This is a genomic window from Streptomyces sp. 840.1 (assembly GCF_003751445.1).
GTDB lineage: Bacteria > Actinomycetota > Actinomycetes > Streptomycetales > Streptomycetaceae > Streptomyces.
Window position 1 is genome coordinate 1,315,416 of the sequence record NZ_RJUU01000001.1, and the last position, 53,809, is coordinate 1,369,224.

Here is a 53,809-nt window from a genome sequence, read left to right on the forward strand (position 1 = left end):
GGCAGCGGTGACCAGGCCGGGACCCTGCTTGCGCAGGTACATCACGACCGGCTCGTCGTGCTCCGAGGAGACGACCAGCTGCTTGATGTTGAGGATGAGGTCGGTGACGTCCTCCTTGACACCCGGCACGGTGGTGAACTCGTGCAGAACGCCGTCGATCCGGATGCTGGTGACAGCGGCGCCCGGGATCGAGGAGAGGAGCGTGCGGCGAAGAGAGTTACCGAGCGTGTAGCCGAAGCCCGGCTCCAGCGGCTCGATGACGAACCGCGAGCGGAACTCGTCGACGACCTCTTCGGTCAGCGACGGACGCTGAGCGATAAGCATGTGTGAATCCTTCAGTCGTGGGCGACCACTATTTGACGCCCGACAGATGAAACAAGGATACGGGCGGCACACCCCCGTAGGGGGCATACCGCCCGTACCCACGCTACTGACGCACGGCCGTCACCGGCCGTGGCGCATCAGACGCGGCGACGCTTCGGCGGACGGCAGCCGTTGTGCGGCGTCGGGGTGACGTCCTGGATCGAACCGACCTCGAGGCCCGTGGCCTGGAGGGAGCGGATCGCGGTCTCGCGGCCGGAGCCCGGACCCTTCACGAAGACGTCGACCTTGCGCATGCCGTGCTCCTGCGCGCGGCGGGCGGCCGACTCGGCGGCCATCTGCGCGGCGAAGGGGGTGGACTTGCGCGAGCCCTTGAAGCCGACGTGGCCGGCGGAGGCCCAGGAGATCACGTTGCCCGAGGGGTCCGTGATCGAGACGATGGTGTTGTTGAACGTGCTCTTGATGTGCGCGTGGCCGTGAGCGACGTTCTTCTTTTCCTTGCGACGCACCTTCTTGGCTGCGCCCTGACGACCCTTGGGGGGCATGTCTTTACTCCAGATGGAGAGGGGAGGTGATCGGTCCTACAGCGAAGACCGCTGGATGCTGCGGATGCCCGGGGACCCGGACCTTCGCAGTGCGTCCGCTGAGGACTACTTCTTGCCCGGCTTCTTCTTACCGGCGATGGCGCGACGCGGGCCCTTGCGGGTACGCGCGTTCGTGCTGGTGCGCTGGCCGTGCACCGGCAGACCACGGCGGTGACGAATGCCCTGGTAGCAGCCGATCTCGATCTTGCGGCGGATGTCGCCCTGGATCTCGCGGCGGAGGTCACCCTCGGTGCGCAGGTTGGCGTCCACGTACTCGCGGATCTTGACCAGGTCCTCTTCGGCCAGGTCACGAACGCGGGTGTTCGGGTTCACGCCGGTGGTGGCGAGGATCTCCTTGGACCGGGTGCGCCCGATACCGAAGACGTAGGTGAGGGCAACCTCCACGCGCTTTTCGCGCGGGATGTCAACACCTGAAACGCGTGCCATTCAATGGCTCCAGTTGTTATTTCGGGGGTCTTCCGCAGTGCCGCTCCCGACCGCCGACCTCTCACGGGGAGAGGTGGTACGCCCGGGTCTCCGGCCCCCGCCGGAGGTGTCGTCAGCCGTGGCTTGGACGGGCACTGCGTATGTACGTTTACGTGCGTCGCGCGAAGTCTGCGAGATGCAGGGGGTCGTGCGTCAGCCCTGGCGCTGCTTGTGGCGCAGGTTGTCGCAGATGACCATGACCCGACCGTGACGGCGGATCACCTTGCACTTGTCGCAGATCTTCTTGACGCTCGGCTTGACCTTCATGGGATGTCAGGTTCTCCGGGTCAGTGCCAGCACCCCGCCGCAGCGGAATGTGGGCAAGATCTACTTGTAGCGGTAGACGATCCGGCCACGCGTCAGGTCGTACGGGGAGAGCTCCACGACGACCCGGTCATCGGGAAGGATTCGGATGTAGTGCATCCGCATCTTCCCGCTGATGTGCGCGAGGACCTTGTGACCGTTCTGGAGCTCCACCCTGAACATGGCGTTCGGGAGAGACTCGATCACGGTGCCCTCAATTTCGATGGCACCTTGCTTCTTGGCCACGCTTCGCCTTTCGAATCGGCTACCTTGATCGGCTCCGTACCGTCGTGTGCACACATACGGGCACACTGATGCACGAGAGCCGACGAGTCAGTCTACGTCAGCGGACTCCAAAAGACGAATCCGTCAAGTTTGCCCACCGCCGAGATCCTTAGACCTCCGGGCCACCGCCAATCACCCCGGCGAGCACGGTGCGCACCATTCAGCCCAGCGGGTCCGGCGCCGCCTCGATGCCGTACTGCGCGAGCCTCTCGCGGCCGCAGTCCGGCGCGGTGAGCACCAGCGGGCCCTGCTCCGTGAGGGCGATGGAGTGCTCCCAGTGGGAGGACGAGCTGCCGTCGGTCGTGATCACGGTCCACTCGTCGGCCAGCACCTCGGTGCGGGCCGTGCCGAGGGAGACCATCGGCTCGATGGCCAGGCAGACGCCCGGGACCAGTTTGATGCCCTTGCCGCGCTTGCGGGCGACGTAGTTCAGCAGGTGCGGGTCCATGTGCATCTCGGTGCCGATGCCGTGGCCGCCGTAGTCCTCGACGATGCCGTACTTACCGGTCGACGGGCGGGGCTGGCGGCGGATGTAGGACTCGATCGCCCGCGAGATGTCGACCAGGCGGTTGTTCACCTTCATCGCCGCGATGCCGGCCCACATCGACTCCTCGGTCACCCGGGACAGCTCGACGAGCTCCGGAGCGTGACCGGTGCCCACGAAGGCCGTGTAGGCAGCGTCGCCGTGCCAGCCGTCGATGATCGCGCCGGCGTCGATGGAGATGATGTCGCCGTCCTTGAGGACGGTCTTCTCGTCCGGGATGCCGTGGACGACGACCTCGTTGACCGAGGTGCAGATCGTCGCGGGGAATCCGCCGTAACCGAGGAAGTTCGACTTCGCACCGTGGTCGGCGATCACCTTGCGGGCGACCTGGTCCAGGTCCATCGTGGTGGCGCCGGGAACGGCGGCCTCTCGGGTGGCCGCGTGAATGGCAGCGACCACCAGCCCCGCCTCACGCATCTTCGCGATCTGCTCGGGGGTCTTGATCTGCACCATTGCGCGGCGCCTTTCTGCATACGGGACGGGGCGGCCTACTCAACGATACGGCCGCACGCACTCGGCCGCGGCGCCCAGGGACGCCGCGGCCGAATGACAGGTACTACGGGTTCGCTCTCAGGCCTCGTCGGGCTTCTTGAGCGCCTCCATGGCCCGCTCGGTCACATCGGTGACCTTGCCGAGCGCGGAGATGGTGACCACCAGGTCCTGAGCCCTGTAGTAGTCGATGATCGGCTCGGTCTGGGTGTGGTAGACCTCGAGCCGGGTGCGGACCGTCTCTTCGCTGTCGTCGTCGCGCTGGTACAGCTCGCCGCCGCAGGTGTCGCAGACACCCTCGGTCTTCGGCGGGTTGTACGTCACGTGGAACACGTGCGCGCTCTCGTTGCGGCAGATGCGACGGCCCGCGATCCGCTTCACGACCTCGTCCTCGGGGACCTCGAGATCGAGAACCGCGTCCAGCTCTACGCCCTCGTCCTTGAGCATCACATCAAGGGCTTCGGCCTGGCCCACGTTGCGCGGGAAGCCGTCGAGCAGGAAGCCGTTGACCGCGTCCGACTGGGACATCCGGTCCTTGGCCATCCCGATCGTGACCTCGTCCGGCACCAGCTGCCCCGCGTCCATGTAGGCGCGGGCCTGCTTGCCAAGGTCAGTGCCCTGGCTGATGTTGGCGCGGAAGAGGTCGCCCGTGGAGATGTGCGGAATCGACAGGTTCTTGGCAAGGTACGCAGCCTGCGTTCCCTTGCCGGCACCCGGCGGGCCGACGAGGACGATTCGCATCAGCGGAGGAACCCTTCGTAATTGCGCTGCTGGAGCTGACTCTCAATCTGCTTCACGGTTTCCAGACCCACACCCACGATGATGAGGATGCTCGTCCCGCCGAACGGGAAGTTCTGGTTAGCGCCACCGAAGCCTGCCAACGCCATCGTTGGCACCAGAGCGATCAGACCCAGGTACAGCGAGCCCGGCCAAGTGATCCTGTTGAGCACGTAGCTCAGGTACTCGGCAGTAGGTCGACCAGCCCGGATACCCGGGATGAAGCCACCATACTTCTTCATGTTGTCCGCGACTTCCTCGGGGTTGAACGAGATCGCCACATAGAAGAAGGCGAAGAAGACGATCAACAGGAAGTACGCGGTGATGTAGTACGGGTGGTCGCCCTTGACGAAGTGGTCCTTGATCCAGGTCGCCCAAGCCGCTTGGGAGTTGGAGAACTGGACGATCAGGGCCGGGATGTAGAGCAGCGAAGAGGCGAAGATGACGGGAATCACACCCGCCTGGTTCACCTTCAGCGGGATATAGGTGGACGTACCACCGTAGGACCTGCGGCCGATCATGCGCTTCGCGTACTGCACCGGAATGCGGCGCTGGGCCTGCTCGACGAAGACCACGAGGGCCACCATCACGAAGCCGATCAGGATGACGGTGCCGAACTCGATCCAGCCGTCGGCGAGCTTGCCGCTCGTCTTGATGGCCCACAGGGCGCCGGGGAAGCTGGCGGCGATCGAGATGAACATCAGGATCGACATGCCGTTGCCGATGCCGCGGTCGGTGATCAGCTCACCGAGCCACATGACGGCGGCGGTGCCGGCGGTCATCGTGATGACCATGGTGATGGTCGTGAAGAGCGAGTCGTTCGGGACGATCTGGTCAGCGACCGGGCAGCCGCTGAAGAGCGCACCGCTGCGTGCGGTGGCCACCAGGCCGGTGCCCTGCAGGATGGCGAGTGCGACCGTCAGATAACGCGTGTACTGCGTGATCTTTGCCTGGCCGGACTGCCCCTCCTTCTTGAGCGCCTCGAGTCGGGGAATCACCACGGTCAGCAGCTGAAGAATGATGCTGGCCGTGATGTACGGCATGATGCCGAGCGCGAAGATCGTGATCTGCAGCAGTGCACCACCGCTGAACATGTTCACCAGGCCGAAGAGGCTGTTGTTGCCCTTGCTTGCCTGATCAACACAGGTCTGGACGTTCTCGTAGCTCACCCCCGGGACCGGGATATGCGCCCCGAGCCGGTAGAGCACGATGATGCCGAGCGTGAAGAACAGCTTCTTGCGCAGGTCGGGCGTCTTGAACGCCCGGGCGAACGCGGTGAGCACGGTGCCTCCTGCGACCCCCGCGCGATGCGTAGAGGTGACGGTCTTGAGGATTGACGAATACGTAACAGTCAAAGGTCCCCGGACGACATGCGTCCAGGGCTTACCACAGCAACGGACGCCACCTTACCGGCGTACATGCCCCCCTAGGAACGACCAACCGGGGATGCCCCATATGAGAGGCATCCCCGGTCGGATGTTCAGGCCACCAATGTGTCCGAGTTGTCTCAGACCAGTTCGGTGACGGTGCCGCCGGCAGCGGCAATCTTCTCCTTGGCGGAGCCGGAGACGGCGTCAACCGAAACCTGCAGTGCCACGGAGATCTCGCCCTGTCCGAGGACCTTGACGAGGTGGTTGTTGCGCACAGCGCCCTTGGCGACCAGATCGGCCACCGTGACCTCTCCACCCTGCGGGTAGAGCGTCGCGAGCTTGTCCAGGTTCACGACCTGGTACTCGGTGCGGAACGGGTTCTTGAAGCCCTTGAGCTTCGGGAGACGCATGTGGAGGGGCATCTGCCCACCCTCGAAGCGCTCCGGAACCTGGTAGCGGGCCTTGGTGCCCTTGGTGCCACGTCCGGCGGTCTTACCCTTGGACGCCTCGCCTCGACCCACACGGGTCTTGGCGGTCTTGGCGCCCGGGGCAGGCCGGAGGTCGTGGGCCTTCAGCGGCTGGTTCTCCGCCATGTCAGTCGACCTCCTCAACCGTCACGAGGTGGCGGACGGTGTTAGCCATTCCGCGGAACTCGGGGCGGTCCTCCTTGACAACCACGTCGTGCAGGCGCTTGAGCCCGAGCGAACGAAGGGTGTCGCGGTGGTTCTGCTTGCTGCCGATGTACGACTTGGTCTGCGTGATCTTGAGGCGAGCCATCACACACCCGCCGCTCGGGCACGAAGCAGAGCGGCCGGGGCCACGTCCTCGAGGGGCAGACCGCGGCGGGCCGCGATCTCCTCGGGACGCTGCAGGCCCTGGAGGGCCGCCACCGTCGCGTGCACGATGTTGATCGGGTTCGAAGAACCGAGCGACTTCGACAGGATGTCGTGAACGCCGGCGCACTCGAGCACGGCGCGCACGGGGCCACCCGCGATCACACCGGTACCGGGGGAAGCAGGCTTGAGCAGGACAACGCCCGCGGCCTTCTCGCCCTGGATCGGGTGCGGGATGGTGCCCTGGATACGCGGAACCTTGAAGAAGCTCTTCTTGGCCTCTTCAACGCCCTTGGCGATGGCCGCGGGAACTTCCTTGGCCTTGCCGTATCCGACACCGACGCTGCCGTCACCGTCGCCCACCACGACCAGCGCGGTGAAGCTGAAGCGACGACCACCCTTCACGACCTTGGCGACACGGTTGATCGCGACGACACGCTCGACGTACGCGGTCTTCTCGGCGGCGCTGGCGCCGTCACGGCCCTTCCGGTCCCGCCGCTCGCCGCCACCGGCACCGCTTCCGCGGCGCTGGGGTCCAGCCATTGGAATTACCTCTCTCTGTTACGTCCGCTGTGCGTAGGAACCGGGGCTTAGAACTTCAGCCCGGCTTCACGGGCGGCGTCAGCCAGAGCGGCAATCCGCCCGGCGTACTGGTTACCACCGCGGTCAAACACGACGGCCTCGACGCCTGCGGCCTTGGCGCGCTCGGCGACCAGGGCCCCGACCTGCTTGGCGAGGGCACTCTTGTCACCCTCGACGCCGCGGATGGAAGCGTCGAGCGTCGACGCCGACGCGAGCGTGTGGCCCGCGATGTCGTCGATGACCTGAGCGACCATGTGGCGGTTCGAACGCGTCACAACCAAGCGCGGACGCTCGGGCGAACCGGAGATGTGCTTCCGGACGCGGATGTGGCGGCGCTTGAGGGCGGCACGCTTGTAGGCGTCGCCCTTGGCGATCTTTACACCGTATGCCATGGCTTACTTACCCGCCTTTCCGACCTTGCGGCGGATAACCTCGCCGGCGTACTTGACGCCCTTGGCCTTGTACGGGTCAGGCTTCCGCAGCTTGCGGATCTTCGCCGAAACCTCGCCGACCTTCTGCTTGTCGATGCCCTCGACACTGAACTTCGTGGGCGACTCGACCTTGAAGGTGATGCCTTCGGGGGCCTCGATGAGGATCGGGTGGCTGTAGCCCAGGGCGAACTCCAGGTTGGAGCCCTTCGCCTGGACGCGGTAACCGACACCGCTGATCTCGAGCGCCTTGATGTATCCCTGGGTCACACCGGTGATCATGTTCGCCACCAGCGTGCGGGACAGGCCGTGAAGGGCCTTGTTCTGACGCTCGTCGTTCGGGCGGACGACGTTCAGAACGCCGTCCTCACCCTTGGTGACCTCGATCGGCGCTGCGACGGTGTGCGAGAGGGAACCCTTGGGGCCCTTCACCGCGACCGTGCGGCCATCGATGGTGACGTCCACACCGGCGGGAACCTGGATGGGGAGCTTGCCGATTCGCGACATGAGCTTTTCCTCCGTTCCCGACTACCAGACGTAGGCGAGGACTTCCCCACCTACGCCCTTCTTGCTGGCCTGCTGGCCGGTCAGGAGACCGTGGGACGTGGAGATGATCGCCACGCCCAGGCCGCCCAGAACCTTCGGCAGATTGGTGGACTTTGCGTATACACGCAGACCCGGCTTCGAAATACGCTTGATGCCGGCGATCGAACGCTCGCGGTTCGGACCGAACTTCAGGTCGAGAACGAGGCTCTTGCCGACCTCGGCGTCCTCGACCTTCCAGCCGGTGATGAAGCCCTCCTGCTGGAGGATCTCCGCGATGTGCGACTTGATCTTGCTGTGCGGCATCTTGACGTCGTCGTGATACGCCGAGTTCGCGTTACGCAGACGCGTGAGCATGTCTGCGATGGGATCAGTCATGGTCATGAGTTGGCCTTCGGCCTCTCTCGCCGGGGTTTCCTGTATGCGCCATCCCTCTCCCCACTCAGTGGCGGGACGGGTGCGGTGCGGGGACCTACGGCGTAGTAAGTCGGTCTAGGGCGGCAGGCGCCCAACCACACAAGCCTACGGCATGTGGGGCCGGGCTCCTGCCGACCAGATACTTACCGAGAGCTTCCGGATAATCCCAACGCCCAAAGGGCGAAGGAGGATTACCAGGAGCTCTTGGTCACGCCCGGCAGCTCGCCACGGTGAGCCATCTCACGAAGGCACACGCGGCACAGGCCGAACTTGCGGTAGACGGAGTGGGGCCGGCCGCAGCGCTGGCAGCGGGTGTACCCGCGGACGCCGAACTTCGGCTTGCGGGCGGCCTTAGCGATCAGGGACTTCTTCGCCACGGTCAGTTCTCCTTGAACGGGAAGCCGAGGTGACGAAGGAGGGCACGACCCTCGTCGTCATTGGTCGCCGTGGTGACCACGGTGATGTCCATGCCCCGGACCCGGTCGATCTTGTCCTGGTCGATCTCGTGGAACATGACCTGCTCCGTGAGACCGAAGGTGTAGTTGCCACGGCCGTCGAACTGCTTCGGCGACAGGCCACGGAAGTCACGGATACGCGGAAGCGCGAGCGACAGCGTACGGTCCAGGAACTCCCACATGCGGTCACCACGGAGGGTGACGTGGCAGCCGATCGGCTGCCCCTCGCGCAGCTTGAACTGCGCGATCGACTTGCGGGCCTTGGTGACGGCGGGCTTCTGGCCGGTGATCGTGGTGAGGTCGCGCACGGCGCCATCGATCAGCTTGGAGTCGCGGGCGGCGTCGCCCACACCCATGTTGACCACGATCTTGACCAGACCGGGGATCTGCATGACGTTCTCGTAGGAGAACTCCTCACGCAGCTTGCCGGCGATTTCCTCGCGGTAGCGCGTCTTGAGACGCGGCGCTGTGGTGGTAGTCATCAGATGTCCTCACCGGTGCGCTTGGCAACGCGGATCTTGTTGCCCTCGTCGTCAAAGCGGTAGCCGACGCGAGTAACGACCTTGTTGCCGTCCTTCTCAACAACCAGCTGCACGTTGCTGACGTGGACGGGGGCCTCGGTCGTCACAATGCCACCGGTCTGCGAACCGCGAGCGGTCTGACCGGCCTTCGTGTGCTTCTTGACCCGGTTGACACCCTCGACGAGGACGCGGTCCTGAGCGGGGTAGGCAACGATGACCTTGCCCTGCTTGCCCTTGTCCTTGCCGGTGATGACCTGAACCAGGTCGCCCTTCTTGATCTTCATGCTTACAGCACCTCCGGCGCGAGCGAGATGATCTTCATGAACTTCTTCTCGCGCAGCTCACGGCCCACCGGGCCGAAGATACGGGTGCCGCGGGGGTCGCCGTCGTTCTTCAGAATGACGGCGGCGTTCTCGTCGAAGCGGATGTACGAGCCATCCTGACGACGACGCTCCTTGACGGTGCGAACGATGACGGCCTTGACGACGTCACCCTTCTTCACGTTGCCACCGGGGATCGCGTCCTTGACGGTGGCGACGATGACGTCACCGATGCCCGCGTAGCGGCGACCCGAGCCACCGAGAACACGGATGGTGAGAATTTCCTTCGCACCCGTGTTGTCGGCGACGCGAAGTCGCGACTCCTGCTGGATCACGTCTATCTCCTGATCGTCTGCCGGTTCCCGGTGGGGAGCTCCGTAAGTGACTTACGAAGGCTCCCCACCGAGCCTGGCGGAACCTGCCTGAGGGGAATGCCCCTCAGGAATTACTTGGCCTTCTCGAGGATCTCGACGACGCGCCAACGCTTCGTGGCGGACAGCGGCCGGGTCTCCATGAGGATGACGCGGTCGCCGACACCGGCGGCGTTCTGCTCGTCGTGAGCCTTGAGCTTGTTCGTACGGCGGATGACCTTGCCGTACAGCGCGTGCTTGACGCGGTCCTCGACAGCGACGACGACGGTCTTGTCCATCTTGTCGCTGACGACCAGACCCTCACGGGTCTTACGGAAACCGCGGTCAGTGTTCGTCTCAGTCACAGTCTTCTCGCTCATCAGACGCTCTCCACCGTCTCGATGCCGAGCTCGCGCTCACGCATCAGGGTGTAGATCCGGGCGATGTCCTTACGGACGGACTTGAGCCGGCCGTGGTTCTCGAGCTGTCCGGTCGCCGCCTGGAAGCGGAGGTTGAACAGCTCTTCCTTGGCCTCGCGGAGCTTGTTGAGGAGCTCCTCGTTGCCCAGCTCGCGCAGCTCGGACGTCTTGGTACCGGCCGACATCACGACTCACCTGCCTCGCGCCGAACAATCCGGCACTTCATCGGAAGCTTGTGAGCAGCGCGGGTGAGCGCCTCACGAGCAATCTTCTCGTTCGGGTAGGACAGCTCGAACATCACCCGACCGGGCTTGACGTTCGCGATCCACCACTCGGGAGAACCCTTACCGGAACCCATGCGGGTCTCGGCAGGCTTCTTCGTCAGGGGGCGGTCCGGGTAGATGTTGATCCAGACCTTGCCGCCACGCTTGATGTGACGGGTCATCGCGATACGAGCGGACTCGATCTGACGGTTCGTCACGTACGCCGGGGTCAGCGCCTGGATGCCGTACTCGCCGAACGCAACCTGCGTGCCACCCTTGGACATACCGCTGCGCTTCGGGTGGTGCTGCTTGCGGTGCTTGACCCTACGGGGGATCAGCATTTCGGTCAGGCCTCCGTTCCGGTGCTCTCAGCCGCCGGAGCAGCGGCGGGCGCGTCGGCCTTGGGGGCCTCGGCGGCCGGAGCCGACTGCTGCGGCTTGCGGCCGCGACCGCCACGCTCGCTGCCACCGCGGCCACCGCGGCCGGCCGGACGGTCAGCGCCGCCACGGGCCGGGCGGTTGCCCGCGCGGGCAGCAGCGTTCTCGGCGCGGACCTCGGCGATGTTCTTGACGTCGCCCTTGTAGATCCAGACCTTCACACCGATGCGGCCGAAGGTCGTCTTGGCCTCGAAGAAGCCGTAGTCGACGTTCGCACGGAGCGTGTGCAGGGGCACGCGGCCCTCGCGGTAGAACTCCGAGCGGGACATCTCGGCGCCGCCGAGGCGACCGCCGCACTGGATCTTGATGCCCTTGGCGCCGGCCTTCATCGTGCTCTGCATGCTCTTGCGCATGGCACGACGGAAGGAGACGCGGGAGGAGAGCTGCTCGGCGACGGCCTGGGCCACCAGCTGAGCGTCCACCTCGGGGTTCTTGACCTCGAGGATGTTCAGCTGGACCTGCTTGCCGGTCAGCTTCTCCAGCTCGCCACGGATGCGATCGGCCTCGGCGCCGCGGCGGCCGATGACGATGCCCGGACGGGCGGTGTGGATGTCAACGCGGACGCGGTCGCGGGTGCGCTCGATCTCGACCTTCGAGATGCCGGCCCGCTCCATGCCCTTCGTCATCATGCGACGAATGGCAACGTCTTCCTTGACGTAGTCCTTGTACAGCTTGTCGGCGTACCAACGGGACTTGAAGTCCGTGGTAATGCCGAGCCGGAACCCATGCGGGTTAACCTTCTGGCCCATTACCGGGTTCCTTCCTTGCTGCTGACGACCACGGTGATGTGGCTGGTCCGCTTACGGATCCGGTAGGCACGGCCCTGAGCACGCGGACGGAACCGCTTCAGGGTCGGACCCTCGTCCACAAACGCCTCGCTGATGACCAGCGAAGAAGCGTCGGGGTGGTCGTAGTTGTGTGCAGCGTTGGCGATGGCGCTGTCGAGCACCTTGCCAACCGGCACGCTCGCGGCCTGCGGGGCGAAACGCAGGACCGCCTGAGCCTCCGTGGCATCCATGCCACGGATGAGGTCCACCACTCGGCGGGCCTTCATGGGCGTGACGCGGATGTACCGCGCCTGGGCCCTGGCTTCCATGGTTGTCCCTTCGGTGTGAGTCATAGTCGTTTCCACCCCGCGCTAGCGGCGCTTCGACTTCCGGTCGTCCTTGACGTGGCCGCGGAAGGTGCGAGTCGGCGAGAACTCGCCGAGCTTGTGGCCGACCATCGACTCGGTGACGAACACCGGGACGTGGATCTTGCCGTTGTGCACCGCGATGGTGTGACCCAGCATGGCCGGGATGATCATCGAGCGACGGGACCAGGTCTTGATGACGTTCTTGGTGCCGGCTTCGTTCTGTACGTCCACCTTCTTGACGAGGTGGCCGTCGACGAAGGGCCCCTTCTTGAGACTGCGCGGCATCTAAACCCGCTCCTAGCGCTTCTTGTTCGTCTTGCGGCGGCGGACGATGTACTTGCTCGATGCCTTCTTCGGCGAGCGAGTACGACCCTCCTTCTGACCCCACGGCGAGACCGGGTGACGTCCACCGGAGGTCTTGCCTTCACCACCACCGTGCGGGTGGTCGACCGGGTTCATCGCAACACCGCGGACGGACGGGCGAACGCCCTTCCAGCGCATGCGACCGGCCTTGCCCCAGTTGATGTTCGACTGCTCGGCGTTGCCGACCTCGCCAATCGTGGCGCGGCAGCGGGCGTCGACCAGCCGGATCTCACCGGACGGCATACGAAGGTGGGCCATGGTGCCCTCCTTCGCCAGCAGCTGCACGGAGGCACCCGCGGAACGGGCGAACTTCGCGCCGCCGCCGGGCCGCAGCTCGATGGCGTGGATGGTCGTACCGACCGGGATGTTGCGCAGCGCCAGGTTGTTACCGGGCTTGATGTCGGCGGCCGGGCCGTTCTCGACACGGTCGCCCTGACCCAGGCCGCGCGGCGCGATGATGTAGCGCTTCTCGCCGTCGGCGTAGTGCAGGAGCGCGATGCGCGCGGTGCGGTTCGGGTCGTACTCGATGTGCGCGACCTTGGCCGGCACGCCGTCCTTGTCGTGACGACGGAAGTCGATCACGCGGTAGGCGCGCTTGTGGCCACCACCCTGGTGGCGAACGGTCACACGACCGGTGTTGTTACGGCCGCCCTTGCTGTGCAGGGGGCGGACCAGCGACTTCTCCGGCGTGGACCGCGTGATCTCGACAAAGTCGGCGACGCTGGAGCCACGACGGCCCGGGGTCGTCGGCTTGTACTTGCGGATACCCATTTCTCAGTCCTCGTCCGATTCCGGACGACTCGACCTCCGTTAGGAGGTCGGGCCGCCGAAGATGTCGATTCGGTCGCCCTCAGCGAGGGTCACGATGGCGCGCTTGGTGTCTGCGCGCTTGCCGAAACCGGTCTTGGTGCGCTTGCGCTTACCCTGACGGTTGATCGTGTTGACCCCGGTGACCTTGACCGAGAAGACCGCTTCGACGGCCTGCTTGATCTGGGTCTTGTTGGAGCCGGGCGCGACGATGAACGTGTACTTGTTCTCGTCGAGCAGCGCGTAGCTCTTCTCCGAAACAACCGGCTTGACGAGAACGTCACGCGGGTCGGAGTAGGTCTTGCTGGTAACGGTCGCCTCGCTCATCAGGCGTCGCTCCCTTCGGTCTCAGCGGTCTGGGGGCCAGACACGAAGGACTCGAAAGCGGCCTGGGTGAAGACCACGTCGTCAGAGACGATCACGTCGTACGTGTTCAGCTGGCCCGGGTCCAGGATGTGCACCTGGGGCAGGTTGCGTGCGGAGAGCCACGCGGCCTCGTCGTTGCGGTCGACGACCAGGAGCACGTTCTTGCGCTCCGAGATCTTGCCGAACAGCGACTTCGCTGCCTTCGTGGAGACCGCGGCACCCTCGACCACGCCGGTGACGACGTGGATGCGGGAGTGGCGCGCCCGGTCGGAGAGGGCACCGCGCAGGGCGGCGGCCTTCATCTTCTTCGGGGTGCGCTGCGAGTAGTCACGCGGCTGCGGGCCGTGGACGACGCCACCGCCGACGAACTGCGGTGCGCGGGTCGAACCCTGGCGCGCGCGGCCGGTGCCCTTCTGGCGGTAAGGCTTGCGCCCACCACCGCGGACCTCGCCACGACGCTTGGTCTTGTGCGTGCCCTGACGGGCAGCTGCCAGCTGGGCGACAACGACCTGGTGGATCAGCGGAACGCTGGTCTTCGCGTCGAAGATCTCCGCGGGGAGCTCGACGGTACCGGCCTTGTCGCCTGCCGGCGAAAGGATGTCAATGGTGCTCATTACCTCAAGCCCCCTTGGCCGCGGTACGGACCAGGACGAGGCCGCCGTTCGGACCGGGGACCGCGCCCTTGATGAGCAGCAGACCCTTCTCCGCGTCAACCGCGTGGATGGTCAGGTTCTGGGTGGTGACGCGCTCGTTACCCATCCGACCGGCCATGCGCATGCCCTTGAAGACACGCCCAGGGGTGGCACAGCCACCGATCGAACCGGGGGAACGGTGCTTGCGCTGGACGCCGTGGCCGGCGCCGAGGCCCTTGAAGTTGTGACGCTTCATGACACCGGCGAAGCCCTTGCCCTTGCTCTTGCCCGTGACGTCAACCTTGACGCCGGACTCGAACACCTCGGCAGTGACCTCCTGGCCCAGCGTGTACTCGCTGGCGTCAGGGGTGCGGAGCTCCACCAGGTGGCGGCGCGGGGTGACGTCGGCCTTGGCGAAGTGACCCTTGAGGGGCTTGTTCACCTTGCGCGGGTCGATCTCGCCGAAGGCGATCTGGACCGACTCGTAGCCGTCGCTGTCGTTCGTACGGACCTGCGTCACGACGCACGGACCGGCCTTGACGACGGTCACCGGGACAACCCGGTTGTTCTCGTCCCAGACCTGGGTCATGCCGAGCTTCTCGCCCAGGACGCCCTTGATGTTCTTGCTCATCTCGGCCCGTCCCTTCAGAGCTTGATCTCGATGTCGACGCCCGCCGGCAGGTCGAGGCGCATCAGCGAGTCAACCGTCTTCGGCGTGGGGTCGAGAATGTCGATGAGGCGCTTGTGCGTGCGCATCTCGAAGTGCTCGCGCGAGTCCTTGTACTTGTGCGGCGACTTGATGACGCAGTACACGTTCTTCTCAGTGGGCAGCGGCACCGGGCCCGCGACCGACGCACCAGTGCGGGTCACCGTCTCGACGATCTTCTTCGCCGAGGAGTCGATGACCTCGTGGTCGTAGGCCTTGAGCCGGATGCGGATCTTCTGTCCCGCCATGGCTACTAGTAGTCCTGTCTCTCGTAACGCTCTGGAACCCGGGGTTCTCGATACTCCGCCTCCGACCCACGCGGTCGGGCGTGTCGCATCCCCTCTACGAAAATCTCCCGAAGGAGATCCCAACCAAGGGGGTGCGGGCCTGAGACCGCGAATGCCGGGGGAGGAACCCCACCGGGTGCCTGGCCGGTGGCACACATACGCTTCCCGAAAGATTCCCGTACGTCCGGCCCGCATGGGGCCGACGAGTACCGTGGGACTCGCTTCCGGTCCTCCCGGCGGGAGGCGCGCAGCATTGACACTCAACCGAGCAACCTGGTCAGTGTGCCATACGGGGCGTGAGCCTGGCCAATCGGCCGGGGATCTTACCCCCCGGGGTCCGAGGGTCAAACGCGGGCACGCCTCCACCACCTCCGTTCGGCTCCCCCCGGCGGTTAAATCGGTCGAGCGCCTCCGCTCCCCGCCCCTACAGTGACCGGCCGGGGCGGCTACCGACGGGGGCATGGAACATGCGTACGCACTATCCGCGGACACCGCATCTGCCCTGGTCGCCCGGGGCCACCTCGGACGACGTACGGCTCACCGGCCGCGCGGACCTCGCCGGCCTCACCGGCTCAGAGGTCGTGGTCACCGAGAAGATGGACGGCGAGAACACCACGCTCTACGCCGATGGACTGCACGCCCGCTCGCTCGACTCCGCGCACCACCCCTCCCGGGCCCGCGTGAAGGCGCTCCAGGGACGCGTCGGCTCCCGCATCCCGGCCGGCCGGCGGATCTGCGGCGAGAACATGTTCGCCCGTCACTCCATCCCGTACGACGACCTGGCGGGCCACTTCTACGGCTTCTCCGTCTGGGACGGGGACACCTGCCTGGACTGGGACCGCACCGTGGAGGTCCTGCGCGACCTCGGCATCCCGACCCCGCCGGTGCTCTGGCGCGGGGTGTTCGACGCCCGCGCGGAACGGACACTGCGCGCCCTGCGCCTGGACACCGGACGCCAGGAGGGCTACGTCGTCCGCCCCGCCGGGACCTTCGCGGCTGCCGAATTCGGGCGGCGGGTGGCGAAATGGGTGCGACCGGCGCACGTCGTCACGGACACGCACTGGATGCACGCCGCGGTCGTGGAGAACGGGCTGGGGCCGTCCGCCGCCCTCTGGGACGTACGTTCGGGCGCCCCGGTCGACCCGGTGGCGCTCGGCGCCGCCGCTTCGGCCGGGGCCGGTGACGCACCGGCCGCCCTCGCCGCGGCTGTGGGCACCGCACCGGGCGCCGGTGCACCGCCCGACGCGCCCGCCGCCCGCGCCGCGGCCGACGCCCTGGACGCGCAGGGCCTCACCGGCGACGACCGGCTCGCCGGGGTACTGGCAGCGCTGCTGCACCGCACCCGGCGCGCCGCCCTGACCCCCGCGCTGACCGGCCCGCTCGGCATGCCGCCGGCCCGGCGGATCGCGGACCTCGTGGGGCTGGCCCCCTCGCTGCACCGCCCCTACCCGGACGAGGAGCGGCGCGCCGGACTGACGCGGATGTCGTTCGCCGCCCGGCTGCCGGTGCTGCACGCGGTGGCCGGCGCGCTGGCCACGACCCCCGAGGCCCGCGAACAGGTGGAGTGGTCGCAGCTGCACGCCCAGGAGGTACGGGAACCCGCCGGGCTCCGGGAGGCGTTCGACGGGCTGGAACCGGCCGCCGCCGACCGCTGCCTGGCGCAGGCCCGCCAGGCGTACGCCCTGGGCCGGATCAGCACCGCGCAGGAGGCGGTGGCCGCGACCTGGCGGTGGCGGGACGGGGACTTCCCTCGCCTGATCCACCTCGTCGGCCCCTCCGGCAGCGGCAAGAGCACCTTCGCCCGCGCCCTGCCGGACACCGACACCTGTATCTCCCTCGACGACCTGCGCCTCGCCCGAGGCTCCCGCGCCGACCAGAGCGCCAACACGGACGTCCTCCGCGAGGGGCTGCACCGGCTGGAGGAGGCGCTGGTGCCCGGCGCCACCGTGGTCTGGGACGCCACCTCGCTCAACCCGCACCAGCGCGGACTGGTGCACGCGGTCGCCCACCGCCGGGACGCGCTGCTCACCCACGCGGTGGCCTGGGCCGGGGAGGCCGAGCTGACCGCGCGCAACGCCCGCCGGGCCCACCCGGTGCCCCCGGAGGTACTGGAATCCCAGCTGCGCCGGTTCGTGCCCCCGTACCCGGGTGAGGCGCACCGCACCTGGTACATCGGCAGCAGCGGAACAGTGGAGGACCGGGCCTGATGCGTACGAGCGAGGAGATCTACCACCGGGTCCGCTGGGACCCCAGGTTCGACCCGGCGCGCTTCGTCCTGGGCGTCGCCCAGCGCGGCCGCGACCCCAAGCGCGTACCGCTGGAGCGGTTCACCCCGGGCGGGGACATCCCCTGGCACCGGGTGCTGTTCTTCGAGGCGGACGGCGAGACGGTGTGGGACCGGGCCTCCGGCGCCGACCGGATCGACGCGACGGACGCCGGCCGGCTGCGCACCCCGCGCCTGCTGCCCTCCCCCTACTTCACCTCACGCACCCCGCACGCCTTCTCCCCCGCGACCGGTGCGTGGGAACCCGCGCCCGCCCGACCGCCCGGTCTCCCGGGCCCCCTGACCGTGCTGACCTGGAACACCCTCTGGGACCGGTACGACAGCGACCGGATCGACACCGCCCGCCGCCGCCCCCTGCTCCTGGACGCGCTGCACGCGGCGGACGCGGACGTCATCGCGCTCCAGGAGGCCGAGCCCGCGCTGCTGGAGCTGCTGCTGGCCTCCGGCTGGGTGCGCGAGCGGTACGCGCTCGCCACCGAACCGGCCTCCCCCGACGTACGGGACTGCGGACTGCTGCTGCTCAGCCGGCTCCCCGTGCGTGAAGCGGGGCTGCACGTACTCGGCCCGCACAAGGCCGTGGCCGCCGCCGTCGTGGACACCGCCGAGGGGCCCGTCACCGTGGCCGTGACCCACCTCAGCAGCGACCACTCCCCCGCCGGCGCCGCCCGCCGCGACGCCGAACTCGCCCAGCTGGCAACGGGGTTGGCCGGGGTCGGGGGCGAGGTGCTGCTCGTCGGCGACTTCAACGACGGCGGCGACCGGCCGCAGAGCCGGCTCGCCATGGCGGACGCCTGGCACCAGGTGCACGGCCCCGCCGACCACACCCCGACCTTCGACCCGGCCGCCAACCCGCTGGCCGCCGTCTCCTCACTGTCCGGCCGCGTCTCCCGCCTCGACCGGGTGCTGCTGCGCACGGAACGCCTCCGGGCCCGCACCGCGACGCTGACCGGGGACACACCGGGCCCGCAGGGGCTGTACGTCTCCGACCACTACGGGGTGCGGGTGGAGCTGGGCCCGCCCGCACCAGCGGCAACGGAAGGAGTCGCGGACCGGGTCGCCGCAGCACTCCCCGGCGCCCGGGTCCACGTCGTCGGCTCCCGGCGGATGGGCTGCGCGCTGCCCGGCGCGGATCTGGACCTGGTCGCCGCGCTGCCGGGCGACCCCGCTCCGGCAGCGGTACGGCAGCGGGTGGCCGCCGCGCTCCCGGGGGCGCGGGACCTGCGCGAGGTGACGGGGGCCAGGGTGCCCGGACTGCGCTTCCGCCTGGACGGGCTGAGCGTCGACCTGGTCACCGTCGCGACGGGGGCGCTCTCCCCGGGCGACGCGGTCGCGCGCCGGAGCGAGCTGGGCGAGGCGGCGGCGGTGGCGCTGAGCGCGGTGAGCGACGCCGAAGCGGTGCTCGCGGCGGCCGAACCGCACCGGCAGGCCTTCACCGCCCTCGCCCGTGACGTCAAGGCCTGGGCGAGGGCGCGGGGCCTGGACTCCGCGCCCTGCGGCGGACTGCCGGGGCTGGCCTGGACCGTCCTCGCAGCCCGCACCGCGCACGAGGCCGGCGCCCTGCCGCCGCTCGCGCTGCTCCGGCACTTCTTCGCGACCTGGGCGGCGTGGGACTGGCACGCGGCGGTGGGCGGGGCTGCGGCAAGCAGTGACCCGGTCACGGTGCTGACACCGACGGCACCGGTACGTTCCTGCACCACACAGGCCTCCCCGTCGGGCCGCGACCTGCTCACCGCGGAGCTGTTCCGCGCGTGGGAGGTTCTGGAGTCTGCGCCGGAGAGCATCGACCCGCGCACCCGGCTCTGCGCCCCGCCCGCGCTACGGGACGACCACGCCGCCTGGGCCCTCGCCTCCGTCGCGGCGGGCGGCCCGGACGAGGGGCGGCTGCGCGGCCGCCTCCTGGCGCTGACCGCCGCCCTGGCCGAAGCCGGCGCTCCCGACTGCCGCGTCTGGCCCCGCCCGCTGACCCTCGGCGGCCGCACGGGCTACGCGATCGGCCTCGGCGCGACGCCACCGGACGCGCCCCGGCTCGCGGAGATCGGGGCGGAGCTGCTGCGCGGAATCCGGGACACCTCGCTGACCCCGGTGGACCTGCCCGCGCTGCGGTCGAGCGGGGACCCGGCGTACTGACAGCGCCCCTGGGCCCCGGCGTGGGACCGGGGTCAGGGGCGTGCGTGCGTACGGGGACTCAGCGGCCGGCCACGTACGGGACGAAGCCCGCCCACACGGTCGGGGCGAAGGCGAGCCGGGGCCCCGGCAGGTTCTTGGAGTCGCGCACGTGCACTGCACCGGGGGCCGTCGCAACCTCGACGCACGAGTCCCCCTCGCTGCTGCTGCTGTAGCTGCTCTTGAACCAGGTCAGCCCGGAAGCGGCCCCGGCAGAGGTCTCGCTGATCATGTCTCTCCCAGCAGTTGCTCGATGAAGGCCAACGACTCTCCTGGCGGGAGAGCCTGGGCCCGGATCATCCCACAGCGCAACTCAAGGATCCTGAGCTGCTTCGGATCGAACACCGGCCCGCCCGCGAAGGCGCCATCGGACCGCCCCACCGCAGTGCCATCCTCAAACTTCAATACCTCGACCCCGCCATCCATTCCGGCGTGGTCCTCGCGGCCGGTCGGCATCACCTGAATCTCGACATTCCGCAACTGCCCCACCTCCAGCAGTCGTTCGAGCTGTCGGCGCAGTACCACTGCGCCCCCGATAGGGCGAAGGAGAGTCACTTCCTCCTGCACGAAACTGAGCGTGGGAGCGGGCGACCTCTCAAAGACGCGCCGCCTGGCCATGCGCGCGGCCAACACCCTCTCCACTTCGTCCTCCGAGTACGCAGGCCGCCTCATCTCGAACAGAGCCCGCGCATACTCCGGTGTCTGCAACAGGCCGTGGATGTTGTGGTTGCTGTACAACCCCATCTCAACCGCCCGCTCCTCCATTTTCGCCAGCTCCCGGATCTTCTTCGGGTACCTCACCTCCGCCAGGTCCCGCTTCATCGCGGCGAGCTTCCCGCCCGCGCCCACCGCATCGTCCGCGCGGTCCAGGAACTCCGGCCGGGCGATGCGCCGCCCGCCCTCGACCTTGTAGACCAGGTCCTCCCCATAACCGATCGCCGCCCCGAACTCGGCGGCCCGCATCCCGGCCGCTTCCCGCCAGGCCTTGATCTGGCGGCCCACGGCGGCAACAACCGCAACACCCGGTTCGTCATCGGGATCGACGTCCCAACCGGGCTCGTCCGCCCCGCCGCCGTCCTGCTCCGTGCCGATCCCGTCCACACTCATCCGTGCCCCACTTCCGACGCGCGTGCCGTTCTTCCTCAACCGCCTCTGTTCCCCACACGTCACTCCGGACAGCCGGGACAGCACTGGACAAGCCCGGGACAATCACCGTACGCAAGGGCTTCGTCACTGTTCACAGTACGCAGACACGGCCACGCTGAGTGACGTGAACCAACAAACCGCCTCCCCCCAACGCCCCACCGCCGAGCGCACGTTCACCGTGCGGCTCTCCCCCACCCGGCGAGGGGCCAGGCTGGCCCGGCTCCTCGCCGTGGCCCACCTCGGACTCTGGGGCCTGCCGTCCGAGTCGGCCGCGCACATCGTCGCGGAGCTCGCCGCCAACGCCACGGTCCACGGCCGCGTACCGGGCCGGGACTTCCAGCTGCGCCTCACCGTGGGCGCGGACGAACGACTGCGGATCGAGGTCACCGACACCCGGGGTGACCGCCTGCCCGTGGCGGCGGTCCCCGACCGGCTCGCGGAGAGCGGACGCGGCCTGCTCATCGTGGAGGCCCTCGCCGACCGCTGGGGTGTCATTCCGGGCCCGGTCCCGCGCAAAACGGTCTGGGCGGAACTCGACCTCGTACCGTGACCGGACCCACCGGGTCGCGGGCGCCCACGACCCCCTCGGCCACGACCCGGTGAGCCGCGACGCGGTCGGCCACGACGTCTAAAGGCTTTTAAAGAACTCGGGAAAACAACCCAACCAAACCCCACCCGAACCCGCCCTGACCTGCGTCACTCACACGGGTGACAAATGGCAACAGAGCTGGATTTGGGCCGGGTTGACCGGCATATGCTCGCCGCGACAACCACACAACGAGACGGCCCCCGGCGAGACGCGAATCTCAACCAGGGGCCTGACCACGAGGAAGTAGCCCTTCCCAATGGATACCCAGCAGGTTATCGCGCCCCCGTGCGCCCGGCCCAGCTTCCCGGGCTCGCCCGGTCCCGGCTCCGCGCATGACGTCACGCCGACATCCGGCGTCCTCCACGTCAACACCCGCCACACCTCCGGCTTCACGGTCATCGGCAACCACCTCGCCCAGCACCACGAGCTCTCCCTCATCGCGATCGGGCTCGCCGCGCACATCCAGTCGCTGCCCGCCGGGGCGAAGGTCGGCATCAAGGTGCTCACCGACCGCTTCCCGGAGAGCAAGGCCCGCATCACGGCCGCCCTGCACGAGCTGGAAGCGAAGGGCTACCTGCACCGCAGCCGGGTACGCCTCCCCAGTGGACGCATGGTCACGCGCACGGTCTCGTACAACCGGCCCAGCGCCTCCACCGTCACCACACCGCAGCCGCACCCGCAGCCCCGTCCCCGTCGCAGCCAACCGCCGGTGCCACCCACCGCCCCACCGCCGCGCGAGGCGACCACCCCACCCGCCCCGGCCCCCGCACCCGTCCACGTACCGCCGCCCACCGCCCCCAGGACTCCGCCCCCGCCGCTCCCACGGCCGCACGCCCCCACCGACGAGCTGCACCGAACCGCTTCCGCGCTCCTGGCCGGCCTACGCCGTCACGCACCCACGCTCACCCTCACCGAGGGCGACATCGCCACCCTCACCCCGGGCATCGCCACCTGGCTCGAACGCGACAGCCACCCCGACACCATCCGCCATGCCCTCGCCACCGACCTCCCGGTCCCCGTCAAGCACCCCGCGAAGCTCCTGCGGCACCGCATCACCACCCTCCTGCCGCCCCCACTCCCCGGCACAGCAGACCTCGCCCCGCCCCGCCGCAAGGTCCTCGTCATCCCGCTCCAGAACTGCGACGCCTGCGAGCGCGCCTTCCGCTCCCCCCACCCCGGCAACTGCCGTGACTGCCAAACCGAAAAACAGGCCGTCACGCACAGCCCCACCGCATGACGCACATCCACCCTCAACCCCGAACGGACCTGCATGGTCAGCTCACCGCACGAGGCGATGCACCGCATCTTCCAGGAGTACCCGGGCCTGTTCTCCCGCGTCTCCGAAGTGCTCGGCGTAGACATCCCACCGCCCACCTCGGCCACCGTCCTGCCCACCGACCTCACCGAGGCTCAGCCTGTCGAACGCCGGGTCGACACACTCCTGCGCATCGAAACGCGAGACGAGGGCCCGTTCCTCCTCGCCATCGAGGCCCAAGGCAAGAAAGACCCGCGCAAGACGAAGAGCTGGCCCTACTACGTCAGCTACCTGCACAACAGATACGACGGACTGCCCGTCCTACTCCTGGTCGTCTGCCAGGACCACGCCACCGCCGAATGGGCCGCCCGCCCCCTCACCATCGGCCTCCGCCAATGGCCGACCCTCACCCTCAGCCCGCTCGTCGCGGGACCGCACAACATGCCCGTCATCACAAACGTGGCCGAAGCCCGCAAAGACCTCGCGCTCGCCACCCTCGCCGCCATCACACACGCCGACAATCCGGACGTCGGTGCCATACTGAAAACGCTCTCCGCCGCGCTTCGGGAGGCACCGGAAACCATCGCAGACCCCATCGTCGAACTCACCGCACAAGGCCTGGGCAACCGCCCGGCCGCACAACAGTGGAGGAACCTGGTGGCCGTGGATACCTCTTTCTACACATCCTTCATGTCAGAAGAAATCCGGGACGAAGGCCGCGCGGAAGGCCGCGCGGAAGGCCTCCTCATGGTCCTCGAAGCACGCGGCATCCCGCTCACCGACGAGACCCGCGAGAAGATCACTACCTGCACCGACCCCCAGCTCCTGCGGCAGTGGCTCCACCGCGCCACTACCGCCGCCACCGCTGAGGAAGTATTCGTCGAGAAGCACTGACCGTCGGCCGCGTCCGCCCGTCCGCTCCCCGGTCGGCCCGGGAGCGGACCGGTCACCTTCTGGCAGACTCCGGCCATGCATGCACGTACCGCTCAGGCGTGGGCACTGCGCCCCGCCACCCCCGATGACCTGGAAGCCATGGTCGAGCTCCGGGCCGTCGTGATGCGCCCGGACCTGGTCCGCCTGGGGCGCTACGACGAGGACCGGGTACGGCGGCGGATGCGCGACTCCTACCTGCCGGAGCACACCTCGGTCATCGCCGTGGACGGGCGCTTCGCCGGCTGCGTCACCCTGCGGCCGCGCGACGGCGACCGGTGGCTGGAGAGCTTCTTCCTCGCCCCGGAGCTCCAGGGCGCGGGCATCGGCTCCGCGGTCCTGCGCGGACTGCTGGCCCGTACCGACGCCGAAGGTGTCACGGTCCGCCTCGACGTGCTCCAGGGCAGCGCGGCCCGGCGGCTGTACGAGCGGCACGGATTCGTCCTGGAGCGCGAGGACCCGGTCGACGTCTTCATGGTGCGCCGGCCCGTACCCACCGCCTGACCGTACGCAGAAGGGCCCCCTCCCACCGCTTGCGCGATGGGAGGGGGCCCTTCTCGGTTGCTCTGTGCGGAGCTACCAGGTCAGACGCTCAAGTACTTACTTGAGGATCTTGGTGACCTGGCCGGCGCCCACGGTCCGGCCACCCTCACGGATGGCGAACTTCAGGCCCTCTTCCATGGCGACCGGCTGGATCAGCGCGACGTTCATGAGGGTGTTGTCACCCGGCATGACCATCTCGGTGCCCTCGGGAAGGGTCACAACGCCCGTCACGTCCGTGGTACGGAAGTAGAACTGCGGGCGGTAGTTGTTGAAGAAGGGGGTGTGACGGCCACCCTCGTCCTTCGACAGGATGTAGGACTGGGCCTCGAACTCGGTGTGCGGCGTGACCGAACCGGGCTTGATGATGACCTGGCCGCGCTCGACGTCCTCGCGCTTGATGCCACGGAGGAGCAGACCGACGTTCTCACCGGCCTGGCCCTCGTCGAGCAGCTTGCGGAACATCTCGATGCCGGTGACCGTGGTGGTGGTCTTCTCGGTCTTGATACCGACGATGTCGACGGTCTCGTTGACCTTGAGGACACCACGCTCGATACGACCGGTGACGACGGTGCCACGACCGGTGATCGTGAAGACGTCCTCGATCGGCATCAGGAACGGCTTCTCGACGTCACGCTCGGGCTGCGGGATGGACTCGTCGACGGCCTTCATCAGGTCGAGGACGGTCTGGCCCCACTCCTTGTCACCCTCAAGAGCCTTGAGCGCCGAGACCTTGACGACCGGAAGGTCGTCGCCCGGGAACTCGTACTCGGAGAGGAGCTCACGGACCTCGAGCTCGACGAGCTCCAGGATCTCCTCGTCGTCCACCATGTCGGCCTTGTTCAGGGCGACGACGATGTACGGAACGCCGACCTGGCGGGCCAGGAGCACGTGCTCCTTGGTCTGCGGCATCGGGCCGTCGGTCGCGGCGACGACGAGGATGGCGCCGTCCATCTGCGCCGCACCCGTGATCATGTTCTTGATGTAGTCAGCGTGACCGGGGCAGTCGACGTGCGCGTAGTGACGCGACTCCGTCTGGTACTCGACGTGCGCGATCGAGATGGTGATACCGCGCTGGCGCTCTTCGGGAGCCTTGTCGATCTGGTCGAAGGCCGAGGCCTCGTTCAGGTCCGGGTACGCGTCGTGCAGCACCTTGGTAATGGCGGCCGTGAGGGTCGTCTTACCGTGGTCAATGTGACCGATGGTGCCGATGTTGACGTGCGGCTTAGTCCGCTCGAACTTTGCCTTCGCCACTGGGTCCTCCTGCGGAGTGGTTCTGTACGCCTTGCTTCATCGGCGCCAGGTGATCTTTGCTGGGATGCCGGGACCCGGGGGCATTCCGCTCAGCACGTGCGCGCTGTGCGGAATGCCCCACCGGGCTCCGGTGACAAGCCTAAAGCGTGAGCTCGGGAGAGTTACTCGCCCTTGGCCTTCGCGATGATCTCCTCGGCGACGTTCCGCGGAACCTCGGCGTAGGAGTCGAACTGCATCGAGTAGCTTGCGCGACCCGAGGTCTTGCTGCGGAGGTCTCCGACGTAGCCGAACATCTCCGAGAGGGGCACGAGGCCCTTCACGACGCGAGCGCCGCTACGCTCCTCCATGGCCTGGATCTGGCCACGGCGGGAGTTGAGGTCGCCGATCACATCGCCCATGTAGTCCTCGGGCGTGGTGACCTCGACGGACATCATCGGCTCCATGAGCACGGGGGACGCCCTGCGGGCACCCTCCTTGAACGCCTGCGAACCGGCGATCTTGAAGGCGAGCTCCGAGGAGTCGACCTCGTGGTAACCACCGTCGAGAAGGGTGACGCGGACGCCCACCATCTCGTAGCCGGCCAGGATGCCGAACTGCATGGCTTCCTGAGCACCCGCGTCCACCGAGGGGATGTACTCCCGGGGGATGCGGCCACCGGTGACCTTGTTGACGAACTCGTAGGACGCGTCGCCACCCTCGATGGGCTCGATGGCGATCTGCACCTTCGCGAACTGGCCGGTTCCACCAGTCTGCTTCTTGTGCGTGTAGTCGATGCGCTCGACGGCCTTGCGGATCGTCTCGCGGTACGCGACCTGCGGCTTGCCGACGTTCGCCTCGACGCGGAACTCGCGCTTCATGCGGTCGACGAGCACCTCGAGGTGAAGCTCGCCCATACCACCGATGATGGTCTGGCCGGTCTCCTCGTCGGAGTGCACCTGGAAGGAGGGGTCCTCCTCGGAGAGGCGCTGGATGGCGACACCCAGCTTCTCCTGGTCGCCCTTGGACTTCGGCTCGATGGCGACCTCGATGACCGGCGCCGGGAAGTCCATGGACTCCAGGATCACCGGGTTCTTGTCGTCACAGAGCGTCTCACCGGTCGTGGTCTGCTTGAGCCCCATGACAGCGATGATGTCGCCCGCGCCCACCGACGCGATCTCCTCACGCTTGTTCGCGTGCATGCGGTAGATCTTGCCGATGCGCTCCTTCTTGCCCTTGACCGAGTTCAGCACCGCGGTGCCGGCCTCGAGGCGACCGGAGTAGATCCGGACGAAGGTGAGCTTGCCGAGGTGCGGGTCGCTCGCGATCTTGAACGCGAGGCCGGAGAACGGCTCGTCGTCCGAGGGACGCCGCTGGATGACCTTCTCCGGGTCCTTGACGTCGTGGCCCTCGATGGCCTCGACGTCCAGGGGGGAAGGCAGGTAGCGGACGACCGCGTCGAGCAGGGGCTGGACGCCCTTGTTCTTGAACGCGGTGCCACAGAACACCGGGGTGACCGTGACGGAGTCGGCGGAACCCTTCGACGCGAGGGTGATCCGGCGGATCGCCTCGTGCAGCTGGTCCTGGGTGGGCTCGACGCCCTCCAGGTACAGCTCCATCATCTCGTCGTCGTTCTCGGAGACGGCCTCAAGGAGCTTGCCGCGCCATTCCTCGGCAGCTTCCTTGTGGGTGTCCGGGATCTCGATCGTGTCGTACATCTCGCCCTTGGCGGCCTCTTCGGGCCACACGAAGGCCTTCATCGACACGAGGTCGACGACGCCCTTGAAGTCGGCCTCTGCGCCGATGGGGAGCTGCATGACGAGCGGGACGGCACCAAGGCGGTCGACGATCATGTCGACACAGCGGTGGAACTCGGCACCCGTGCGGTCGAGCTTGTTGACGAAGCAGATACGCGGCACGCCGTAGCGGTCCGCCTGACGCCAGACGGTCTCGGACTGCGGCTCGACGCCGGCCACACCGTCGAACACGGTGACGGCACCGTCGAGGACGCGGAGCGAACGCTCCACCTCGACGGTGAAGTCGACGTGACCCGGGGTGTCGATGATGTTGATCGTGTGGTCAACATCATTGAGCGGCCAGTGACAGGTCGTCGCGGCGGACGTGATCGTGATGCCGCGCTCCTGCTCCTGCTCCATCCAGTCCATCGTGGCTGCGCCGTCGTGGACTTCACCGATCTTGTACGAAACGCCGGTGTAGAAGAGGATCCGCTCGGTGGTGGTCGTCTTGCCCGCGTCGATGTGGGCCATGATCCCAATGTTGCGGACCTTGGCCAGGTCAAGCGAAGTGGTGGCCATAAGGCTCAATCTTCTCTCGGTCTCGATGGGGTAAGCGACTACCAGCGGTAGTGCGCGAAGGCCTTGTTCGACTCGGCCATCTTGTGGGTGTCCTCGCGCTTCTTGACGGCAGCGCCAAGACCGTTGGAGGCGTCGAGCAGCTCGTTCATGAGCCGCTCCGTCATCGTCTTCTCGCGACGGGCGCGGGAGTAACCGACGACCCAGCGCAGCGCGAGGGTGGCGGCACGACCGGGCTTGACCTCGATCGGCACCTGGTAGGTGGCGCCACCGACACGGCGGGACTTGACCTCGAGCGAGGGCTTGACGTTCTCAAGCGCGCGCTTCAGCGTGATGACCGGGTCAGCGCCGGTCTTCTCGCGGAGGCCTTCCATGGCGCCGTACACGATCCGCTCGGCGGTGGAACGCTTGCCGTTGAGCAGGATCTTGTTGATCAGCGAGGTGACAAGAGGAGAACCATAGACCGGGTCAATGATGACCGGGCGCTTCGGGGCGGGGCCCTTACGAGGCATTCTTACTTCTCCTTCTTGGCGCCGTAGCGGCTGCGGGCCTGCTTGCGGTTCTTGACACCCTGGGTGTCAAGGGAGCCGCGGATGATCTTGTAACGAACACCCGGCAGGTCCTTCACACGGCCACCACGCACGAGCACGATGGAGTGCTCCTGCAGGTTGTGTCCCTCACCCGGGATGTAGGCCGTGACCTCGATGCCGGAGGTCAGACGCACACGTGCGACCTTCCGGAGCGCGGAGTTCGGCTTCTTCGGGGTGGTCGTGAACACACGCGTGCAGACGCCGCGGCGCTGGGGAGAACCCTCGAGCGCGGGCGTCTTGTTCTTCTCGACCTTGTCCTGCCGGCCCTTCCGGACCAGCTGCTGAATCGTAGGCACTACTTCTCCGGTTTCTGTGTGCCGTCGGTGAAACTAACCTGAAACAACTCCGACCCACGCGGTCGGGTGTGTCGAATGCTGCGGGTCACTGCCCTGAAGGCGGTTCATACGCAGATCACGGTGGCCAAAGACGGACTCGCCGTGCGGTTGAGGACACGCACACGAGCCCAGGCACACCCCAGGCACAAGGTCTGATCGTACCTACCTCATCGACTCCGGTCAAAACAAGTGTTGTCCACCCGGACAGGCCATCCGGCCGAGCCCCGTCCCTGACACCCCCGGCCGGGCCCGTGGGAGGCCGGCGGGCGGTCGTCCCGCACACGCCGGAGGGCGGCCACCCCGCGTACGGGGTGACCGCCCTCCGGTCGTATCAGGCGACTCGCTTACTGGTTGTACGGACCGTAGTCGTAGTCCTCCAGCGGAACGGCCTGGCCGGAGCCGGTGCCGAACGGCGAGTAGTCGATGTCGTCGTAGCCGACGGCCGAGTACATCGCGGCCTTGGCCTCCTCGGTCGGCTCGACCCGGATGTTGCGGTAGCGGGACAGACCCGTACCGGCCGGGATGAGCTTACCGATGATGACGTTCTCCTTGAGGCCGATCAGGGAGTCGGACTTGGCGTTGATCGCCGCGTCCGTCAGGACCCTGGTCGTCTCCTGGAAGGAAGCCGCGGACAGCCACGACTCCGTCGCCAGCGAGGCCTTGGTGATACCCATCAGCTGCGGACGGCCGGAGGCGGGGTGACCGCCCTCGGTGACCACACGACGGTTCTCGGTCTCGAACTTCGAGCGCTCGACGAGCTCGCCCGGCAGGAGCTCCGCGTCGCCGGACTCGATGATCGTCACGCGGCGGAGCATCTGCCGGATGATGATCTCGATGTGCTTGTCGTGGATCGACACGCCCTGCGAGTTGTAGACCTTCTGGACTTCGCCGACCAGGTGGACCTGGACCGCGCGCTGACCGAGGATGCGGAGCACGTCGTGCGGGTTGGTGGCACCCACGGTGAGCTTCTGGCCCACCTCGACGCGGTCGCCCTCGCCCACCAGCAGACGGGCGCGCTTGGAGATCGGGAACGGGATCTCCTCGCTGCCGTCGTCCGGCGTCACGACGAGCTTCTTCGTCTTCTCGGTCTCCTCGATCCGGACCCGGCCTGCGGACTCCGAGATCGGGGCGACACCCTTGGGCGTACGGGCTTCGAAGAGCTCGACGACTCGGGGCAGACCCTGGGTGATGTCGTCACCGGCCACACCACCGGTGTGGAAGGTACGCATCGTCAGCTGGGTGCCGGGCTCACCGATGGACTGGGCGGCGATGATGCCGACCGCCTCACCGATGTCGACCAGCTTGCCGGTGGCGAGCGAGCGTCCGTAGCAGAAGGCGCAGGTGCCGACCGCGGACTCACAGGTCAGGACCGAGCGGGTCTTGACCTCCTCGACGCCGGCGCCCACCAGGGCGTCGATCAGGACGTCACCGAGGTCGACGTTGGCAGGCGCGATGACCTTGCCGTCGATGACGACGTCCTCGGCGAGCATGCGGGCGTAGACCGAGGTCTCGACGTCCTCCGTCTTGCGGAGCACGCCGTCGGCGCCCTTGACCGCGATCTTCAGCTTGAGGCCGCGGTCGGTGCCGCAGTCCTCCTCGCGAATGATCACGTCCTGCGAGACGTCCACCAGACGACGGGTCAGGTAACCCGAGTCGGCGGTACGCAGGGCGGTGTCCGCCAGACCCTTACGGGCACCGTGCGTGGAGATGAAGTACTCCAGAACGGTGAGGCCCTCACGGAAGGACGCCTTGATGGGACGGGGAATCGTCTCGTTCTTGGCGTTGGACACCAGACCACGCATACCGGCGATCTGACGCATCTGCATCATGTTTCCTCGGGCACCCGAGTCAACCATCATGAAGATGGGGTTCGTCTTGGGGAAGTTCGCGTTCATCGCCTCGGCAACCTCGTTGGTCGCCTTGGTCCAGATCGCGATGAGCTCCTGCGTGCGCTCGTCCTTGGTGATCAGACCGCGCTCGTACTGCTTCTGGACCTTCTCGTCCTGGTCCTCGTAGCCCTTGACGATGGCCTTCTTGGCCTCGGGGACGACGATGTCCGCGACGGAGACGGTGACTCCGGAACGGGTGGCCCAGTGGAAGCCCGCCGCCTTCAGGTTGTCGAGCGTCGCCGCCACGATGACCTTGGGGTAGCGCTCGGCGAGGTCGTTGACGATCTCGGAGAGCTGCTTCTTGCCGACCGAGTAGTCGACGAACGGGTAGTCCTCGGGCAGCAGCTCGTTGAAGAGCGCGCGGCCCAGGCTGGTGCGCAGCCGGAAGGTGTCACCCGGCTGGTACTCGGGCTCGCCCTCCTCGGCGACCGGCGGCACCCAGCCACGCGGCGGGATGGTGCCCACCGGGAAGCGGATGTCGACGGACGACTGGAGCGCCAGCTCGCCGGAGTCGAACGCCATGATCGCCTCGGCCGTGGAGCCGAACGCGCGGCCCTCGCCCTTGGTGTCACGGAGTTCGCCGTCGGTGGTGAGGAAGAACAGGCCCAGCACCATGTCCTGGGTCGGCATGGTGACGGGACGACCGTCGGCCGGCTTCAGGATGTTGTTCGAGGACAGCATGAGGATGCGGGCCTCGGCCTGCGCCTCTGCCGACAGCGGCAGGTGCACGGCCATCTGGTCACCGTCGAAGTCCGCGTTGAACGCGGTGCAGACGAGCGGGTGGATCTGGATGGCCTTGCCCTCGACCAGCTGGGGCTCGAAGGCCTGGATGCCGAGGCGGTGCAGCGTCGGCGCACGGTTCAGGAGAACCGGGTGCTCGGCGATGACCTCTTCCAGGACGTCGTACACGACCGTGCGGCCGCGCTCGACCATGCGCTTGGCCGACTTGATGTTCTGCGCGTGGTTCAGGTCCACCAGGCGCTTCATCACGAACGGCTTGAAGAGCTCCAGCGCCATGGCCTTCGGCAGACCGCACTGGTGCAGCTTGAGCTGCGGGCCGACGACGATCACGGAACGCGCGGAGTAGTCCACACGCTTACCGAGAAGGTTCTGACGGAATCGGCCCTGCTTGCCCTTCAGCATGTCGCTGAGGGACTTGAGCGGGCGGTTACCGGGACCGGTGACCGGGCGACCGCGGCGGCCGTTGTCGAACAGCGCGTCGACGGCCTCCTGCAGCATCCGCTTCTCGTTGTTCACGATGATCTCGGGGGCACCGAGGTCAAGGAGACGCTTGAGGCGGTTGTTGCGGTTGATCACACGGCGGTACAGGTCGTTCAGGTCGGAGGTCGCGAAGCGGCCACCGTCCAGCTGCACCATCGGACGCAGGTCCGGCGGGATGACCGGCACGCAGTCGAGCACCATGCCCTTGGGCTTGTTGCTGGTCTGCAGGAACGCCGAGACGACCTTGAGGCGCTTGAGCGCACGGGTCTTCTTCTGGCCCTTGCCGGTACGGATGATCTCGCGGAGGCGCTCGGCCTCCTCGTCGAGGTCGAACGACTCCAGGCGCTTCTGCAGAGCAGCGGCACCCATGCAGCCGTCGAAGTACGTGCCGAAGCGGTCACGCAGCTCGCGGTAGAGCAGCTCGTCGCCCTCGAGGTCCTGGACCTTGAGGTTCTTGAAGCGGCTCCACACCTCGTCGAGGCGGTCGATCTCGCGCTGCGCACGGTCGCGCAGCTGCTTCATCTCGCGCTCGGCACCTTCGCGCACCTTGCGGCGCACGTCGGCCTTGGCGCCCTCGGCCTCCAGCTCGCCGAGGTCCGTCTCGAGCTTCTTCGCGCGGTTCTCGAGGTCCGAGTCGCGACGGTTCTCGACCTGCTGACGCTCGACGGAGACGTGCGCCTCCAGCGACGGGAGGTCGCGCGTGCGGCGCTCCTCGTCGACGAACGTGATCATGTACGCGGCGAAGTAGATGACCTTCTCGAGGTCCTTCGGCGCGAGGTCCAGCAGGTAGCCCAGTCGCGACGGGACGCCCTTGAAGTACCAGATGTGGGTGACGGGAGCGGCAAGCTCGATGTGGCCCATGCGCTCACGGCGCACCTTGGCACGAGTGACCTCGACGCCACAGCGCTCACAGATGATGCCCTTGAAGCGGACACGCTTGTACTTGCCGCAGTAGCACTCCCAGTCCCGGGTCGGACCGAAGATCTTCTCGCAGAAGAGTCCGTCCTTTTCGGGCTTGAGCGTGCGGTAGTTGATGGTCTCCGGCTTCTTCACTTCGCCGTGGGACCAGGTCCGGATGTCGTCCGCGGTGGCAAGGCCGATCCGCAGCTCGTCGAAGAAGTTGACGTCGAGCACTTGTCGTCAATCCCTCTTTCGGGGGTTCGAGCCCCCTCGCGTCAACGCGAGAAATCGGGGCACTTCAGCAATGGTCTGAACGGGTCCGGGGAGAGCCGGCCGGATCACAGGGATCCGGCCGGCCAACCCGTCAGACCTCTTCGACGCTGCTCGGCTCTCGCCGGGACAGGTCGATTCCGAGCTCCTCCGCCGCGCGGAAGACGTCCTCGTCCGTGTCGCGCATCTCGATGGACATGCCGTCCGAGGACAGCACCTCCACGTTGAGGCAGAGCGACTGCATTTCCTTGATGAGCACCTTGAAGGACTCGGGAATGCCGGGCTCGGGAATGTTCTCGCCCTTGACGATGGCCTCGTAGACCTTCACGCGGCCGGTCACGTCGTCGGACTTGATCGTCAGCAGCTCCTGGAGGGCGTATGCGGCGCCATAAGCTTCAAGGGCCCACACCTCCATTTCACCGAAGCGCTGTCCACCGAACTGAGCCTTACCACCCAGCGGCTGCTGGGTGATCATGGAGTACGGACCCGTCGAACGAGCGTGGAGCTTGTCGTCGACGAGGTGGTGGAGCTTGAGGATGTACATGAAGCCGACCGAGACCGGCTCCGGGAACGGCTCGCCGGAGCGGCCGTCGAACAGGTTGGCCTTGCCCGAGGGCTGGACCAGCCGGTCCCCGTCGCGGTTCGGGATCGTGGCCTGGAAGAGGCCGGTGATCTCGTCCTCACGGGCACCGTCGAAGACCGGGGTCGCGACGTTGGTGCCGGGGGCGACCTGGTCGGCGCCGATGAACTGCAGGCGCTTGGCCCACTCGTCACCGAGGCCGGAGACGTCCCAGCCGCGGCTGGCGAGCCAGCCGAGGTGGATCTCCAGGACCTGTCCCGGGTTCATTCGGGACGGGACACCCAGCGGGTTGAGGATGATGTCGACCGGGGTGCCGTCCTCCAGGAACGGCATGTCCTCGATCGGCAGGATCTTCGAGATGACGCCCTTGTTGCCGTGACGGCCGGCGAGCTTGTCACCATCGGTGATCTTGCGCTTCTGCGCGACGTAGACGCGGACCAGCTGGTTCACGCCCGGCGGCAGCTCGTCGCCCTCTTCGCGGTCGAAGACGCGGACGCCGATGACCTTGCCGATCTCACCGTGCGGCACCTTCAGCGAGGTGTCGCGCACTTCGCGCGCCTTCTCACCGAAGATCGCGCGGAGCAGGCGCTCCTCGGGGGTCAGCTCGGTCTCGCCCTTGGGCGTGACCTTGCCGACGAGGATGTCGCCGGCGACGACCTCGGCACCGATCCGGATGATGCCGCGCTCGTCGAGGTCCGCGAGGACCTCTTCGGAGACGTTCGGGATGTCCCGGGTGATCTCCTCCGGGCCGAGCTTGGTGTCACGGGCGTCGACCTCGTGCTCCTCGATGTGGATCGAGGAGAGGACGTCGTCCTGCACGAGGCGCTGCGACAGGATGATCGCGTCCTCGTAGTTGTGACCCTCCCACGGCATGAACGCCACGAGCAGGTTCTTGCCCAGGGCCATCTCACCGTTCTCGGTGGCCGGCCCGTCGGCGAGGACCTGGCCCTCGATGACGCGGTCGCCCTCGGAGACGACGACCTTCTGGTTGACCGAGGTGCCCTGGTTCGAGCGCATGAACTTCGCGATGCGGTACGTGGTGTACGTGCCGTCGTCGTTGGTCACGGTGATGTAGTCCGCGGAGACCTCCTGGACCACACCGTCCTTCTCGGCCTTCAGCACGTCACCGGCGTCGGTGGCGCAGCGGTACTCCATGCCGGTGCCGACGAGCGGCGCCTCCGACTTGATGAGCGGCACCGCCTGACGCATCATGTTCGCGCCCATGAGGGCACGGTTGGCGTCGTCGTGCTCCAGGAACGGGATCATCGCGGTGGCGACGGACACCATCTGGCGCGGCGAGACGTCCATGTAGTCGACTTCGGTGCCGGGCACGTAGTCGACCTCTCCGCCACGACGGCGGACCAGGACGCGGGGCTCGGTGAAGCGCAGCTCGTCGGAGAGCGTCGCGTTCGCCTGGGCGATGACGTAACGGTCTTCCTCGTCGGCCGTGACGTAGTCGACCTCGTCGGTGACCTGGCCGTCGACGACCTTGCGGTACGGCGTCTCGATGAAACCGAACGCGTTGACGCGTCCGTACGAGGCGAGCGAACCGATCAGGCCGATGTTCGGGCCTTCAGGGGTCTCGATCGGGCACATGCGTCCGTAGTGGGACGGGTGCACGTCACGGACCTCGAAGCCGGCCCGCTCACGGGAGAGACCACCCGGGCCAAGAGCCGACAGGCGGCGCTTGTGGGTGAGACCCGACAGCGGGTTGTTCTGGTCCATGAACTGCGACAGCTGGCTGGTGCCGAAGAACTCCTTGATGGAGGCGACGACCGGCCGGATGTTGATCAGGGTCTGCGGCGTGATCGCCTCGACGTCCTGGGTCGTCATCCGCTCGCGGACGACGCGCTCCATACGAGCCAGACCCGTGCGGACCTGGTTCTGGATGAGCTCGCCGACGTTGCGCAGACGACGGTTGCCGAAGTGGTCGATGTCGTCGGTCTCGACGACGATCGAACGGCCGGACTCACCGACGGTCTCGGTCTCCCCGGCGTGCAGCTTCACCAGGTACTTGATGGTCGCGATGATGTCGTCGCTGGTGAGGACACCGGCGTCGAGCGGCTCGTCCGCGCCGAGCTTCTTGTTCACCTTGTAGCGGCCGACCTTCGCGAGGTCGTAGCGCTTCGGGTTGAAGTAGAGGTTCTCGAGCAGCGTCTGAGCAGCTTCGCGGGTGGGCGGCTCGCCCGGACGCAGCTTGCGGTAGATGTCGAGCAGTGCGTCGTCCTGGCCCTGGGTGTGGTCCTTCTCCAGGGTGGCGCGCATCGACTCGTACTCGCCGAACTCCTCCAGGATCTGCTCGGTGGTCCAGCCGAGAGCCTTCAGGAGGACGGTGACCGACTGCTTGCGCTTGCGGTCGATGCGGACACCGACCATGTCGCGCTTGTCGATCTCCATCTCCAGCCAGGCACCCCGGGAGGGGATGATCTTGGCGGAGAAGATGTCCTTGTCGGACGTCTTGTCGATCGAGGAGTCGAAGTAGACACCCGGCGAGCGGACCAGCTGCGACACGACGACACGCTCGGTGCCGTTGATGACGAAGGTGCCCTTGTTGGTCATGAGCGGGAAATCGCCCATGAAGACCGTCTGGGACTTGATCTCGCCGGTCTCGTTGTTGGTGAACTCGGCCGTGACGAAGAGCGGGGCGGCGAACGTGAAGTCGCGCTCCTTGCACTCGTCGATCGAGTTCTTGGGGGGCTCGAAGCGGTGGTCGCGGAACGTAAGCGACATCGACCCGGAGAAGTCCTCGATCGGTGAGATCTCCTCGAAGATCTCCTCCAGGCCGGACTTGGTGGGGACGTCTTGTCCACTGTCCAGAGCAGCCTCGACGCGAGCCTTCCAGGCGGCGTTACCGAGGAGCCAGTCAAAGCTCTCGGTCTGCAGCGCGAGGAGGTTCGGAACCTCGAGGGGCTCCTTGATTTTTGCAAAAGAGATGCGCAGCGGGGCGGTGCTGGCGCCGTTGTTCGTATTCGCGGTCGAGGCGTTGCGCGAGGCGGCCAAGAGGGGGTCCTTCCGAGGGCTCGGACTCACTACGCGCGTACCGGTCCCAAACTGGACACATGGATAGATGTCCCTCTTCAGGGATGCTCAGTCCACGGTGCACAAGATGGGTATGCCCCTGGTGACGGGCAGGAGGCAGCTAACAGGCAGCGCAAAGGGTCAGTGTAGCCAAGAGGCACACTGATGTCCAGTCGGGGTTCTCAGAGACCCACGTTGCTCTCAACAGCTTGTTCTCAACACCTATGTCTAGCCCTGCGTAGCCCTGCATGAGCCGCGCTCTTCTTTACTGCCCTCTTCGCCCTCGATCCATGCCTCGGATCCGGATCGATGTGACGACGCGCCTTGAGAATTGCGCGCCTCGTGCGGTTCGTCAAGGCCCCCCAGCCGGGACGGGCCCCGGAGACCCGCCTGCGCCGCCCCCGCGCGCCGTTCGCACTCCCCTACGAGAGGCGCACGGCGAAGATCACCATACTCGTCAGCGCGGGAAGAGCAAGGCACTCCCACGGGTACGCCGAAAGGCGACCACCCGTACGGGTGATCGCCTTTCGCGATGTGACGTCCGTGCCTCGCGGCACGGTGGTCCAGACGAGTCAGAAGACTCGCAGGGTCACTTGACCTCGACGGAGGCGCCGGCGCCCTTGAGGGACTCGGCAGCCTTCTCGGCGGCCTCCTTGGCGACCTTCTCGAGGACGGGCTTCGGGGCGCCGTCCACGAGGTCCTTGGCCTCCTTGAGGCCCAGCGAGGTCAGCTCACGCACGACCTTGATGACCTGGATCTTCTTCTCGCCGGCACCCGTGAGGATGACGTCGAACTCGTCCTGCTCGGCCTCGGCCTCGGCGGCGGGGCCACCCTGGGCGGGACCGGCGACGGCGACGGCCGCAGCGGCGGTGACGTCGAACTTCTCCTCGAAGGCCTTAACGAACTCGGAGAGCTCGATGAGGGTGAGCTCCTCGAACTGGGCGAGCAGGTCTTCCTGGCTGAGCTTCGCCATGATGGCGTCCTTCCACTATTCGGCAGGTGCCGGATGTATATGTCGGCGGGCGTACGTGGAGCCCGCTGGACCGCTGAGCGAAATTACTCGGCGGCCTCGGCGGGAGCCGGAGTACCGGCACCGCCCTGCTCTTCCCGCTTGGCACGAAGCGCTTCCGCGGTGCGGACGAACTTCGACGGCAGAGCCTGGAAGAGCTGCGCAGCCTGAGTCTGCTTGCCCTTCATGGCACCGGCCAGCTTGGCGAGCAGAACCTCGCGGGACTCGAGGTCCGCGAGCTTCTTGAACTCATCGGCGGACAGCGCCTTACCGTCAAGGACACCGCCCTTGATGATGAGGTTGGGGTTGTCCTTGGCGAAGTCACGAAGACCCTTCGCCGACTCCACCGGGTCACCGGTGACGAAGGCAACCGCCGTCGGACCTGCGAACAGGTCGTCGAGCGTGTCGATCCCGGCCTCGTTGGCCGCAATCTTGGTCAGCGTGTTCTTCACCACGGCGTACTGGGCGTTCTCACCGAGCGAACGGCGCAGCTGCTTGAGCTGTGCCACGGTGAGACCCCGGTACTCGGTCAGCACAGCGGCGTTCGAGCTGCGGAACTGGTCCGCGAGCTCGGCTACCGCGGCAGCCTTGTCGGGCCTTGCCATGAGCGTCGGCCTCCTTCCGGGTGATGAGGACCGCTCAGAAGGGGCCGGAAAAGACGAAACGCCCCAGCACAAGTGCCAGGGCGTAGCTCAACCGCACGAAGTCCGGGAGCTTTCCACAGTCACCTGCGCAGGTCGTCCGTGCTCAACGGATCCTTCGGTTGCTGTTTCCTTGCGGAATGCAGCAACGACCAGCGGTCTTTGGCTTCTGCAGAAGAGTACGCGACCGGGGCCGCGCCGAGCAAATCCGTCCCGGTCCGGGCGGTCAGGGAGGTTTAGGACGCGCTCCCGGACGCACCCTGCTGCTGCTTCAGGAGCTCCTTGAAGCCGATGGTCTCGGAGGCCGGCGGCCGCTCGACGGACACCTTGGTGCCGTAGTCGCTGTAGTAGACCGTCGAGTTCAGCTCGCCGGTCTTCATCTGGCCCCGCTCGGTCTTCTTCACCAGCAGGTCGTTCTTGTCGACCCAGATGTCGATCTTCTCCGTGGTGATCCCGGCGTCGCCGAGCTGCTTCTTGAGCTCGGCGACCTGGCCGGCGTCGAGCTCGGAGTTCTTCGCGGTGAGCTCGGCGACGTCGACCGTGCCGGAGTAGTGCGTGGTGGGGACACCCCGTACGTCCTCCTGGCCTGCCTTCTTCACGTCGCCCGAGGCCAGCAGCGACTTCAGCCCCTGCTCGGGGGTGGCGTTCGACATCTGGTCCTGCATGGCCGCACCCGCGGCGCCCCCGAGCTCGGCGAGGTCGGCGTAGGAGTAGCTGATCCAGCTCTTGCCGCCGGTCTGCGCGGCCATGGCGCTGCCCATGTTCGCCGCGTACCCGTCCTTGAAGTACCGGGCCTCCATCGTGCCGTCGCCGCCGGCCTTCTTCATGGTGTCGGCCATGGCGCCGCCGGTGTAGGTGATCTTCATGGAGCCGCTGACGCCGTCGGACCAGTCGAGCGCCCCGGCCTGCTTCATGGACATCGCGGTGCCCATCGTGGTGGTGCCCTCGACCTTCGCCGAGTTCGCCCCGCCGGTCTTCTTCTGGACGGCGAGGAGCGCGGCGACCGGGTCGGCCTTCGTCACCGCGCTGCCGGCGCGGCCCTCGCTCTTGTCGTCCGATCCGCCACACGCCGCGACCGACGTCAGCGCCGCCGCCACTGCCACGGACAGCCCGACGCGCCGCACGGTACTCGTCTTCATATCTGCTCCCACCCCTTTGTCCGGCTCTCGGTGACCACACGCTAACGCACGGCTCCGACAGCGCCGGTTCGTACATACGAGGACGGGCCCCGCACCTCGAAAGGTTGCGGGGCCCGTCAATGTCACACGTGACACGGCGGTCGTACGAGCACGGAGGCTCAGACGGAGGCCGGGTCCTCCTCGACGAGGAGGTTACGGGTGCGGTTGGCGTCCAGCGGGATGCCGGGGCCCATCGTGGTGGCCAGCGTGGCCTTCTTGATGTAGCGGCCCTTGGCGGCGGACGGCTTCAGACGGAGGATCTCGTCCAGCGCCGCTGCGTAGTTCTCCACCAGCTTGGTCTCGTCGAACGAGGACTTGCCGATGATGAAGTGCAGGTTCGAGTGCTTGTCGACGCGGAACTCGATCTTGCCGCCCTTGATGTCGTTGACAGCCTTCACGACGTCGGGGGTGACGGTGCCGGTCTTCGGGTTCGGCATCAGACCACGCGGGCCGAGCACGCGGCCCAGGCGGCCGACCTTGCCCATGAGGTCCGGGGTCGCGACGACGGCGTCGAAGTCCAGACGGCCCTTCGCCACCTCGTCGATGAGCTCGTCGGCGCCGACGATGTCGGCGCCCGCGGCTTCCGCGGCCGCAGCACGGTCACCGGTCGCGAAGACCAGGACCCGGGCGGTCTTGCCGGTGCCGTGCGGGAGGTTCACGGTGCCACGGACCATCTGGTCGGCCTTGCGAGGGTCAACACCCAGGGCAAACGCGACCTCGACGGTGCTGTCGAACTTCGTGGAGGCGGTGTCCTTGGCGATACGGACGGCCTCGAGCGGGGCGTAGTTGCGCGCCCGGTCGATCTTGGCGTCCGCAGCGCGGAGGTTCTTGCTGCGCTTCACTTCTACTCCTGTGGGTTCAGAGTGTGGAGTCGTGGTGCGGACCAGCGCTTGGTCCTACCACTGAGGGGGTGGGGCTGAATCAGCCTTCGACCGTGATGCCCATGGAACGGGCGGTGCCGGCGATGATCTTCGACGCGGCGTCGAGGTCATTGGCGTTCAGGTCGGGGAGCTTCGTCGTGGCGATCTCGCGGACCTGGGCGGCCGTCAGCTTGGCAACCTTGGTCTTGTGCGGCTCGCCGGAGCCCTTGTCCACACCCGCGGCCTTGAGGATCAGCTTGGCGGCCGGCGGAGTCTTGGTGATGAAGGTGAAGGAGCGGTCGTCGTAGACCGTGATCTCCACCGGCACGACCATGCCACGCTGCGACTCGGTCGCGGCGTTGTAGGCCTTGCAGAACTCCATGATGTTGACGCCGTGCTGACCCAGTGCGGGGCCGACCGGCGGGGCCGGGTTGGCCGCACCGGCGTTGATCTGGAGCTTGATAAGCCCCGTGACCTTCTTCTTCTTGGGAGGCATGTGCTCTCTCCGGGTCCTAGTGAGAGTTTTCGCCGTCATCCGGTCATCCGGATGCAGGCATACCGCACAACGATAACGGGTATAGCTGCGCGACCAAAAACCAAGCAGGTCAGACAGGCTTTGACAGCCGGTCTGACCTGCTTGGTAGGCATGTGTCCAGAAGCTGGCAGTCGCCTGCTCGGGTGGTGCTAGTTCTTCTGGATCTGGTCGAAGCTGAGCTCGACCGGCGTCTCGCGGCCGAAGATCTCGACGAGACCCTTGACCTTCTTCGAGTCGGCGTTGATCTCGTTGATCGTCGCCTGAAGCGTCGCGAACGGGCCGTCGGTGACGGTGACGGAGTCGCCCACCTCGAAGTCCAGCACCTGGACCTCGACCTTGCGGGACGGAGCGGGCTTGCCCTCGGCCTCGGCGGCCTCACGGGCGGCCTTCTCCTCGGCCTCCGGCGCGAGCATCTTGACGATCTCGTCCAGGGTCAGCGGGTACGGGTCGTAGGCGTTGCCCACGAAGCCGGTGACACCGGGAGTGTTGCGGACGACGCCCCAGGACTCGTTCGTCAGGTCCATGCGCACCAGGACGTAACCCGGGAGCTTGTTCTGCCGGACGTTCTTGCGCTCGCCGTTCTTGATCTGGACGATTTCCTCCTCAGGCACCTCGGCCTGATAGATGAACTCCTCCACGTTCAGCGAGACGGCGCGCTGCTCCAGGTTGGCCTTCACGCGCTTCTCGTAACCGGCGTACGTGTGGATGACGTACCACTCACCCGGCAGAGTGCGCAGTTCCTCGCGCAGGGCCGTGACGGTGTCGACGGGCTCGGCCGGCTCGGCCTCTTCCTCGTCGGCCTCGTCGGTGGCTTCCTCGGCGTCGGCGTCCTCGTCGTCCGCGGCGGCCTCGGCCTCCGCGGTCTCGTCGTCGGCGCTCTCGGCCTCGGCCTCATCGGCGTCGGCCGCTGCGGCCTCGTCGACGGGCTCGGAGTGCACTGCGGCCTGCTCGGCGGGCTCGCCCGCGGCGGCGTCGGCAGCTTCAGCCTGGTCCGGCTCCACAGCGTCCGCCGCCTCGACGATGTCGAGCTCGTCCTCGGCGGACTCGAAGGCGCCCGCCGTCGGCTCGACGGCGTCGTTCAGGTTCGGGTCAGACACGGTGGCTGCTTCTTCCTGGATACAAATGGGTGGAACATGCGAAAGGGGCGCCCATGAGGCGCCCTCCGCGGGATCAGCCGAAGACGTACTTGATGACCCGCTGGAACCCGAAGTCAATCACGGTAACGAGACCGATCATGACGACGACGAACACGATCACCACGGAGGTGTATGTCGTCAGCTGGTTGCGAGTCGGCCAGACAACCTTGCGGAGCTCGGCGACGATCTGGCGGTAGAAGAGCGCGAGACGGCCCAGAGGGCCCTTCTTGCCGCGCTTGCCGCCCTTCCGGGTCTTCTTCTTCGACTCGGGGACTTCATCCTCGGCATCAGGCATGTCGATGGAGCCCACGGCGTCCGTCACGCTTCTCACCTGATTCCGGGTCATGGCCGTGCCGCGCCCGGTGGAGCCGCACGGCGATGCATTGAAGTACGTACATGCGCACACATCCTGGCGAAGGAGTGTGTAGCAGGGCCGGAGGGACTTGAACCCCCAACCGCTGGTTTTGGAGACCAGTGCTCTACCAATTGAGCTACGACCCTTTGTGGTTTCCACCAACCTACCGCATGCTCCGGGATGCCCCGGGTGCAGGAACGGTGCGGCTGGTGAAGGCCAACGACAGGTGAGTGTACGTGCTCAGCGGCCCGGCGTCGAACAGATAGCTCCCGACCGCTCCTGTCCGATGCTGTCCGGTTGCCTGTCCGCATGCTGTCCACATGGTGTCCGGTCCCTGAAACCCCTGTGCCGACGCGGAATACGGTCTGGGAGCATGGGGGGCATGAGCGCTGCTACTCCTCCCTCCGAGCGCCGGGTCTCCGCCCGCATCGGTGCCATCTCCGAGTCCGCCACCCTCGCCGTCGACGCCAAGGCCAAGGCCCTCAAGGCCGCCGGCCGTCCGGTGATCGGCTTCGGTGCCGGTGAGCCCGACTTCCCGACCCCCGGCTACATCGTCGACGCCGCGGTCGAAGCCTGCCGCAACCCGAAGTACCACCGCTACACCCCGGCCGGCGGGCTCCCCGAGCTCAAGGCCGCCATCGCGGAGAAGACGCTGCGCGACTCCGGCTACCAGGTCGACGCGTCCCAGATCCTGGTGACCAACGGCGGCAAGCAGGCCATCTACGAGGCCTTCGCCGCGATCCTCGACCCGGGCGACGAGGTCATCGTCCCGGCTCCGTACTGGACCACCTACCCCGAGTCGATCCGCCTCGCGGGCGGCGTGCCGGTGGAGGTCGTCGCCGACGAGACCACCGGTTACCGGGTCTCCGTCGAGCAGCTGGAGGCGGCCCGTACCGAGCGCACGAAGGTCGTGCTGTTCGTGTCGCCGTCGAACCCGACGGGTGCCGTCTACAGCGAGGCCGACGCCGAGGCGATCGGCCACTGGGCCGTCGAGCACGGCCTGTGGGTGCTGACCGACGAGATCTACGAGCACCTCGTCTACGGCGACGCGAAGTTCACCTCGCTGCCCGCGATCGTGCCCGAGCTGCGCGACAAGTGCATCGTGGTCAACGGCGTCGCCAAGACCTACGCCATGACCGGCTGGCGGGTGGGCTGGATCGTCGGCCCCAAGGACGTCGTGAAGGCCGCGACCAACCTGCAGTCGCACGCCACGTCCAACGTCTCCAACGTGGCCCAGATCGCCGCGCTGGCCGCCGTCTCCGGAGACCTGGACGCGGTCGCCGAGATGCGCACCGCCTTCGACCGGCGCCGGCACACCATCGTGCGGATGCTCAACGAGATCGACGGCGTGCTGTGCCCGGAGCCCGAGGGCGCGTTCTACGCGTACCCCTCGGTGAAGGAACTGCTCGGCAAGGAGATCCGCGGCAGGCGTCCGGCCACCTCGGTGGAGCTTGCGGCCCTGATCCTGGACGAGGCCGAGGTCGCGGTCGTACCGGGCGAGGCCTTCGGCACCCCGGGTTACCTGCGGCTTTCCTACGCGCTGGGCGACGAGGACCTCGTCGAGGGCATCTCGCGCCTCCAGAAGCTGCTGGGCGAGGCCAAGGCCTGAGCACCTGACGTATCCAGCGGGCGACCCTCGGCCACGGCCGGGGGTCGCTTTCTTGTTCGGTGGGCAACTCGATGGGGAAAGCGGCTACCGCGACGCACCGTGCGTGCGGCAAGATCTTTGAATGGAGCGTGACGTACGGCTGTTGCCCAAGGCCCACCTGCACTTGCATTTCACCGGGTCGATGCGGCCCACGACGCTGCTCGAACTGGCCGACAAGTACGGCGTGAGACTGCCGGAAGCGCTGACCGGGGGCGAGCCTCCCCAGCTGCGCGCGACGGACGAGCGCGGCTGGTTCCGCTTCCAGCGGCTCTACGACATCGCCAGGTCCTGCCTGCGCTCGCCCGAGGACATCCAGCGGCTGGTGCGCGAGGCCGCCCAGGAGGACGTCGCGGACGGGTCCGGCTGGCTGGAGATCCAGGTCGACCCCACCTCGTACGCGCCCCTGCTCGGGGGGCTCATTCCGGCGATCGAGATCATCCTGGACGCGGTGGACAGCGCGTCCAGGGCGACCGGGCTGCCGATCCGGGTGGTCATCGCGGCCAACCGGATGAAGCACCCGTTGGACGCCAGGACGCTGGCCCGGCTCGCGGTGCGCTACGCCGACCGGGGCGTCGTCGGATTCGGGCTCTCCAACGACGAGCGGCGCGGCATGGCCCGCGACTTCGACCGGGCCTTCGCCATCGCCAGGGAGGGCGGCCTGCTGGCGGCCCCGCACGGCGGTGAGCTGTCGGGCCCCTCCAGCGTCCGCGACTGCCTGGACGATCTCGACGCCTCCCGAGTCGGGCACGGGGTACGGGCCGCCGAGGACCCCCGGCTGCTGCGCAGGCTGGCGGAGCGCGGGGTGACCTGCGAGGTGTGCCCCGCCTCGAACGTGGCGCTCGGCGTCTACGAGAAGCCCTCCGACGTACCCCTGCGCACCCTGTTCGAGGCCGGGGTGCCGATGGCGCTCGGCGCGGACGACCCGCTGCTCTTCGGCTCCCGGCTGGCCGCGCAGTACGACCTCGTACGCCGCCATCACGCCTTCACCGACGAGGAGCTGGCCGAGCTGGCACGTCAGTCGGTACGGGGTTCGGCGGCGCCGGAGCCGGTACGGGCCGAGCTGCTGGCGGGCGTGGACGACTGGCTGGCGCAGCCGGTGGGCTGACCGGCCCCGGCCCGGCCTACTGCCCGATCCCCCGCAGCAGGGCGCGGGCCATTGACGCGGCGAACTCGTCGAGGGACTGCGGCGGCCGCCCGTCCTCCAGGGCCACGTAGGCGAAGGCCCGCTGCGCACAGGCCCCCACCAGCAGGGACGCGGCCGCGTAGGTGTCGGCGTCGGCCCGTACCCGGCCGGCGGACTGTTCGGCGCGCAGATAGGCGTCCACGCCCCGGATCGGCACGTGGGGGCCGGTACCCAGCTCCCGCATCACCGCGTTGTGACGGTTCATGAGCCTCGGCTCGGCGTACAGGGACGCCGCTATCGGGAAGCTCTGCTCGTAGAAGAGCGCGGCCTCACGGGCGATCTCGGTGAGGTTCTGCTCGACCGTCCGCTCCCCGTCCCCCGGTTCCGCGATGAGCCGCTTCAGGATGCCGTCGACCTTGGGCAGCCGCTCCTTCAGGACCACCACGAACAGCTCTTCCTTGCTCGGGAAGTGCTTGTAGAGCGCGGCCTCCGAGCAGCCGGCGGCCTTGGCGATCTCCTTGGTGGTGGCGCGGGCCAGGCCGATGGTGAGCATCAGCCGGTGAGCGGCGTCGATGATGCGGGCGCGGGCCGGCTTCTGCTCCATGTGCGCTCCAGAGAAGCTTGACGAGCGGGTGAGTACTCACTCACTCTAGAGGTGAGTGAATACTTACCTACCCAAGGAGGGTGTGCGATGCGACTCACGGTGTTCGGCGCGACAGGCGGTATCGGCCAGGAGATCGTCCGCCAGGGGGTGGCGGCAGGACACGAGGTGACGGCGGTGGTGCGGGACCCCGCGCGCCTGCCGGTCCCGCTCTCCGACGTGACGGTCCGCACGGTGGCCCGGTTCGACGACCCGGAGGCGCTGCGCGAGGCGGTCGCGGGCCAGGACGCGGTGCTCTCCGGCCTGGGCGCACCCGGCCGGAAGGCGGACGGGGTGGCGGAGCGGCTGACCCGCGCGGTGCTGGCGGCGATGGAGGCCGAGAGCACCCGGCGGCTGCTCGTGGTGAGCGCGGCCCCGGTCGCGCCGCACCCGGCGGACGACCCGCTGCTCGACCGGATGATGCTCTCCGCGATCGGCGCGATCCTCAAGGAGGTCTACGCGGACCTCACGGCGATGGAGGCAGCGCTCGCGGCGTCCGCGACGGACTGGACGTCGGTGCGGCCCCCGAAGCTCACCAACGGGCCGCTGACGGGGACGTACCGGACGGTCTACGGCAGCAACCCGCGCAGCGGCCGGTCCATCTCCCGGTCCGACGTGGCGCACGCGATGCTGGCGCTGATCGACGACCCGGCGGCGCTGAAGCAGGGCGTGGGCGTGGCGTACTGAGCGCCGGGCCCACGCGCGGGCCCGCACCGCGGGTCACTTCACTGTGCGGCTGGGGCCGGTCTTCAAACTGCCGTCCGCCGGGCGACGACGGCAGGCCTAGAGGGTCACGCCCACGGTCACCGGCTCGTTGACCAGCGTGACGCCGAAGACCTCGTGGACGCCGGCGACCACCTCGCGGGCGAGCGCCAGCAGGTCCTCGGTGCTCGCGGCGCCCCGGTTGGTGAGGGCGAGCGTGTGCTTGCCGGAGATGCGGGCCGGGCCGGTGCCGTATCCCTTGGTGAATCCGGCCCGGTCGATGAGCCAGGCGGCCGAGGTCTTGGTGCGTCCCCCGCCCGCGGGGAAGGCGGGGGGCGCCACCTCCGGTCCGAGCCGGTCCGCGACCCGGGCCAGGAACGCCTCGAACTGGTCCGGGTCCAGGATCGGGTTGGTGAAGAACGAGCCGGCGGACCAGGTGTCGTGGTCCTCGGGGTCGAGCACCATGCCCTTGCCGGCCCGGAGCCCGAGCACGGTCTCACGGGCCTCGGCGGCGGGCACGCGCTCGCCCTCGGCGACACCCATGGCACGGGCCGTTTCGGGGTACTTCAGGGGCGCGGACAGACCGCCGGCCTCTTCCAGCCCGAAGCGGACGCGCAGGACCACGAAGCGGTCGGGTTCGGCTTTGAAGCGGCTGTGCCGGTAGGAGAAGTCGCACTCGCTGTTCGGGATGGTGACCGTCTCCCGGCTGTGCCGGTCGTAGGCGACGACCTCCGTGATGGTGGACGACACCTCCTGCCCGTAAGCCCCGACGTTCTGGATCGGTGTCGCACCGGCGGAACCGGGGATTCCGGCCAGGCATTCGAGTCCGGCGAGACCGGCTTCCACGCTGCGGGCGACGGCGTCCGTCCAGATCTCTCCGGCGGCCAGTTCGAGGCTCGCGCCGTCCAGCACGAATCCCTTGGTGGCGATGCGCAGGGCCGTCCCGTCGAAGCCCTTGTCACCGATGACCAGATTGCTGCCGCCTCCGATGATCAGGAGCGGGGTGCCGCTGTCGTCGGCCTCGCGCACGGCCTCGACGACTTCGGCGTCGGTCGTCGCGGTGAGGAGGCGGGTGGCGGGGCCGCCGAGCCGGAAGGTGGTCAGGGGGGCGAGGGGCGCGTCGTGGAGTTCCTGCACGGGGACAAGAGTACGGTCCGCGGGCCCGCCGTCAGGGCGGGGCCGCGGACCGTACCGGCGTGACAACCCCTCAGGCGGAGACGGGGACCCGCACCTCGGCCCGGTCGGCCTCCCCCACCGGGGTACCGCTGCGGCCCGGGATCATCAGGGCGGCGAGCCCGGCGAGGGCCACCACCGCGGCGCCGATCCAGAGCGCGAGCACGGTCCCGTCCGTGAAGGTCTGCGGGGAGTCGTAGCCGCCCTGCGAGGAGAACGCCGTGGCGAGCACAGCGACCCCGAGGGCCCCGCCGACCTCACGCAGCGCGTTGTTGGCGCCGGAGGCGATGCCCTGTTCACCGGGAAGGACGCTGGACATCACCAGGCTGGCGGCCGGCGCGAAGTACATGGCCATCCCGATGCCGCCGACCATCAGACCGGGCAGCTGCGAGGCGTAGGAGGCGTCGGGTGCCAGCGCGAGGGCGAACAGGGCGAGGCCGGCGGCCTGGAGGGCGAGTCCGGTCACGACCACCGGGCGACCGCCGAACCGGTCGGCGAGCACCCCGGCGACGGGCGCCACCAGCATCGGCATGCCGGTCCAGGGCAGCATCCGCAGACCGGCCTCGGTGGGCGAGTAGCCCAGCACTCCCTGGAAGTACTGACTGAGCAGGAAGATCGAACCGAACATGCCGAGGAACATCAGCAGACCGGCCATGTTGATCCCGAAGAACGCCCGGTTCCGGAAGAGCCGCATCGGCAGCATCGGGTTCTTGGCGCGGATCCCGTGGCGGATGAATGCGCCGATGAGGACGGCACCGGCGATGAGGGAGGTCAGGACGGTGGGGTCGGTCCAGCCGTCGGAGTTGGCGTTCACCAGGCCGTAGACGATCCCGAAGAGCCCGCCGCTGACCAGGAGGGTGCCGGGGATGTCGAGCCGGGAGTCGGGGGCGTAGGACTCGGCCAGGCGCAGCCGGGCGAGGGGCAGCAGGACCAGGCCGATCGGGACGTTCAGCCAGAAGATCCACTGCCAGGAGAGGTGTTCGGTGAGGCTGCCGCCGACCAGCGGGCCACTGGCCACGGCCAGCCCGGTGACGGCGCTGAAGATGCCCAGCGCGGCGCCGCGGCGGGCGGGCGGCACGGCGGCCGTGAGCAGGGTGAGCGTCAGCGGCATCATGATCGCCGCGCCCACTCCCTGGACCGCGCGGAAGGCGATCAGTTCGTTGATCCCGGGCGAGAGGGCGGCTGCGGCGGATGCGCCGGTGAAGACGGAGAGCCCTATGACGAAGAGGCGGCGCCGGCCGAACCGGTCCCCCAGGGAGGCGCCGAGCATCAGCAGGACGGCGAAGGTGAGGGTGTACGCGTTCACCGTCCATTCGAGCTCCCCCAGCTCGCCGCCGAGGCTCTCGCGGATGGACGGCAGGGCGGTGGTGACGACGAGGTTGTCGAGTGCGGCCATGAAGCCGGCGATGCTGGTGATGACAAGGGCCCAGGCCACTCCCGAGCGGCCCTTCGTGTGCTGTTCCACTGCTCCCCCTGAGGGTTAGTTATTGATTACTAACTTTTCTGCACAGAAAACGGCCGCACATCCGGGCCGCGCCGGTCAGGCGTCCGGCTTGGCCGAGTCGTAGAACCCGGACCAGACCCGGTGGCCGGCCGGGAAGCCGAGCGAGGCGAGGGTGTTGGCCAGCATGCCGTAGGCGAGGAAGGTCGTCGTCCCGTCGGCGTCGGCCCCGAGCGCCAGGTGGACGTCGTCCCACAGCCGGAGCCAGCCGGCCCGTACCGACTCGCCGAACTCGCGGTCCCCGGCGGCCTCGGCCGCCGCGACGGCCGCGTACATCTGCATCTGCATCAGCAGCTTGTCCGGGTCGTGGATGATCAGGCGCTGGTACGCCGTCGCCATGGCGTGGAGCGCCTCCTCGGCCTCCAGCCCCTCGGCGGCGTCCGCGAAGACCTTGCGGGTGTCCGTGATGCAGCGCTCGGTGGCGGCCAGGAACATCGCCTGCTTGCTGGGGAAGAGACGGAAGAGGTAGGGCTGCGAGACACCCACGCGCCTGGCGATCACCTCGGTGGACGTCGCGCTGTACCCACCGCGGGCGAACTCCGTCACCGCCGCACGGATGACGCTCTCGCGCCGCTCGTCTGCACTCATCCTTGGCATGCAGCTAAGTTAGTACTCAATCACTAACTTAGTCAACCGGTGCGCCTTGCCCCCAGTCCACGGGTAAGGGGCGTGGCCCATGGACCACGCCCCTTACGTCAGGCTTCTGTTGCGGTCGGGCGTCAGGCGAGCTGGACGACGGCGCGGGACATGCCCAGCACCTTCTTGTCGTCGCTCATCGCCGTCAGGTCGACGCGCACGCGCTTGTCGTCCAGCAGGACGGCCACCTTGGCGCTGACCTCGATCAGCGCGCCCTTGTCGTCGTTGGGCACGGGGACCGGCTTGGTGAAGCGGACTCCGTACTCGACGACCGCACCGGGGTCGCCGGTCCAGTCGGTGACCACCCGGATCGCCTCGGCCATGGTGAACATGCCGTGGGCGATCACGTCCGGCAGTCCGACCTCGCGGGCGAACTTCTCGTTCCAGTGGATCGGGTTGAAGTCCCCGGAGGCGCCCGCGTACTGCACCAGCGTCGCCCGGGTGACCGGGAAGGACTGCGCCGGCAGCTCAGTGCCGACCTCGACCGAGCCGTAGCTCACCTTCGCAGCCATCACGCCTCCTCGGCGGCGCGCGCCACCAGCTTCGTCCACGCTGTCACGACAAGCTCCCCGGACTCGTCGTGGACCTCGCCACGGACGTCCAGGATGTCGTTGCCCGCCATGGACTTGACCGTCTCGATGGTCGACGTGACCGTCAGCCGGTCACCGGCCCGCACCGGGCGGACGTAGACGAACCGCTGGTCGCCATGGACGACCCGGCTGTAGTCCAGGCCCAGCTGCGGGTCCTGCACGACCTGCCCCGCGGCCTTGAAGGTGATCGAGAACACGAACGTGGGCGGCGCGATCACATCAATGTGACCGAGCGTCCTGGCCGCATCGGGATCCAGGTACGCGGGATTGGAGTCGCCCACCGCCTCGGCGAACTCCCGGATCTTCTCCCGGCCGACCTCGTACGGTGTGGTGGGCGGATAGGTCCGCCCCACGAAGGACTGATCGAGCGCCATGGGCTCGCAACCTCCTGATGAAAGACGAATGGGCCGAAGTCTCGAAGTACATCCTCGTACAACGACACGAGGCCGCCCCCAACGGGGACGGCCTCGTGTACGAGCCTGATTCAGCGCGTTTCGCGGTGCGCAGTGTGCGAGTTGCAGCGCGGGCAATGCTTCTTCATCTCAAGACGGTCCGGGTTGTTACGCCGGTTCTTCTTGGTGATGTAGTTCCGCTCCTTGCACTCCACGCAGGCCAGCGTGATCTTCGGGCGGACGTCGGTGGCAGCCACGTGAGTGCTCCTTGGACGGACGGTGGACGGATGAACGCAAAAAAAGAGTAGCCGATCGGAGGACCGACCCCACAATCGGCTACTGTTAGTAGCGGTGACCGGACTTGAACCGGTGACACAGCGATTATGAGCCGCTTGCTCTACCGACTGAGCTACACCGCTTTGATGATGAGTCTCCCCGCCGAAGCGGGGTTTCCCGATCACCAGAGCCCCAATGCGGAATCGAACCGCAGACCTTCTCCTTACCATGGAGACGCTCTACCGACTGAGCTATTGGGGCGAGCGATGAAGACATTACACGCTCGGTCGCCGATCGCCCAAATCCGTTTCGAAGCCCCGCCCCGAGCCCTTGATCGGCGCCGCTCCGAACCCTTGATCAGCCGCTCATCCGGCGCTTGATCAGCGGTTCGTCGGCTACTTGACCAGCGGGGCGTACGGCCCTTCGTCGGCGGTTCCTCCGGCACCTGAGCTGCGGTCCGTCCGGCGCTTCGTCAGCAGTTCGTCCGGCACGTGCGGGGCGGCTCGGCGGCCACCGACCCCCATCTCGCCCCGCACGTGCACACCCGCCCCACGCGCCCCTGCAGACGACACCGGTACGACTATTCAGCTCCTCCTCGAACCCGGTACGGCACACCTCTAGGCTCGACTCACTCTGCGTGACCCTGCCCCTTCCCTGGAGCGCGATGCCCGACAGCCGGCCGCGGCCGCCAGACGACCACGCCGCCGACGCGGCCAACGGCCGGGAGAGCGCCGCGCTGACACTCTGCGGCGCCCGTCTCACCGACGGCCGCATCGTGGACGTACGGCTCGGCGGGAGCCGGATCGAGGCCGTCGGCACCGCCGGCAGCCTCACCGCGCCCGGCGCGCGCATCGATCTGCGCGGCCACCTCCTGCTGCCCGCGCCCGCCGAGCCGCACGCCCACAGCGACACCGCGCTCACCGCCGACGGCGCCGCCACCGGAGCCCCCGGCCCCGCCTCCCAGCTCCCCGAGGACGTCCAGCGGCGCGCCACCGAGGCCGCGTTGCTGCAACTCGGACACGGCGCGACCGCGCTGCGCTCACACGTACGGATCGGCGATGTGCAGGGCCTCGCCGCCCTCGAAGCCGTCCTCCAGGCGCGCCGCTCGCTGCGCGGACTGGCCGACCTGACCGCGGTCGCGGTCCCCCGGCTGCTCACCGGCGTCGCGGGCGCCGACGGCCTGGCCATGCTCCGCGACGCGGTGAAGATGGGGGCGGGCGCGGTCGGCGGCCGACCCGACCTGGATCCGGATCCGACGGGGTACGCGGAAGCCGTCCTGGAGATCGCCGCCGAGCACGGCTGCCCCGTCGATCTGCACACGGACAGTGACGACCCGGCCCGGCTGGCCCGGCTCGCGACCATGGCCGGCGGACTGCGCCAGGGGGTCGCCATCGGCCCCTGCGCGGGCCTCTCCCGGCTCACCGGGGAGGCGGCGGGCCGCGCCGCCGACCAGCTCGCCGCGTCCGGTGTGACGGTGATCTGCCTGCCGCAGGGCGGCTGCTGCGGGGCGGAGCGCCGGGGCACCGCCCCCGTGCGGCTGCTGCGCGCGGCCGGGGTGCGGGTCGCGGCGGGCAGCGGGGCGCTGCGGGACCTCGCCAACCCGGTGGGACGCGGCGACCCGCTGGAGGCCGCCTACCTGCTGGCCTCGCAGAGCGGGCTGCGGGCCGAGCACGCCTACGAGGCGGTGTCCGCCGAGGCCCGGCGTGCGATGGGACTGCCCGAGGTCCGGATCGAGGCGGGCTTCCCGGCCGAGCTGCTCGCCGTGCGCGGCGAACACCTCGCCGGGGTGCTCTCACTGGCGTACAGCCGGATCGTGGTGCACCGGGGCCGCGTGGTGGCCCGCACCAGCGCGGTGCGCGAGTACTGCGACTCCGAGACGGGCGGCGGCGCCGGGCTCCCCCGCCAGGGACGGCCGGATTCCGGCCCCGGCGGCGGGGCTTGACCGCCCTGCGGCGCGCTCCGGCGTACGGTCGTGACCATGCGCATTGTCATCGCAGGTGGACATGGTCAGATCGCGCTGCGGCTTGAGCGGCTGCTCGCTGCACGCGGGGACGAGGCAGTGGGGATCATCCGTGATCCCGCACAGCGGGACGACCTCCGGGCGGCAGGCGCCGAACCGGTGGTCCTGGATCTCGAATCGGCCACCGTGGAGGAGACCGCGGAGGTGCTGCGCGGGGCCGACGCGGTGGTCTTCGCGGCCGGTGCGGGCCCCAACAGCGGCACGGACCGCAAGGACACGGTGGACCGCGGGGCGGCGGTGCTCTTCGCGGACGCGGCGGAACGGGCGGGGGTACGGCGCTACGTCGTCGTCTCGTCCATGGGCGCCGACGCGGACCACCCCGGCGACGAGGTGTTCGACGCCTACCTGCGGGCCAAGGGCGCGGCGGACGCCTACGTGCGCTCCAGGACGGCGCTCGACTGGACGATCCTGCGCCCCGGCATGCTGACCAACGACGCGGGCACCGGCCAGGTGCTGCTCGCCGCGTCGACGGGCCGCGGCCCGGTCCCGCGCGACGACGTGGCGGCCGTGCTCATGGAGCTGCTGGACACCCCGGCAGCGGCGGGCCTGACGCTGGAGCTCATCTCGGGGAACGTGCCGGTGATGGTCGCGGTGAAGGACATCGCGGGCAACTGACGCGGCTGGCCGGGGCGGCAGGCCCGCCGCCCCGGTCAACGGTCCGTCTCAACCACCCGGTGCCGGGCGCACGGTGATGCCGTGCCGCTCCAGCAGGGCCGCCGTGACCCCGTCGCCCTCGCGCAGCTCGCCGGTGAACGTACCGTCATAAACCCTGCCCCGCCCGCACGAAGGGCTGCGGGCCATCAGCAGCGCCTCCGTGCACCCGGCCCCGCGCGCCGCCTCCAGCGCCCGCCGCGCGCCGTCCACGAACGCCTCGGTCACATCCCGCCCCGTGTCGTCCACGACGCGCGCACGGCCCTCCAGCACGTCGTGCCCGTCCCCGCCGACGATCTCGGCGGGACGCCGGGGCGTGGGCAGCCCGGCGACGACCTCGGGGCAGCAGGACACGGCCCGGCGGTCACCGATGGCGGCGGCAAGCCCGGCAGAGGCCTTGCCCCGGCCGTCGAAGCGGCAGGGCACACCCAGGAGGCAGGCACTGACGAGTACGGAGTCCACGGGTTC

The 53,809-nt window shown here is 68.0% G+C and carries 64 protein-coding genes and 3 tRNA genes (2 of these 67 only partly in view); 11 read left to right on the forward strand and 56 right to left on the reverse strand.

Features of this window, described 5'->3' with window-relative positions:
* The 29 genes from EDD93_RS05950 to rpsJ all read right to left on the reverse strand — a co-directional run.
* On the reverse strand, positions 1–324 hold the start of the coding sequence (locus tag EDD93_RS05950; RefSeq protein ID WP_024491600.1) for a DNA-directed RNA polymerase subunit alpha. 699 nt of this gene lie to the left of the window's left edge; the window shows 324 of its 1,023 coding nt (coding positions 1–324); its start codon is at positions 322–324; its stop codon lies beyond the left edge, outside the window.
* A 137-nt stretch (positions 325–461) separates the two neighbouring features.
* Complete coding sequence (rpsK, locus tag EDD93_RS05955; protein WP_003956432.1) at positions 462–866, reverse strand: 30S ribosomal protein S11; 405 nt, start codon at positions 864–866, stop codon at positions 462–464.
* 105 nt (positions 867–971) lie between these two features.
* Positions 972–1,352 carry a 30S ribosomal protein S13 gene (gene rpsM, locus EDD93_RS05960; protein ID WP_014047799.1) on the reverse strand — a complete coding sequence of 127 codons (381 nt, stop codon included), beginning with the start codon at positions 1,350–1,352 and terminating at the stop codon, positions 972–974.
* Positions 1,353–1,544: 192 nt separating this feature from the next.
* Complete coding sequence (rpmJ, locus tag EDD93_RS05965; RefSeq protein WP_003956441.1) at positions 1,545–1,658, reverse strand: 50S ribosomal protein L36; 114 nt, start codon at positions 1,656–1,658, stop codon at positions 1,545–1,547.
* A gap of 60 nt (positions 1,659–1,718) precedes the next feature.
* Positions 1,719–1,940: a translation initiation factor IF-1 gene (infA, locus tag EDD93_RS05970; protein ID WP_014047798.1), complete on the reverse strand. Its 222-nt coding sequence runs from the start codon at positions 1,938–1,940 to the stop codon at positions 1,719–1,721.
* A 199-nt stretch (positions 1,941–2,139) separates the two neighbouring features.
* Positions 2,140–2,976, reverse strand: coding sequence for a type I methionyl aminopeptidase (map, locus tag EDD93_RS05975; protein WP_123524182.1), 837 nt, complete (start codon positions 2,974–2,976; stop codon positions 2,140–2,142).
* 117 nt (positions 2,977–3,093) lie between these two features.
* Entirely contained in the window at positions 3,094–3,753 is a 660-nt protein-coding gene (locus EDD93_RS05980; RefSeq protein ID WP_123524183.1) for an adenylate kinase, read from the reverse strand.
* Complete coding sequence (gene secY, locus EDD93_RS05985; RefSeq protein WP_123524184.1) at positions 3,753–5,072, reverse strand: preprotein translocase subunit SecY; 1,320 nt, start codon at positions 5,070–5,072, stop codon at positions 3,753–3,755. Before secY ends, EDD93_RS05980 begins: the two co-directional genes overlap by 1 nt.
* A 224-nt stretch (positions 5,073–5,296) precedes the next feature.
* On the reverse strand, positions 5,297–5,752 hold the full coding sequence (gene rplO / locus EDD93_RS05990) for a 50S ribosomal protein L15 (protein ID WP_123524185.1): 456 nt from the start codon (positions 5,750–5,752) through the stop codon (positions 5,297–5,299).
* A 1-nt stretch (position 5,753) separates the two neighbouring features.
* Positions 5,754–5,936: a 50S ribosomal protein L30 gene (gene rpmD / locus EDD93_RS05995; RefSeq protein WP_024491595.1), complete on the reverse strand. Its 183-nt coding sequence runs from the start codon at positions 5,934–5,936 to the stop codon at positions 5,754–5,756.
* Positions 5,936–6,535, reverse strand: a complete 600-nt coding sequence (gene rpsE / locus EDD93_RS06000; protein WP_024491594.1) for a 30S ribosomal protein S5 — start codon at positions 6,533–6,535, stop codon at positions 5,936–5,938. Before rpsE ends, rpmD begins: the two co-directional genes overlap by 1 nt.
* 47 nt (positions 6,536–6,582) lie before the next feature.
* Positions 6,583–6,966, reverse strand: coding sequence for a 50S ribosomal protein L18 (rplR, locus tag EDD93_RS06005; protein ID WP_024491593.1), 384 nt, complete (start codon positions 6,964–6,966; stop codon positions 6,583–6,585).
* Positions 6,967–6,969: 3 nt separating this feature from the next.
* A complete protein-coding gene (rplF, locus tag EDD93_RS06010) occupies positions 6,970–7,509 on the reverse strand; it encodes a 50S ribosomal protein L6 (protein ID WP_024491592.1) in 540 nt (179 codons plus the stop codon).
* Between the two features lie 21 nt (positions 7,510–7,530).
* A complete protein-coding gene (gene rpsH, locus EDD93_RS06015) occupies positions 7,531–7,929 on the reverse strand; it encodes a 30S ribosomal protein S8 (protein ID WP_024491591.1) in 399 nt (132 codons plus the stop codon).
* 224 nt (positions 7,930–8,153) lie between these two features.
* Positions 8,154–8,339 carry a type Z 30S ribosomal protein S14 gene (locus tag EDD93_RS06025; protein ID WP_024491590.1) on the reverse strand — a complete coding sequence of 62 codons (186 nt, stop codon included), beginning with the start codon at positions 8,337–8,339 and terminating at the stop codon, positions 8,154–8,156.
* A 2-nt stretch (positions 8,340–8,341) separates the two neighbouring features.
* A complete protein-coding gene (rplE, locus tag EDD93_RS06030) occupies positions 8,342–8,899 on the reverse strand; it encodes a 50S ribosomal protein L5 (RefSeq protein ID WP_018550615.1) in 558 nt (185 codons plus the stop codon).
* Positions 8,899–9,222, reverse strand: a complete 324-nt coding sequence (gene rplX, locus EDD93_RS06035) for a 50S ribosomal protein L24 (RefSeq protein WP_018550616.1) — start codon at positions 9,220–9,222, stop codon at positions 8,899–8,901. Before rplX ends, rplE begins: the two co-directional genes overlap by 1 nt.
* 2 nt (positions 9,223–9,224) lie before the next feature.
* Positions 9,225–9,593 carry a 50S ribosomal protein L14 gene (rplN, locus tag EDD93_RS06040; RefSeq protein WP_003966950.1) on the reverse strand — a complete coding sequence of 123 codons (369 nt, stop codon included), beginning with the start codon at positions 9,591–9,593 and terminating at the stop codon, positions 9,225–9,227.
* Positions 9,594–9,703: 110 nt separating this feature from the next.
* Complete coding sequence (gene rpsQ / locus EDD93_RS06045; protein WP_024494977.1) at positions 9,704–9,988, reverse strand: 30S ribosomal protein S17; 285 nt, start codon at positions 9,986–9,988, stop codon at positions 9,704–9,706.
* The gene (gene rpmC / locus EDD93_RS06050) at positions 9,988–10,212 is read right to left on the reverse strand and encodes a 50S ribosomal protein L29 (RefSeq protein WP_024494976.1); all 225 of its coding nucleotides are present in this window, start codon (positions 10,210–10,212) and stop codon (positions 9,988–9,990) included. Before rpmC ends, rpsQ begins: the two co-directional genes overlap by 1 nt.
* Complete coding sequence (gene rplP / locus EDD93_RS06055) at positions 10,212–10,631, reverse strand: 50S ribosomal protein L16 (protein ID WP_003966953.1); 420 nt, start codon at positions 10,629–10,631, stop codon at positions 10,212–10,214. The genes rpmC and rplP overlap by 1 nt, the downstream gene beginning before the upstream one ends.
* Positions 10,632–10,636: 5 nt before the next feature.
* Positions 10,637–11,476, reverse strand: a complete 840-nt coding sequence (rpsC, locus tag EDD93_RS06060) for a 30S ribosomal protein S3 (RefSeq protein WP_123524186.1) — start codon at positions 11,474–11,476, stop codon at positions 10,637–10,639.
* Complete coding sequence (rplV, locus tag EDD93_RS06065; RefSeq protein WP_073733141.1) at positions 11,476–11,823, reverse strand: 50S ribosomal protein L22; 348 nt, start codon at positions 11,821–11,823, stop codon at positions 11,476–11,478. The genes rpsC and rplV overlap by 1 nt, the downstream gene beginning before the upstream one ends.
* 42 nt (positions 11,824–11,865) lie before the next feature.
* Positions 11,866–12,147 carry a 30S ribosomal protein S19 gene (rpsS, locus tag EDD93_RS06070; protein ID WP_015610726.1) on the reverse strand — a complete coding sequence of 94 codons (282 nt, stop codon included), beginning with the start codon at positions 12,145–12,147 and terminating at the stop codon, positions 11,866–11,868.
* A gap of 12 nt (positions 12,148–12,159) precedes the next feature.
* On the reverse strand, positions 12,160–12,996 hold the full coding sequence (gene rplB, locus EDD93_RS06075) for a 50S ribosomal protein L2 (RefSeq protein WP_024494973.1): 837 nt from the start codon (positions 12,994–12,996) through the stop codon (positions 12,160–12,162).
* A gap of 39 nt (positions 12,997–13,035) precedes the next feature.
* Positions 13,036–13,359 carry a 50S ribosomal protein L23 gene (gene rplW, locus EDD93_RS06080; protein ID WP_014154589.1) on the reverse strand — a complete coding sequence of 108 codons (324 nt, stop codon included), beginning with the start codon at positions 13,357–13,359 and terminating at the stop codon, positions 13,036–13,038.
* On the reverse strand, positions 13,359–14,012 hold the full coding sequence (rplD, locus tag EDD93_RS06085) for a 50S ribosomal protein L4 (RefSeq protein ID WP_073732676.1): 654 nt from the start codon (positions 14,010–14,012) through the stop codon (positions 13,359–13,361). Before rplD ends, rplW begins: the two co-directional genes overlap by 1 nt.
* 4 nt (positions 14,013–14,016) lie before the next feature.
* On the reverse strand, positions 14,017–14,661 hold the full coding sequence (gene rplC, locus EDD93_RS06090) for a 50S ribosomal protein L3 (RefSeq protein WP_014154591.1): 645 nt from the start codon (positions 14,659–14,661) through the stop codon (positions 14,017–14,019).
* Between the two features lie 14 nt (positions 14,662–14,675).
* Positions 14,676–14,984, reverse strand: a complete 309-nt coding sequence (rpsJ, locus tag EDD93_RS06095) for a 30S ribosomal protein S10 (protein ID WP_003948644.1) — start codon at positions 14,982–14,984, stop codon at positions 14,676–14,678.
* 506 nt (positions 14,985–15,490) lie between these two features.
* Here rpsJ and EDD93_RS06100 point away from each other — a divergent pair.
* The gene (locus tag EDD93_RS06100) at positions 15,491–17,230 is read left to right on the forward strand and encodes an RNA ligase family protein (protein WP_123524187.1); all 1,740 of its coding nucleotides are present in this window, start codon (positions 15,491–15,493) and stop codon (positions 17,228–17,230) included.
* Complete coding sequence (locus tag EDD93_RS06105) at positions 17,230–19,434, forward strand: poly(A) polymerase (protein ID WP_123524188.1); 2,205 nt, start codon at positions 17,230–17,232, stop codon at positions 19,432–19,434. The genes EDD93_RS06100 and EDD93_RS06105 overlap by 1 nt, the downstream gene beginning before the upstream one ends.
* A gap of 58 nt (positions 19,435–19,492) precedes the next feature.
* Here EDD93_RS06105 and EDD93_RS06110 read toward each other — a convergent pair whose 3' ends face one another.
* Both EDD93_RS06110 and EDD93_RS06115 read right to left on the reverse strand, forming a co-directional pair.
* Positions 19,493–19,702, reverse strand: coding sequence for a DUF397 domain-containing protein (locus tag EDD93_RS06110; protein WP_123524189.1), 210 nt, complete (start codon positions 19,700–19,702; stop codon positions 19,493–19,495).
* Positions 19,699–20,577: a helix-turn-helix transcriptional regulator gene (locus EDD93_RS06115; RefSeq protein ID WP_123524190.1), complete on the reverse strand. Its 879-nt coding sequence runs from the start codon at positions 20,575–20,577 to the stop codon at positions 19,699–19,701. Before EDD93_RS06115 ends, EDD93_RS06110 begins: the two co-directional genes overlap by 4 nt.
* 163 nt (positions 20,578–20,740) lie before the next feature.
* Between EDD93_RS06115 and EDD93_RS06120 the strand changes: the two genes are divergently transcribed.
* The 4 genes from EDD93_RS06120 (at position 20,741) to EDD93_RS06135 (ending at position 23,894) form a co-directional block, all read left to right on the forward strand.
* Positions 20,741–21,166 (forward strand): ATP-binding protein, encoded by a 426-nt coding sequence (locus EDD93_RS06120; protein ID WP_185092222.1) that lies wholly within the window; start codon positions 20,741–20,743, stop codon positions 21,164–21,166.
* Positions 21,167–21,461: 295 nt separating this feature from the next.
* Positions 21,462–22,442: a helix-turn-helix domain-containing protein gene (locus tag EDD93_RS06125; RefSeq protein WP_123524191.1), complete on the forward strand. Its 981-nt coding sequence runs from the start codon at positions 21,462–21,464 to the stop codon at positions 22,440–22,442.
* A gap of 33 nt (positions 22,443–22,475) precedes the next feature.
* The gene (locus tag EDD93_RS06130) at positions 22,476–23,354 is read left to right on the forward strand and encodes a hypothetical protein (RefSeq protein WP_123524192.1); all 879 of its coding nucleotides are present in this window, start codon (positions 22,476–22,478) and stop codon (positions 23,352–23,354) included.
* A gap of 75 nt (positions 23,355–23,429) precedes the next feature.
* Complete coding sequence (locus EDD93_RS06135; RefSeq protein ID WP_123524193.1) at positions 23,430–23,894, forward strand: GNAT family N-acetyltransferase; 465 nt, start codon at positions 23,430–23,432, stop codon at positions 23,892–23,894.
* A 96-nt stretch (positions 23,895–23,990) separates the two neighbouring features.
* On the opposite strand, the gene tuf is transcribed toward EDD93_RS06135, so the two are convergent.
* The 14 genes from tuf to EDD93_RS06210 form a co-directional block, all read right to left on the reverse strand.
* Positions 23,991–25,184: an elongation factor Tu gene (tuf, locus tag EDD93_RS06140; RefSeq protein WP_073732686.1), complete on the reverse strand. Its 1,194-nt coding sequence runs from the start codon at positions 25,182–25,184 to the stop codon at positions 23,991–23,993.
* Positions 25,185–25,345: 161 nt separating this feature from the next.
* Complete coding sequence (fusA, locus tag EDD93_RS06145; protein WP_123524194.1) at positions 25,346–27,475, reverse strand: elongation factor G; 2,130 nt, start codon at positions 27,473–27,475, stop codon at positions 25,346–25,348.
* Between the two features lie 38 nt (positions 27,476–27,513).
* On the reverse strand, positions 27,514–27,984 hold the full coding sequence (rpsG, locus tag EDD93_RS06150) for a 30S ribosomal protein S7 (RefSeq protein WP_014047773.1): 471 nt from the start codon (positions 27,982–27,984) through the stop codon (positions 27,514–27,516).
* A gap of 2 nt (positions 27,985–27,986) precedes the next feature.
* Positions 27,987–28,358 carry a 30S ribosomal protein S12 gene (gene rpsL / locus EDD93_RS06155; protein ID WP_003948652.1) on the reverse strand — a complete coding sequence of 124 codons (372 nt, stop codon included), beginning with the start codon at positions 28,356–28,358 and terminating at the stop codon, positions 27,987–27,989.
* 383 nt (positions 28,359–28,741) lie between these two features.
* Positions 28,742–32,641 (reverse strand): DNA-directed RNA polymerase subunit beta', encoded by a 3,900-nt coding sequence (locus EDD93_RS06160; protein ID WP_024493180.1) that lies wholly within the window; start codon positions 32,639–32,641, stop codon positions 28,742–28,744.
* A gap of 130 nt (positions 32,642–32,771) precedes the next feature.
* Entirely contained in the window at positions 32,772–36,257 is a 3,486-nt protein-coding gene (gene rpoB, locus EDD93_RS06165; protein WP_073732690.1) for a DNA-directed RNA polymerase subunit beta, read from the reverse strand.
* Between the two features lie 607 nt (positions 36,258–36,864).
* A complete protein-coding gene (gene rplL, locus EDD93_RS06175) occupies positions 36,865–37,248 on the reverse strand; it encodes a 50S ribosomal protein L7/L12 (protein WP_123524195.1) in 384 nt (127 codons plus the stop codon).
* An 83-nt stretch (positions 37,249–37,331) separates the two neighbouring features.
* Complete coding sequence (gene rplJ / locus EDD93_RS06180; protein WP_123461043.1) at positions 37,332–37,889, reverse strand: 50S ribosomal protein L10; 558 nt, start codon at positions 37,887–37,889, stop codon at positions 37,332–37,334.
* 272 nt (positions 37,890–38,161) lie between these two features.
* Positions 38,162–39,064 carry a hypothetical protein gene (locus EDD93_RS06185; RefSeq protein WP_123524196.1) on the reverse strand — a complete coding sequence of 301 codons (903 nt, stop codon included), beginning with the start codon at positions 39,062–39,064 and terminating at the stop codon, positions 38,162–38,164.
* Positions 39,065–39,222: 158 nt separating this feature from the next.
* Entirely contained in the window at positions 39,223–39,945 is a 723-nt protein-coding gene (gene rplA, locus EDD93_RS06190; protein WP_123524197.1) for a 50S ribosomal protein L1, read from the reverse strand.
* A gap of 79 nt (positions 39,946–40,024) precedes the next feature.
* A complete protein-coding gene (gene rplK, locus EDD93_RS06195) occupies positions 40,025–40,459 on the reverse strand; it encodes a 50S ribosomal protein L11 (RefSeq protein ID WP_024494105.1) in 435 nt (144 codons plus the stop codon).
* 188 nt (positions 40,460–40,647) lie between these two features.
* Positions 40,648–41,595 (reverse strand): transcription termination/antitermination protein NusG, encoded by a 948-nt coding sequence (gene nusG, locus EDD93_RS06200; RefSeq protein ID WP_123524198.1) that lies wholly within the window; start codon positions 41,593–41,595, stop codon positions 40,648–40,650.
* A 73-nt stretch (positions 41,596–41,668) separates the two neighbouring features.
* On the reverse strand, positions 41,669–41,956 hold the full coding sequence (gene secE / locus EDD93_RS06205) for a preprotein translocase subunit SecE (RefSeq protein WP_073732696.1): 288 nt from the start codon (positions 41,954–41,956) through the stop codon (positions 41,669–41,671).
* Between the two features lie 106 nt (positions 41,957–42,062).
* Positions 42,063–42,135 (reverse strand) — tRNA-Trp (locus tag EDD93_RS06210).
* Positions 42,136–42,371: 236 nt separating this feature from the next.
* Here EDD93_RS06210 and EDD93_RS06215 point away from each other — a divergent pair.
* Positions 42,372–43,598 (forward strand): pyridoxal phosphate-dependent aminotransferase, encoded by a 1,227-nt coding sequence (locus tag EDD93_RS06215; RefSeq protein ID WP_185092223.1) that lies wholly within the window; start codon positions 42,372–42,374, stop codon positions 43,596–43,598.
* A 121-nt stretch (positions 43,599–43,719) separates the two neighbouring features.
* Positions 43,720–44,742, forward strand: coding sequence for an adenosine deaminase (locus tag EDD93_RS06220; protein ID WP_123524200.1), 1,023 nt, complete (start codon positions 43,720–43,722; stop codon positions 44,740–44,742).
* Positions 44,743–44,758: 16 nt separating this feature from the next.
* On the opposite strand, the gene EDD93_RS06225 is transcribed toward EDD93_RS06220, so the two are convergent.
* Positions 44,759–45,364: a TetR/AcrR family transcriptional regulator gene (locus EDD93_RS06225; RefSeq protein ID WP_123524201.1), complete on the reverse strand. Its 606-nt coding sequence runs from the start codon at positions 45,362–45,364 to the stop codon at positions 44,759–44,761.
* Between the two features lie 87 nt (positions 45,365–45,451).
* On the opposite strand from EDD93_RS06225, the gene EDD93_RS06230 reads away from it, so the two are divergent.
* Positions 45,452–46,087, forward strand: a complete 636-nt coding sequence (locus tag EDD93_RS06230) for an NAD(P)-dependent oxidoreductase (protein WP_123524202.1) — start codon at positions 45,452–45,454, stop codon at positions 46,085–46,087.
* Positions 46,088–46,183: 96 nt separating this feature from the next.
* Here the strand turns inward: EDD93_RS06230 and EDD93_RS06235 are convergent, their stop codons facing one another.
* From EDD93_RS06235 to EDD93_RS39525, 9 genes are all read right to left on the reverse strand, one after another.
* Positions 46,184–47,239, reverse strand: coding sequence for a UDP-N-acetylmuramate dehydrogenase (locus tag EDD93_RS06235; protein WP_123524203.1), 1,056 nt, complete (start codon positions 47,237–47,239; stop codon positions 46,184–46,186).
* Positions 47,240–47,309: 70 nt separating this feature from the next.
* A complete protein-coding gene (locus EDD93_RS06240; RefSeq protein ID WP_123524204.1) occupies positions 47,310–48,740 on the reverse strand; it encodes an MFS transporter in 1,431 nt (476 codons plus the stop codon).
* 75 nt (positions 48,741–48,815) lie between these two features.
* Positions 48,816–49,364, reverse strand: coding sequence for a TetR/AcrR family transcriptional regulator (locus EDD93_RS06245; protein ID WP_123524205.1), 549 nt, complete (start codon positions 49,362–49,364; stop codon positions 48,816–48,818).
* Between the two features lie 131 nt (positions 49,365–49,495).
* Entirely contained in the window at positions 49,496–49,924 is a 429-nt protein-coding gene (locus tag EDD93_RS06250; protein ID WP_123524206.1) for a MaoC family dehydratase, read from the reverse strand.
* Positions 49,924–50,376: a MaoC family dehydratase N-terminal domain-containing protein gene (locus tag EDD93_RS06255; RefSeq protein ID WP_123524207.1), complete on the reverse strand. Its 453-nt coding sequence runs from the start codon at positions 50,374–50,376 to the stop codon at positions 49,924–49,926. The genes EDD93_RS06250 and EDD93_RS06255 overlap by 1 nt, the downstream gene beginning before the upstream one ends.
* A gap of 110 nt (positions 50,377–50,486) precedes the next feature.
* Positions 50,487–50,651 (reverse strand): 50S ribosomal protein L33, encoded by a 165-nt coding sequence (gene rpmG / locus EDD93_RS06260; RefSeq protein WP_003956487.1) that lies wholly within the window; start codon positions 50,649–50,651, stop codon positions 50,487–50,489.
* A gap of 89 nt (positions 50,652–50,740) precedes the next feature.
* Positions 50,741–50,813 (reverse strand) — tRNA-Met (locus EDD93_RS06265).
* Between the two features lie 45 nt (positions 50,814–50,858).
* A tRNA-Thr gene (locus EDD93_RS06270) sits at positions 50,859–50,931 on the reverse strand.
* Between the two features lie 134 nt (positions 50,932–51,065).
* Positions 51,066–51,242 carry a hypothetical protein gene (locus EDD93_RS39525; protein WP_185092224.1) on the reverse strand — a complete coding sequence of 59 codons (177 nt, stop codon included), beginning with the start codon at positions 51,240–51,242 and terminating at the stop codon, positions 51,066–51,068.
* A 92-nt stretch (positions 51,243–51,334) separates the two neighbouring features.
* Between EDD93_RS39525 and EDD93_RS06275 the strand changes: the two genes are divergently transcribed.
* Positions 51,335–52,612 carry an amidohydrolase family protein gene (locus EDD93_RS06275; protein ID WP_123524208.1) on the forward strand — a complete coding sequence of 426 codons (1,278 nt, stop codon included), beginning with the start codon at positions 51,335–51,337 and terminating at the stop codon, positions 52,610–52,612.
* Between the two features lie 36 nt (positions 52,613–52,648).
* Positions 52,649–53,305 carry an SDR family oxidoreductase gene (locus EDD93_RS06280; RefSeq protein WP_123527606.1) on the forward strand — a complete coding sequence of 219 codons (657 nt, stop codon included), beginning with the start codon at positions 52,649–52,651 and terminating at the stop codon, positions 53,303–53,305.
* A gap of 48 nt (positions 53,306–53,353) precedes the next feature.
* Here the strand turns inward: EDD93_RS06280 and EDD93_RS06285 are convergent, their stop codons facing one another.
* Positions 53,354–53,809, reverse strand: partial view of a DUF523 domain-containing protein gene (locus EDD93_RS06285; RefSeq protein WP_123524209.1) — the 3' portion only. 3 nt of this gene lie beyond the right edge of the window; the window shows 456 of its 459 coding nt (coding positions 4–459); the start codon falls outside the window, past its right edge; the stop codon is at positions 53,354–53,356.

Bases quoted from the DNA above. Each gene is read 5' to 3' on its own strand.
- EDD93_RS06255 (WP_123524207.1), bottom strand. From the start codon at position 50,376: ATGGCGCTCGATCAGTCCTTCGTGGGGCGGACCTATCCGCCCACCACA.
- rpsQ (WP_024494977.1), bottom strand. From the start codon at position 9,988: ATGAGCGAGAAGACTGTGACTGAGACGAACACTGACCGCGGTTTCCGT.
- EDD93_RS06250 (WP_123524206.1), bottom strand. From the start codon at position 49,924: ATGGCTGCGAAGGTGAGCTACGGCTCGGTCGAGGTCGGCACTGAGCTG.
- rpmJ (WP_003956441.1), bottom strand. From the start codon at position 1,658: ATGAAGGTCAAGCCGAGCGTCAAGAAGATCTGCGACAAGTGCAAGGTG.
- EDD93_RS06125 (WP_123524191.1), top strand. From the start codon at position 21,462: ATGGATACCCAGCAGGTTATCGCGCCCCCGTGCGCCCGGCCCAGCTTC.
- EDD93_RS06115 (WP_123524190.1), bottom strand. From the start codon at position 20,577: ATGAGTGTGGACGGGATCGGCACGGAGCAGGACGGCGGCGGGGCGGAC.
- EDD93_RS06275 (WP_123524208.1), top strand. From the start codon at position 51,335: ATGCCCGACAGCCGGCCGCGGCCGCCAGACGACCACGCCGCCGACGCG.
- rpsC (WP_123524186.1), bottom strand. From the start codon at position 11,476: ATGGGCCAGAAGGTTAACCCGCATGGGTTCCGGCTCGGCATTACCACG.
- EDD93_RS06135 (WP_123524193.1), top strand. From the start codon at position 23,430: ATGCATGCACGTACCGCTCAGGCGTGGGCACTGCGCCCCGCCACCCCC.
- rplP (WP_003966953.1), bottom strand. From the start codon at position 10,631: ATGCTGATCCCCCGTAGGGTCAAGCACCGCAAGCAGCACCACCCGAAG.
- EDD93_RS06215 (WP_185092223.1), top strand. From the start codon at position 42,372: ATGAGCGCTGCTACTCCTCCCTCCGAGCGCCGGGTCTCCGCCCGCATC.
- rpsH (WP_024491591.1), bottom strand. From the start codon at position 7,929: ATGACCATGACTGATCCCATCGCAGACATGCTCACGCGTCTGCGTAAC.
- map (WP_123524182.1), bottom strand. From the start codon at position 2,976: ATGGTGCAGATCAAGACCCCCGAGCAGATCGCGAAGATGCGTGAGGCG.
- rpsK (WP_003956432.1), bottom strand. From the start codon at position 866: ATGCCCCCCAAGGGTCGTCAGGGCGCAGCCAAGAAGGTGCGTCGCAAG.
- rpmD (WP_024491595.1), bottom strand. From the start codon at position 5,936: ATGGCTCGCCTCAAGATCACGCAGACCAAGTCGTACATCGGCAGCAAG.
- rpsE (WP_024491594.1), bottom strand. From the start codon at position 6,535: ATGGCTGGACCCCAGCGCCGCGGAAGCGGTGCCGGTGGCGGCGAGCGG.
- EDD93_RS06225 (WP_123524201.1), bottom strand. From the start codon at position 45,364: ATGGAGCAGAAGCCGGCCCGCGCCCGCATCATCGACGCCGCTCACCGG.
- EDD93_RS06245 (WP_123524205.1), bottom strand. From the start codon at position 49,364: ATGAGTGCAGACGAGCGGCGCGAGAGCGTCATCCGTGCGGCGGTGACG.
- rplE (WP_018550615.1), bottom strand. From the start codon at position 8,899: ATGACTACCACCACAGCGCCGCGTCTCAAGACGCGCTACCGCGAGGAA.
- EDD93_RS05980 (WP_123524183.1), bottom strand. From the start codon at position 3,753: ATGCGAATCGTCCTCGTCGGCCCGCCGGGTGCCGGCAAGGGAACGCAG.
- EDD93_RS06230 (WP_123524202.1), top strand. From the start codon at position 45,452: ATGCGACTCACGGTGTTCGGCGCGACAGGCGGTATCGGCCAGGAGATC.
- rpsS (WP_015610726.1), bottom strand. From the start codon at position 12,147: ATGCCGCGCAGTCTCAAGAAGGGGCCCTTCGTCGACGGCCACCTCGTC.
- EDD93_RS06100 (WP_123524187.1), top strand. From the start codon at position 15,491: ATGCGTACGCACTATCCGCGGACACCGCATCTGCCCTGGTCGCCCGGG.
- rplV (WP_073733141.1), bottom strand. From the start codon at position 11,823: ATGGAAGCCAGGGCCCAGGCGCGGTACATCCGCGTCACGCCCATGAAG.
- rplD (WP_073732676.1), bottom strand. From the start codon at position 14,012: ATGAGCACCATTGACATCCTTTCGCCGGCAGGCGACAAGGCCGGTACC.
- rplK (WP_024494105.1), bottom strand. From the start codon at position 40,459: ATGCCTCCCAAGAAGAAGAAGGTCACGGGGCTTATCAAGCTCCAGATC.
- rpsM (WP_014047799.1), bottom strand. From the start codon at position 1,352: ATGGCACGCGTTTCAGGTGTTGACATCCCGCGCGAAAAGCGCGTGGAG.
- rplL (WP_123524195.1), bottom strand. From the start codon at position 37,248: ATGGCGAAGCTCAGCCAGGAAGACCTGCTCGCCCAGTTCGAGGAGCTC.
- rpsJ (WP_003948644.1), bottom strand. From the start codon at position 14,984: ATGGCGGGACAGAAGATCCGCATCCGGCTCAAGGCCTACGACCACGAG.
- EDD93_RS06220 (WP_123524200.1), top strand. From the start codon at position 43,720: ATGGAGCGTGACGTACGGCTGTTGCCCAAGGCCCACCTGCACTTGCAT.
- rpmC (WP_024494976.1), bottom strand. From the start codon at position 10,212: ATGTCGGCCGGTACCAAGACGTCCGAGCTGCGCGAGCTGGGCAACGAG.
- EDD93_RS06185 (WP_123524196.1), bottom strand. From the start codon at position 39,064: ATGAAGACGAGTACCGTGCGGCGCGTCGGGCTGTCCGTGGCAGTGGCG.
- EDD93_RS06110 (WP_123524189.1), bottom strand. From the start codon at position 19,702: ATGATCAGCGAGACCTCTGCCGGGGCCGCTTCCGGGCTGACCTGGTTC.
- rpsG (WP_014047773.1), bottom strand. From the start codon at position 27,984: ATGCCTCGTAAGGGCCCCGCCCCGAAGCGCCCGGTCATCATTGACCCG.
- rplF (WP_024491592.1), bottom strand. From the start codon at position 7,509: ATGTCGCGAATCGGCAAGCTCCCCATCCAGGTTCCCGCCGGTGTGGAC.
- EDD93_RS06130 (WP_123524192.1), top strand. From the start codon at position 22,476: ATGGTCAGCTCACCGCACGAGGCGATGCACCGCATCTTCCAGGAGTAC.
- rplB (WP_024494973.1), bottom strand. From the start codon at position 12,996: ATGGGTATCCGCAAGTACAAGCCGACGACCCCGGGCCGTCGTGGCTCC.
- fusA (WP_123524194.1), bottom strand. From the start codon at position 27,475: ATGGCCACCACTTCGCTTGACCTGGCCAAGGTCCGCAACATTGGGATC.
- rplX (WP_018550616.1), bottom strand. From the start codon at position 9,222: ATGAAGATCAAGAAGGGCGACCTGGTTCAGGTCATCACCGGCAAGGAC.
- EDD93_RS06280 (WP_123527606.1), top strand. From the start codon at position 52,649: ATGCGCATTGTCATCGCAGGTGGACATGGTCAGATCGCGCTGCGGCTT.
- rplJ (WP_123461043.1), bottom strand. From the start codon at position 37,889: ATGGCAAGGCCCGACAAGGCTGCCGCGGTAGCCGAGCTCGCGGACCAG.
- rplC (WP_014154591.1), bottom strand. From the start codon at position 14,661: ATGAGCAAGAACATCAAGGGCGTCCTGGGCGAGAAGCTCGGCATGACC.
- rplO (WP_123524185.1), bottom strand. From the start codon at position 5,752: ATGGCGGAGAACCAGCCGCTGAAGGCCCACGACCTCCGGCCTGCCCCG.
- rplW (WP_014154589.1), bottom strand. From the start codon at position 13,359: ATGAGCGAGGCGACCGTTACCAGCAAGACCTACTCCGACCCGCGTGAC.
- EDD93_RS06105 (WP_123524188.1), top strand. From the start codon at position 17,230: ATGCGTACGAGCGAGGAGATCTACCACCGGGTCCGCTGGGACCCCAGG.
- rplR (WP_024491593.1), bottom strand. From the start codon at position 6,966: ATGGCATACGGTGTAAAGATCGCCAAGGGCGACGCCTACAAGCGTGCC.